Origin of the sequence: Shewanella sp. SR44-4 (assembly GCF_014163715.1) — a bacterium.
Taxonomy (GTDB): Bacteria; Pseudomonadota; Gammaproteobacteria; order Enterobacterales; family Shewanellaceae; genus Shewanella.
The window spans coordinates 1-57,671 of record NZ_JACJDU010000032.1 but is presented as its reverse complement, the minus strand read 5'-3'; the positions used below and the strand labels follow the sequence as shown (position 1 = coordinate 57,671).

General features: G+C 38.2%; 43 protein-coding genes and 1 pseudogene (1 of these 44 running past the window's edge). 8 read left to right on the top strand and 36 right to left on the bottom strand.

Features of this window, described 5'->3' with window-relative positions:
* Window positions 1–1,270: the 3' portion of a hypothetical protein gene (locus H5125_RS14775; RefSeq protein ID WP_182744626.1), read on the top strand. The gene continues 869 nt to the left of window position 1, outside the view; 1,270 of the gene's 2,139 nt are visible here — the last part of the coding sequence; its start codon lies off the left edge, out of view; the stop codon is at window positions 1,268–1,270.
* 11 nt (window positions 1,271–1,281) lie between these two features.
* Entirely contained in the window at window positions 1,282–1,593 is a 312-nt protein-coding gene (locus H5125_RS14770) for an EscU/YscU/HrcU family type III secretion system export apparatus switch protein (RefSeq protein WP_041413136.1), read from the top strand.
* 42 nt (window positions 1,594–1,635) lie between these two features.
* Here the strand turns inward: H5125_RS14770 and H5125_RS14765 are convergent, their stop codons facing one another.
* On the bottom strand, window positions 1,636–1,977 hold the full coding sequence (locus tag H5125_RS14765; RefSeq protein WP_101086466.1) for a hypothetical protein: 342 nt from the start codon (window positions 1,975–1,977) through the stop codon (window positions 1,636–1,638).
* 762 nt (window positions 1,978–2,739) lie between these two features.
* On the opposite strand from H5125_RS14765, the gene H5125_RS14760 reads away from it, so the two are divergent.
* Entirely contained in the window at window positions 2,740–3,708 is a 969-nt protein-coding gene (locus tag H5125_RS14760) for a DUF3187 family protein (RefSeq protein ID WP_182744625.1), read from the top strand.
* 547 nt (window positions 3,709–4,255) lie between these two features.
* Here the strand turns inward: H5125_RS14760 and H5125_RS14755 are convergent.
* The 4 genes from H5125_RS14755 to H5125_RS14740 all read right to left on the bottom strand — a co-directional run bounded on the left by H5125_RS14755 (window position 4,256) and on the right by H5125_RS14740 (window position 12,637).
* Window positions 4,256–5,194 (bottom strand): diguanylate cyclase, encoded by a 939-nt coding sequence (locus tag H5125_RS14755; RefSeq protein WP_162023602.1) that lies wholly within the window; start codon window positions 5,192–5,194, stop codon window positions 4,256–4,258.
* A 3-nt stretch (window positions 5,195–5,197) separates the two neighbouring features.
* A complete protein-coding gene (locus H5125_RS14750; protein WP_409085825.1) occupies window positions 5,198–10,087 on the bottom strand; it encodes a PAS domain S-box protein in 4,890 nt (1,629 codons plus the stop codon).
* Between the two features lie 751 nt (window positions 10,088–10,838).
* Window positions 10,839–11,981: an L-dopachrome tautomerase-related protein gene (locus H5125_RS14745; protein ID WP_182744623.1), complete on the bottom strand. Its 1,143-nt coding sequence runs from the start codon at window positions 11,979–11,981 to the stop codon at window positions 10,839–10,841.
* An 11-nt stretch (window positions 11,982–11,992) separates the two neighbouring features.
* A complete protein-coding gene (locus tag H5125_RS14740) occupies window positions 11,993–12,637 on the bottom strand; it encodes a peroxiredoxin-like family protein (protein WP_182744622.1) in 645 nt (214 codons plus the stop codon).
* A 127-nt stretch (window positions 12,638–12,764) separates the two neighbouring features.
* Between H5125_RS14740 and H5125_RS14735 the strand changes: the two genes are divergently transcribed.
* A complete protein-coding gene (locus H5125_RS14735; RefSeq protein WP_101086460.1) occupies window positions 12,765–13,331 on the top strand; it encodes a TetR/AcrR family transcriptional regulator in 567 nt (188 codons plus the stop codon).
* A 440-nt stretch (window positions 13,332–13,771) separates the two neighbouring features.
* Here H5125_RS14735 and H5125_RS14730 read toward each other — a convergent pair whose 3' ends face one another.
* On the bottom strand, window positions 13,772–16,240 hold the full coding sequence (locus H5125_RS14730; RefSeq protein ID WP_182744621.1) for a S9 family peptidase: 2,469 nt from the start codon (window positions 16,238–16,240) through the stop codon (window positions 13,772–13,774).
* A 261-nt stretch (window positions 16,241–16,501) separates the two neighbouring features.
* Complete coding sequence (locus H5125_RS14725; RefSeq protein WP_182744620.1) at window positions 16,502–18,595, bottom strand: TonB-dependent siderophore receptor; 2,094 nt, start codon at window positions 18,593–18,595, stop codon at window positions 16,502–16,504.
* A gap of 76 nt (window positions 18,596–18,671) precedes the next feature.
* Here H5125_RS14725 and H5125_RS14720 point away from each other — a divergent pair, with 76 nt between their 5' ends.
* The 4 genes from H5125_RS14720 (at window position 18,672) to H5125_RS14705 (ending at window position 22,464) form a co-directional block, all read left to right on the top strand.
* A complete protein-coding gene (locus tag H5125_RS14720; RefSeq protein WP_182744619.1) occupies window positions 18,672–19,061 on the top strand; it encodes a Cd(II)/Pb(II)-responsive transcriptional regulator in 390 nt (129 codons plus the stop codon).
* A 223-nt stretch (window positions 19,062–19,284) separates the two neighbouring features.
* Complete coding sequence (locus H5125_RS14715; RefSeq protein ID WP_182744618.1) at window positions 19,285–19,506, top strand: DUF2375 family protein; 222 nt, start codon at window positions 19,285–19,287, stop codon at window positions 19,504–19,506.
* Window positions 19,507–20,212: 706 nt separating this feature from the next.
* The gene (locus H5125_RS14710; protein ID WP_182744617.1) at window positions 20,213–21,721 is read left to right on the top strand and encodes an MBL fold metallo-hydrolase RNA specificity domain-containing protein; all 1,509 of its coding nucleotides are present in this window, start codon (window positions 20,213–20,215) and stop codon (window positions 21,719–21,721) included.
* Window positions 21,722–22,080: 359 nt separating this feature from the next.
* Window positions 22,081–22,464: a four helix bundle protein gene (locus tag H5125_RS14705; RefSeq protein WP_101086454.1), complete on the top strand. Its 384-nt coding sequence runs from the start codon at window positions 22,081–22,083 to the stop codon at window positions 22,462–22,464.
* Between the two features lie 322 nt (window positions 22,465–22,786).
* Here H5125_RS14705 and glmM read toward each other — a convergent pair whose 3' ends face one another.
* The 29 genes and pseudogenes from glmM to H5125_RS14560 all read right to left on the bottom strand — a co-directional run.
* A complete protein-coding gene (gene glmM / locus H5125_RS14700) occupies window positions 22,787–24,139 on the bottom strand; it encodes a phosphoglucosamine mutase (RefSeq protein WP_182744616.1) in 1,353 nt (450 codons plus the stop codon).
* Between the two features lie 410 nt (window positions 24,140–24,549).
* Window positions 24,550–25,437 carry a UTP--glucose-1-phosphate uridylyltransferase GalU gene (galU, locus tag H5125_RS14695; protein ID WP_182744615.1) on the bottom strand — a complete coding sequence of 296 codons (888 nt, stop codon included), beginning with the start codon at window positions 25,435–25,437 and terminating at the stop codon, window positions 24,550–24,552.
* 141 nt (window positions 25,438–25,578) lie between these two features.
* Window positions 25,579–27,513 carry a nucleoside-diphosphate sugar epimerase/dehydratase gene (locus H5125_RS14690; protein ID WP_182744614.1) on the bottom strand — a complete coding sequence of 645 codons (1,935 nt, stop codon included), beginning with the start codon at window positions 27,511–27,513 and terminating at the stop codon, window positions 25,579–25,581.
* 82 nt (window positions 27,514–27,595) lie between these two features.
* On the bottom strand, window positions 27,596–28,600 hold the full coding sequence (locus H5125_RS14685; protein WP_182744613.1) for an NAD-dependent epimerase: 1,005 nt from the start codon (window positions 28,598–28,600) through the stop codon (window positions 27,596–27,598).
* A 55-nt stretch (window positions 28,601–28,655) separates the two neighbouring features.
* Window positions 28,656–29,822, bottom strand: a complete 1,167-nt coding sequence (locus H5125_RS14680) for a nucleotide sugar dehydrogenase (protein WP_182744612.1) — start codon at window positions 29,820–29,822, stop codon at window positions 28,656–28,658.
* 59 nt (window positions 29,823–29,881) lie between these two features.
* Window positions 29,882–30,430, bottom strand: a complete 549-nt coding sequence (locus H5125_RS14675; protein WP_182744611.1) for a sugar transferase — start codon at window positions 30,428–30,430, stop codon at window positions 29,882–29,884.
* Between the two features lie 23 nt (window positions 30,431–30,453).
* Window positions 30,454–31,380, bottom strand: a complete 927-nt coding sequence (locus tag H5125_RS14670) for an SDR family oxidoreductase (RefSeq protein WP_182744610.1) — start codon at window positions 31,378–31,380, stop codon at window positions 30,454–30,456.
* Window positions 31,377–32,531: a glycosyltransferase family 4 protein gene (locus tag H5125_RS14665; protein WP_182744609.1), complete on the bottom strand. Its 1,155-nt coding sequence runs from the start codon at window positions 32,529–32,531 to the stop codon at window positions 31,377–31,379. The genes H5125_RS14670 and H5125_RS14665 overlap by 4 nt, the downstream gene beginning before the upstream one ends.
* Window positions 32,531–33,055 carry an acyltransferase gene (locus H5125_RS22375; protein WP_220487363.1) on the bottom strand — a complete coding sequence of 175 codons (525 nt, stop codon included), beginning with the start codon at window positions 33,053–33,055 and terminating at the stop codon, window positions 32,531–32,533. The genes H5125_RS14665 and H5125_RS22375 overlap by 1 nt, the downstream gene beginning before the upstream one ends.
* Window positions 33,055–34,221 carry a glycosyltransferase gene (locus tag H5125_RS14655; RefSeq protein ID WP_182744608.1) on the bottom strand — a complete coding sequence of 389 codons (1,167 nt, stop codon included), beginning with the start codon at window positions 34,219–34,221 and terminating at the stop codon, window positions 33,055–33,057. Before H5125_RS14655 ends, H5125_RS22375 begins: the two co-directional genes overlap by 1 nt.
* Window positions 34,222–34,270: 49 nt before the next feature.
* The gene (locus tag H5125_RS14650) at window positions 34,271–35,695 is read right to left on the bottom strand and encodes a hypothetical protein (RefSeq protein WP_182744607.1); all 1,425 of its coding nucleotides are present in this window, start codon (window positions 35,693–35,695) and stop codon (window positions 34,271–34,273) included.
* A complete protein-coding gene (locus H5125_RS14645) occupies window positions 35,688–36,827 on the bottom strand; it encodes an EpsG family protein (protein ID WP_182744606.1) in 1,140 nt (379 codons plus the stop codon). The genes H5125_RS14650 and H5125_RS14645 overlap by 8 nt, the downstream gene beginning before the upstream one ends.
* Before the next feature lie 53 nt (window positions 36,828–36,880).
* Window positions 36,881–37,798, bottom strand: a complete 918-nt coding sequence (locus tag H5125_RS14640; protein WP_182744605.1) for a hypothetical protein — start codon at window positions 37,796–37,798, stop codon at window positions 36,881–36,883.
* Window positions 37,799–37,979: 181 nt separating this feature from the next.
* Window positions 37,980–38,600, bottom strand: coding sequence for a sugar nucleotide-binding protein (locus H5125_RS14635; RefSeq protein WP_182744604.1), 621 nt, complete (start codon window positions 38,598–38,600; stop codon window positions 37,980–37,982).
* Between the two features lie 26 nt (window positions 38,601–38,626).
* A pseudogene (gene rfbB, locus H5125_RS14630) lies at window positions 38,627–39,648 on the bottom strand (dTDP-glucose 4,6-dehydratase).
* 1 nt (window position 39,649) lies between these two features.
* Window positions 39,650–40,690 carry an NAD-dependent epimerase/dehydratase family protein gene (locus tag H5125_RS14625; RefSeq protein ID WP_182744603.1) on the bottom strand — a complete coding sequence of 347 codons (1,041 nt, stop codon included), beginning with the start codon at window positions 40,688–40,690 and terminating at the stop codon, window positions 39,650–39,652.
* 95 nt (window positions 40,691–40,785) lie between these two features.
* Complete coding sequence (gene tviB / locus H5125_RS14620) at window positions 40,786–42,066, bottom strand: Vi polysaccharide biosynthesis UDP-N-acetylglucosamine C-6 dehydrogenase TviB (RefSeq protein ID WP_182744602.1); 1,281 nt, start codon at window positions 42,064–42,066, stop codon at window positions 40,786–40,788.
* Between the two features lie 139 nt (window positions 42,067–42,205).
* On the bottom strand, window positions 42,206–44,437 hold the full coding sequence (locus H5125_RS14615) for a polysaccharide biosynthesis tyrosine autokinase (RefSeq protein WP_182744601.1): 2,232 nt from the start codon (window positions 44,435–44,437) through the stop codon (window positions 42,206–42,208).
* A 14-nt stretch (window positions 44,438–44,451) separates the two neighbouring features.
* Entirely contained in the window at window positions 44,452–44,886 is a 435-nt protein-coding gene (locus H5125_RS14610; protein WP_182744600.1) for a low molecular weight protein-tyrosine-phosphatase, read from the bottom strand.
* A 41-nt stretch (window positions 44,887–44,927) separates the two neighbouring features.
* Window positions 44,928–46,034: a polysaccharide export protein gene (locus tag H5125_RS14605; protein WP_182744599.1), complete on the bottom strand. Its 1,107-nt coding sequence runs from the start codon at window positions 46,032–46,034 to the stop codon at window positions 44,928–44,930.
* A 2,310-nt stretch (window positions 46,035–48,344) separates the two neighbouring features.
* Window positions 48,345–49,418 carry a UDP-N-acetylglucosamine--undecaprenyl-phosphate N-acetylglucosaminephosphotransferase gene (gene wecA / locus H5125_RS14600; protein WP_182744598.1) on the bottom strand — a complete coding sequence of 358 codons (1,074 nt, stop codon included), beginning with the start codon at window positions 49,416–49,418 and terminating at the stop codon, window positions 48,345–48,347.
* A gap of 138 nt (window positions 49,419–49,556) precedes the next feature.
* Window positions 49,557–50,636, bottom strand: a complete 1,080-nt coding sequence (gene wecA / locus H5125_RS14595; RefSeq protein WP_182744597.1) for a UDP-N-acetylglucosamine--undecaprenyl-phosphate N-acetylglucosaminephosphotransferase — start codon at window positions 50,634–50,636, stop codon at window positions 49,557–49,559.
* Between the two features lie 410 nt (window positions 50,637–51,046).
* Entirely contained in the window at window positions 51,047–52,102 is a 1,056-nt protein-coding gene (locus H5125_RS14590; RefSeq protein ID WP_182744596.1) for a DUF1972 domain-containing protein, read from the bottom strand.
* On the bottom strand, window positions 52,102–52,647 hold the full coding sequence (gene rfbC, locus H5125_RS14585) for a dTDP-4-dehydrorhamnose 3,5-epimerase (RefSeq protein ID WP_182744595.1): 546 nt from the start codon (window positions 52,645–52,647) through the stop codon (window positions 52,102–52,104). Before rfbC ends, H5125_RS14590 begins: the two co-directional genes overlap by 1 nt.
* A 143-nt stretch (window positions 52,648–52,790) precedes the next feature.
* On the bottom strand, window positions 52,791–53,897 hold the full coding sequence (locus H5125_RS14580; RefSeq protein WP_182744594.1) for a glycosyltransferase family 4 protein: 1,107 nt from the start codon (window positions 53,895–53,897) through the stop codon (window positions 52,791–52,793).
* Between the two features lie 11 nt (window positions 53,898–53,908).
* Complete coding sequence (locus H5125_RS14575) at window positions 53,909–54,589, bottom strand: acyltransferase (protein WP_182744593.1); 681 nt, start codon at window positions 54,587–54,589, stop codon at window positions 53,909–53,911.
* 19 nt (window positions 54,590–54,608) lie between these two features.
* Entirely contained in the window at window positions 54,609–55,673 is a 1,065-nt protein-coding gene (locus H5125_RS14570) for a hypothetical protein (RefSeq protein ID WP_182744592.1), read from the bottom strand.
* Window positions 55,673–56,764, bottom strand: a complete 1,092-nt coding sequence (locus H5125_RS14565) for a hypothetical protein (protein ID WP_182744591.1) — start codon at window positions 56,762–56,764, stop codon at window positions 55,673–55,675. The genes H5125_RS14570 and H5125_RS14565 overlap by 1 nt, the downstream gene beginning before the upstream one ends.
* Window positions 56,765–56,964: 200 nt before the next feature.
* Window positions 56,965–57,671, bottom strand: a 707-nt coding sequence (locus H5125_RS14560; RefSeq protein WP_182744590.1) for a lipopolysaccharide biosynthesis protein, incomplete at its 5' end; no start/stop codon positions are given.

The following is a 57,671-nucleotide window of genomic DNA, read 5'->3' as shown; positions in this document are numbered from 1 at the left end:
CCAATTTCTAAAAAAGCTAGAGTCAACACCACTGCCTACACTTGATAATGCGGTAAAAGGAAGCGATACCCAACAAAAAACGCCTATTGAATTAACGCCTTTTTCAGCCAAAATCGGCCAAGATAGTGCTACAGTAAAAACCGGGGGGCCGGTAACACAACAACCTAATCCATCAGGACTATCATCTGAGTCGAATCTCACTAAAACCACCAGCAATATGGCTCAGCAAGCCAATCTAGCCAAAAATGCTACCAACACGGTAGAGCAAACATCGTTATCGACAAAATCATTAGCGGAACAAAACACACCCAAAGCAAACACCGCTTCTGCGATAGACAATAGTGCAAAGAGCAATCCAACAAACAATAATGCATTAAACAACAATGCATCAAACAAATTGAACGGTGACCCTGCACCAATAGAAGTGCTGAATAAAGCGTTATCAAAAGCAGGCGCGATGCCAATAAAACAGCAGTTAAGCCAACAAGTCCCACATAATCTGGCCAGTGAACTGTTTAAGCATTTGCCTCAAATTAGCCCGCATCCATTAAGTGCATTGAGTGATCCAGCATTACTCAGCAGTGAGCTATACAGTTTAGCGGCGCTTAATCTTGCCCACACTCAGCTAGGTCACTCAACAAACTCACAACCCTCACCTCTGTTTTCTGGTAGCGCTATCACAACCTTATTCCAGTTATTATTAGGGGTGAAAACAAAATCAACAGGCTCAGGGATCAGCGATAAACTTCAGGCCCACCTTGCGCAGTTGCAACAACGGACCTTGAGTAAACTCAGTGCTAATTCAGGTCTGTTAGCCGCATTAGATAAGTTAGGAGGGGCAGACTCTTTGGCACAATTGGCTAACAGTATTGCGCTGTACCAACATGCAAGCACCGATCCCAATCAAGCCATGACTTGGTACTTTGCTCTCCCCTATTCAATCAACCAACGTGATGAACAGTTTGAAGGTAAATTTGAACAAGAAAATGATTCAGACAAAGATAAAAAAGCAGGATGGAAGCTACAACTCAAATTTAATTTAGCCCAAGGATCATTATTGATTTGTGCTCATAAGCAGGCAGATGTGCTTGATATCCAATTTAAAGGCAACAACCAAATGCTACTTACGAGAGTAGAACGTTTTAACCAAACACTGTCAGATAAAATTACACAAATTGGTTTTACACCAGGTAAGCTCACAACACAGTTAGCCCAAATTCCAGCGACGTTATTACCTGGCGATCACTATTTAGTCAAAACCAGAGCTTAATAGAGAACATAATGAAAGATGACTCGAAAAAAATACAGCAAGCAGTTGCACTCAGTTTTGATGGTAAAAGTGCCCCTAAAATTACTGCTACGGGTAAGGACTTAGTTGCCGAGGAGATGATATTAATCGCTAAAGAAGCGGGGATCCATATACATCAAGATCCACACTTAAGTGAGTTTTTACAGCTATTAGAATTAGGTGATGAAGTACCTAAAGAGCTGTATCTTTTAATCGCAGAATTGATTGCATTTGTGTATATGTTAGATGGGAAATTCCCAGAACAATGGGATAATCTTCATCAAAAAATTGTCGCTCAAGCATAACGCCATTCAGCGATAAAATTGTCAAACCTACATTATCTTAGGTTAATGCTGTACAAATTGGTAAATCAAACTCGCGGTGATAATTATGCCACCAACCCCCAACCCACCGAGACACAATCCAGCTAAACGATCTTGATCAAAATCAAGCCAATCATTAAATGCAGCATAATAACGCAGTGATATGCCATACAGTACAATGAGCGCTAAAGAGATAAAACTATACAAATAGTGCTCTGGATAGGCAAACGTCAGCAACGGAATAAATGCCAACAGGTAATCACAACCTTTTTGTTGTACGTCAGTTCGATACACAATGTACGTATCAATACACATTTGGATTGGAATATAGATGGCCAGTAAACCTAACAACCAAATGAAATCCATCACAGCTCCAGCATCGAACAGTGAGGGACTGTATCGCTAATATTGCAGCAAGTGATCCTGAAAAAAACGTTCTCGCCAATAACAATGTCATAAATAACAGAGATAAAAGGTACTGTTGAGTAAACTAATCGATGATGTATTGCAGAAATATAAAGGTTAAGAAATAGTTCGAAGGACATTGATTGCGTAAATTGAAAAGAAAGTTTTTTCATTACAAATCCATTTTATTAATGCGTATCCATTACACATTTTGGGGAAATAACGCTTAAATAATACAACTAAAAAACTGAGTAAACCGGCAGTTTGATATCACAAATAACACATTAAAGAAACTATATCTCTGTACAGCAACAGCATCCAAACAACAATTCAAACAACAACTCAAAATAAAACTCAAATTAACAATTCAAAATTAACACTATCATATTAATTTCATTATCCACAAGGAGCCTATAAATAATTTTATACCTTGCTATCAGATAATAATCAATACTTTACAAATAAAATAATCGTTTAAATATTCAGTAATATTAGCCAACATTATCTTAAACAGTGAATACTATTGTTAGCATAGGAGTGATGATATAACTGAATGTCATAATGTGTTCCTTTTGGATATTTAAATTATGTTCTCATACCATCATAATGCGCACAACCTCATCAACTAACACCACTAAATATTGGCAGATACGAGTATTTATTTTATTTATGTAATTAGCCGATACAAATAGATTAACTGGACAGTTAACTCAGGGAATAGCGATGAAGACCAACCTTAAACTGATATCCATTGTGAGTATTTTTACGATCTTGCCTGCAAAAGCGCAAGTAGTCAGTTTTAATGATTACGGACCGTTACAGGTATATGCGCAATCACCGATGCAATCTATTAATCTTAGCCCACTTTTACGATCTGGCTTTTCGTTGCCCCAAGGTCAAAAAGAATGGTACATCACAGCCAATGCAGCCAGCGTCTGGTCAGAGTCAGATGAGTTATTAGCTGATTACTACCAAAATGCGATTAGCAGCGGCTTAAAATGGCAAATCACTGAGGATTTATTGTTTGATGCTAAATACACTTGGCAATTTAGCGGTGATAACCATTTAGACTCCTTAACAATGTGGTTTCACGATGCTTTTGGATTTGAGCAAAATGGTCGTAATAAACAAGCGAAACACCAAAGTCAGATCCATTCAGAAAAATACCATATCAATGTTGAAAACTTTAATGGTGAAACCCTCAATAATGCTCTTACTGCATACCTAGGTTATCAATTACTGCAAAATGAACACCATGGTATTTCCATCGGGGGAACCTTGTACTACAAGTATGTAGATTCAGGCCCATTTGTTGATGAAAGTTTCCAGCAAAGCGTACAAATCAATTACGGTTATCACAATGGCAATCACCATGTGAACTCGACTTTAGGAATGAGTTTCTTACACAATACAGAACCGTTATCGCAAAATGCCTTCGAATCACATTACTTAATGTTGGGGCTGGGTTACGAATATCGTAGCGGTCGGCACGGTTGGTTAGCTGAATATCATCGTTATGATGGCATGGTGAGTTGGGATAAAAACTTCTCAGAAGCCTCTAATGAAGCGGTGTTGGGTTATCGCTATTACTTCAATAGCAGCGCCATCGAATTCACTATGGTTGAGAACTTTTTAAACATGGATAACAGTGCTGATATAGCTTATGTATTAGGTTATCGGCATAAATTTTAGATCCTAGGTTCTAGAGCGCTACGCTTCTAGGGCGGACTGCGTCCTGCTAAGGACAGCTGCGCTGTTAAGCTTAGATCCTAGATCATAGGTTCTAGAGCGCTGCGCTTCTAGGGCGGACTGCGTCCTGCTAGGGACAGCTGCGCTGTTAAGCTTAGATCCTAGATCATAGGTTCTAGAGCGCTGCGCTTCTAGGGCGGACTGCGTCCTGCTAGGGACAGCTGCGCTGTTAAGCTTAGATCCTAGATCCTAGGTTCTAGAGCGCTGCGCTTCTAGGGCGGACTGCGTCCTGCTAAGGACAGCTGCGCTGTTAAATGTAAATCGATAGCAAGCGATGAAAAGCGATTTCAAGCGAACTAGGTTCTAGTCATCTAGGCCTTTGGTTTTATAGCAGCGCAGCGCTCTAGTCGTCTAGACTCTAAGCCTTTGCATTTATAGCATCTAGCCGCGAAGCGTACTAGCAGCGCAGCGATCTAGGCTGTTGCTAAGATTTTATAGCATCTAGCCGCGAAGCATACTAGCAGCGCAGCGCTCTAGTTATCTAGGTGTTTCATTCTGCTAAACAACCTAACACTCTATTTCTGCCACGGTCTTTGGCTAAGTACAATTGTTTGTCAGCCGCTTCAACTAAATTTTTATTCGGCATATCATACATTGGCACTACCGTTGAAACCCCAGCGCTTACAGTAACAAATTCAGATATTGGTGAATTTAAATGAGCTATTTTCAATGACACTATACTGTCAACAATTTGCTGAGCCACATAAGTTCCGCCAATTAAATCGGTGTTTGGTAGCACGCAGATAAACTCTTCACCACCATAACGCGCGACTAAGTCATAAGGACGATTAACGGTGTCTTGTATCTTCTGTGCAACGATGCGTAAGCACGTATCGCCTTCAGTGTGGCCGTAAGTATCATTAAAGTGCTTAAAGAAATCGATATCCAATAAAATAATGGTCAATGGCTGTTTTTCACGCGCACATTGTAACCAACTTACAGGCAGCACTTGGTCAAACTTACGCCGGTTAGCAACACCGGTTAATCCATCTAACAGTGCAATAGAGCGTAATAAATCAGTTTGAGATTTAGACATCATCTGATTTTTAATACGTGCTTTAGTGATAACCGGGTTAATGGGTTTATGAATAAAATCGACTGCCCCTAACTGAAATCCTTTAACCTCTTTAACTTCATCAAAATGACCGGTGACAAAAATAACCGCCACATCTTCGGTATCGGGATCTTGTTTCAAATGTGCACACACATCAAATCCATTGAGCATCGGCATTTCAATATCTAACAATACGATATCTGGTTTGACTTTTTTACACATATCAATGGCTTGATGACCATCGCGAGCCATATAAATGTCGTAATCCGCTTGCAAGAGTTGATGTAATATTTTGATGTTCACAACTTGATCATCAACTAACAGTATTTTACCTCTAACAGGCGCAGCACCTGAAATATACTCATCTATGAACACGCATCACTCCTTAATTATCGATTTTAATGTATCGACAGCATCCAAGAACTCAAGTTGGCTCACTTGGTTTTTTAATCTTAACCACTGTTTATCTGGCACCACGTTGCTTAACAGGCGCTCAAGGTACTCAATGGCATCTAAATTTTGATCAACCAATAATTCCATTAATCGATCGGTTTTATCCACGTCTATGCTTTGTATCGGCAATACAGCGCTATTATCAAGTGTGCGAGTGGTTAATACAGCACTTTCATCTGGAAATAGAGTATCTAACATATGCAGGCTATCATTTATCTGGCCTTGCATTTGGCTTAAACAAGCATCTGAATCAACATTAACAGCATTTTTTATATTGTGCTCTAGTGTGGCAGCAAAAGCTGCCAGCCGCTTAGCACCAATATTGCTCGAAGTGCCTTTAATTGTATGGGCAATACTACTGATAGCATTGTCATCTTCGAGTGCAAACGCTTGCGTAAGTAATGATAATTGCTCTGACATTTCTGATGCAAAATGATGTTTCACATCAATGAAAAAGGCAAGTTCACCACCAAAACGACGTAAAATAGAATCAGGATTTTCGATAATCGCATCATCGTCGCCATCATTACGCACCTCAGGTAACGCAACAGGCGGATTATTAACAGTTGAATGATAATAAGCACTATTATCTTGGCCTAGCAGGTTAAGTATACAAGGTAACAAAAGTGTCATGTCTATCGGTTTACCGATATGATCATTCATCCCCGCTTCTAGGCATAATGTTTTATCGGCAAGCGATGCGTTAGCCGTCATAGCTAAAATAGGTACATCATTAAATCGGCCATCGGCACGAATAATACGTGTTGCTTCAAGTCCATCCATTACCGGCATTTGCATGTCCATAATAACAATATCAAATTGATTATTTGACTTAGTGACCCAATCAACACCCTCAATACCGTCTTTAGCCAATGTAACAATCGCACCTTGTAGACGTAATAATTCATCAATAACTTGGCGATTAAGCTGATTATCCTCAACCACCAGAACCCTGGCACCTTTTAATGCTAAATTAGTTATTTTTCTAGATTGTATTGGCTGTTCTAAACCATGAATGGCTCGGTAAACCGACTCGAGCATCAAGTTCGCCGTCACAGGTTTGGTCAACATACTCACAAAAGGCTGTTGGCGATATTGTTTAGTTTGTTCCATCACCTCTGCACCATACGCGGTCAGCATAATAATGGCCGGAGCTTTACCTGCCGGAAACATAGCTTGAATATGATTGGCGGTTTCTAAGCCATTCTTATCAGGCATGCGCCAATCCATAATAATCACATCATAATGATTGCTGGCATTTAAGCTTTGATCAATAAGATTGATAGCCTGCTTGCCGTTATGAGCCTCATTAACATAAGCACCATGGACCATTAAGGTTTTTGATAAAATTTTACGGCTCATCTTACTGTCATCAACAATCAGAATATTCTTACCCTGTAAGTCGATATCTAAATCGTTATTCTTTATTTCAACAATATTAAACGTCAAATCAAACCAAAAGCGACTGCCCTTGCCAACATGACTCGATAACGTTAATTCACCGCCCATTAACTCAACTAAACGTTTAGTGATTGCTAATCCCAATCCTGTACCGCCGAATCGTCTTGACGTTGAAGACTCTGCTTGGACAAAACCTTGGAAAATTTTACTCCCTTGTTCAGGACTGATTCCGATACCCGTATCGGTAATCGAAATGGTTAAATTCGCTTGGTTAGCAATACATTCATTGCAGTGTACACTGACAATAACATGACCTTCTGAGGTAAATTTAATCGCATTACCCGCAAGGTTTAACAACACTTGGCGCAAACGAAGTTCATCACCTTCAATAAGGTATGGAATGGCAGGATCTAAATCAAAAATAACTTCTAAATTTTTACTGTGTACATTGGTCGCCAGCATCACCGCTAGCTCACGCATTAACGTTTCCAGTTGAAACGGATGCAAATCAAGTTCTAACTTACCAGCATCAATTTTAGAAAAGTCTAAAATATCATTTAACAGCCCTAATAATGACTTCGCAGCTATTTCAGCCTTAGAAACATAATCAGCTTGCTGACGACTCATATCAGAATGTTGAATAAGTTGTAACATGCCTAATACAGCATTCATTGGAGTACGGATTTCATGACTCATATTCGCTAAAAATTGAGATTTAGCTGCACTGGCTGCATCTGAAGCTTGTTTCGCTAACCGCAAGGTTTGCTCTAACTCGCGTTGCTCAGTAATGTCGCGGTTAATCCCGACCACGCGCACCGGTTTACCTGATTTATCGTAACTAATATGGGCACCAGCATGAATATAGCGAATCTGATTCGTACTGGTAATGATCCTAAAAGTAGGATCGTAAGGAAGGTTTAAGTCAATGGCTTGTTTTAAAGCGAGTTCAGCCATCGCAAGATCATCTGGATGGACCCGTTTTTGCCAATGTTGGTAACTTAATTCCTCTTCCGTAAGCGCTAATGGATAATCGTACATGGCAAACATACGATCGTTCCATTGCAAACGATTAGTGTGAAAATCTAAATTCCAAATGCCTAACTCAGCCACCTCAGCCGCTTTGGACAGTTGGTTACTGGCTGATACTAGTTCTTCTTGTTGTTGAAGCATCACATCAATATTAACCGCTACCCCTAAATACCCAATTATCTCTCCATTTTGATCGCGCATAGCGGATACCGACAACGACACTTGGCATTGAGAGAAATCTTTGCGGACATACGTCCAAGTACGCGTTTCAGGCCCTTGTACTCTTGGTTTATACACAAACACGTCAAAAGCAATAATATCTTCGTCAAATTCTTTGGTTAACTGTTTACTGCGTTCACGGATCTCTGAAGGTAAATGCCATATTGCAGGGCTTTGCTTACCCACTATCTCTTCAGCTTGATAGCCAAGTAATAACTCGGCACCGCGATTAAAAATATTAATAATACCGTTATTATCGGTGGAAATAATGGCTATTTCTGATGCAGCTGCAAGCACATTGGTAAGTAAGGAAGCCAGTTCATTCTTTTCAAGCTGGGTATTCTTACGTTCAGTAATATCAATTCGCAGTGCAAAGCAGCGTTCAAGGTTATCGTCCGCATCCATTACAGGCGCAATGACCGTATCAAACCACTTAACATTACCCTGACTATCATGGTTACACACTTCATCATGCCAAGTTTTACCAGCATTAATGGTTTGCCACATATTGGCCCAAAAGGCATCATCATGCTGGTTAGATTTCAAAATTGAATGCTTCTGACCGATCATTTGTTCACGAGTAAATCCAGATGCTAAACAGAAATAATCATTTACCCCCAAGATAACGCCGTCTTTATCCGTTTCAGAATAAAGCAGCTGCTGGTTAATATTATCCAGTAAGGTTTTATTTTCTGACAGTGCTTGCTGTAACGCCTGAGTCCGCTCGGTAACTTTACGTTCAAGGTTGGCATTAATATTTAAAATTTGCTTTTCAGCATTCAGCTGTACCGTAATATCTCGAATAGTCTGGCTGACACCGATTATTTTGCCAAACTCATTATAAATAGCCAATGAGGTCATCGACGTTGACAGTAGTGCATTGTCTTTTCGTTTATGTTGGCTAACAAAATTTAATAACGATTTACCGCTAAGGACCTGATTAAACTTTTCAGCTTCTGCATCATATCCATCGTTAGGAACAATGAACGTTGTTTTCTTGAGCCCAATAACCTCATGTTTTTCATAACCAAAAATCGTTACCGCGCCATCATTCCAACTGGTAATAACACCATCACAGTCAAAACTAATAATCGCATCAAGCGAATGTTCTAAAATATTGGCACGTCTTTCATTATCTTCCAAAATTAGGCGCTTACGACCTAATGCGTAGCCGTAAAAACCAATAAGCCCGCCCAATAACAAACTAACAATCGCACCATAACTAAACACAATATTAGGTGAACTTAAGTGTAAACCACTGACAAACTCGGGATAAGCCACTAACGATACATGCCATTTACGCCCAAATATTTCGCGATCTAATGTAACTGAATAATCCGATAACGGATTTACATCATCTACATGGGTTTCATAAAACACGACATTATTTTGAGCATCGGTCACATCATTGATCAATAATTTTGTGGTCTTACGGGATAAACTGATCTTATCAAAAACTTCATTGGCAACTAACGGTGCATAACTCCAACCAAAAGCTTGTTGCTCCCTTAATGCTTCGGTTGATGGGGTAAAACCAGTACGGTAAATGGGCATTAAAATGAGAAAGGCTTGTAAAGGATTACCTGTTGCTTGCACTAACGTGATCGGCCCAGTTAAGCGCACTTCACCAGTTAAATACGCTTGTTGTGCGGCATTTTTGCGGTTTTGCTCAGAGGAAATATCCAAACCGACAGCGGCAAGATTACGCTCAATGGGTTCAATATAGTCAATCAAATACCGTTCATCATCATGAGGGTTAAGCTGACGTACACTGTAATTTGGCCAATCATCAAGTTTAGCTTTGGCAACAAAATCAGCTTCATCGGCTACAGGAACACGTCGGATATAACCAAACCCACGAGCGCCAGGGAATTCACTCTCAATATCACGCGTTAAGCTATATTTTCTAAAAATTTCGCGGGTTATTTTGTCTTCACCGATAGTGGAAACGGCACCTCGAGCACCTCGTAAACCATATTGATACAAAACGATCCGATCAATAATATTGTTAGCAACTTGTTCAGATACCGTTTCGAGAGATTGAGTAATGATGGTGTTATTTTGATTCTTAACACTTAAAGCAGTAACAAAACTAATGACTAAGCCAAAAGCAAATACTCCAATACCCAATTTAAGCGCATTTTTATAACTAGATAGTCTGGTCATTTTTATCATTAGTTAAGTGTCATAGGCATTAACTTTGGACGACAAAATAGTTTTTTACAAGCTAGACACTGAAAAATATAGTGTTTCTAAAATTTATTACTAATCTAGACCGCTACGCGGATAGTGCGCTGCGCTTCTAGGACGGACTACGTCCTACTAGGGACAGCTGCGCTGTTAAGCTTAGATCCTAGATTCTAGATTCTAGATTCTAGAGCGCTGCGCTTCTAGGGCGGACTGCGTCCTGCTAGGGACAGCTGCGCTGTGATGTTTATAGAACCGAGTCAGCTAGAATCTAGACGTCTAGGCTTTTGCTTTTATAGCATCTAGCAGCGAAGCGATCTAGTCATCTAGGTTTTTGCTTTTATAGCATCTAGCAGCGAAGCGATCTCGTCGTCTAGGCTTTTGATTTATAGCATCTAGCAGCGAAGCGTTCTAGTCGTCTAGGTTTTTGATTTTATAGCATCTAGCAGCGAAGCGTTCTAGTCGTCTAGGCTTTTGCTTTTATAGCATCTAGCAGCGAAGCGATCTCGTCATCTAGGGTTTTTGCTTTTATAGCATCTAGCAGCGAAGCGTTCTAGTCGTCTAGGCTTTTGCTTTTATAGCATCTAGCAGCGAAGCGTTCTAGTCGTCTAGGCTTTTGCTTTTATAGCATCTAGCAGCGAAGCGATCTCGTCGTCTAAGCTTTTGATTTTATAGCATCTAGCAGCGAAGCGCTCTAGTCATCTAGGTTCTTGCTTCAAATTATCAAACTCTAACGCCCAACTGTCGTTTCGGTTAATGCGTCGAACTGAATGATATAGTAGCGACCATCACTTTTGTCTTGCTGGTTATTGACCGCTGGAGACTGATGTAACTTATTCACCGTAACTAACAACTTACCATCAGCCGTAGTTGAAAAGCCGTCAGACCAACTGAACTTGTCATCATCTTGATACAAAATATGATATTGACGATCTGTGTCGATATAACCGACAGCATTATGGCTTATGTCAGTAACATAAATGTTGCCGCCATTATCAATGGTGATGCCATCGCTAATCGGTTTATTGGCATAAAACTCCACTTTGCTGCGTAACATATTGGCCGATAATTTAGCATCCAGTAGGTATTGAGTGTGCATCCGATATAACTTCTCACCACTCAATGCACCAAAATAAACCCACTCGTTGTTCGGATCTACGGTCAGAGAATCAACCCCTATACGAATAGGCTGGCCACCGATAGATAAAGTATTGCCATTAATCACCGTATCAACATCTTCGGGACGGGTATAAACGCTGCCATCTAATACTCGTCTTGCTGTGCCACTCGTTAAATCAACTACAATTAATGCCGCATTACTGCCACCAGCAGGATCGGTGATATAAACCGTTTCGTGCTTTCTATCGACCGCAAGATCATTTAAAAATGAATTACTGGGCAATACTGACGCAGTTAAAGATATTGTTTTGTATAGGCTGTTTTGTTGAGTATCCCAACCGATAAGTCGCCCGACACCATCAGCGGAAGCGGTTTCAAGCATCCATAAAATACCCTGTTCATCAATTACCACGCCCAAAACAGGATTAAGATTTTGATTAAATTCTGTATTGGGATAATCAACGATAGAGCCATCTTTTTTAAGCTCCACAATTCTAGAATCAACACCGTAAAAGTGATGATTACTCATGAACACTCGCCCTGTAGACGACACGGCCACATTACCGGGAGGATGCTGGCTATCTAGCTCGCGAAACACCGAATAATCAGCGGCAAACACTGTGCTGGTTAATAGGCTACTCAGTAAAACCAAAGACGCAATCACTCGCGCTTTAGATAACAACACTATTTTAGGTAATATGTTCATTCTAGATGCCATCACGGTTGTAGATTCAAATAAGCTTTTAAACATCATAAATCAGATCCCTACAGTGCTTTTAATGAGCTAATGATATCTTCAGGATCAAGACGGTAAGTATAATCAGCATCAACAAATGCTTTCACAATGGTGCCATCTTTGGCTACTACGAATGTCGCAGCAAGCGGAAAATCAAACTGTTCAGCACCATTATGTTTCTCAACTTCGACACCAAATTTCTTATAAAGATCACGAATTGAATCAGGTAACGTAAACACCAGTCCAAGCGCTTTGGCATACTCGACATTCACATCTGACAATACATCAAACTCAAGCTCATTTTTCTCTGCCGTTGAAAGTGACATATCAGGTAACTCAGGCGTAATAGCCACCAGTGTTGCCCCTAACTGTTTAAATTCAGCAAGATGCTGCTGATAAGCACGCAAGGCTAAATTACAATAAGGGCACCAATTGCCACGATAAAATGTCACCACAAGCGGTCCATTGGCTAATAAATCGGTTAAATGGCGGGTAACGCCCAATGCATTGGTTAACGAAAACGCAGCCAGTTTATCGCCAGCCTTAGGCGCATTATCAATAATGCCGGATAGCTTCAAGTTTAAGGTCGCATCCGACATGATCGCCAATACCTCTGCAGGTAAGTTGGCTGCAGAGGCATCTCGTTTTTCAGTCAGTTGAGTGGATAATGACATAATGGCTTCTCAGATTATCTTGAATTTTCATTCAAGATAATCAAATCATGTCAACAACGCAAGCAGTTTTTGAACAATCATTCAAGTAGTGGTATTATAGCGTCAGTAACGATTGAGGATCGATGTCATGGCAAAGAAAAATTTTGAACGAGCGGACGTATTAGATAAGGTCATCACCCTATTTTGGCAAAATGGTTATGCCGCATCGAGCATTCAGCAAATCACTAAAGCCACCGGATTAAAACCGGGTAGCTTATATTATGAATTCGATAGCAAAGAAGGCTTATTCCAAGCAGCCTTAGCACGCTACGCCACGTTTTCGATTGAGGCGATACATCAACTAATGCAACAAGCTGACGATGTCAAAGTAGGTATTAGACAGATCCTCGACAACATTGTCGAGCAGTCAAAGTCTTGTGATTACTGTGGCTGCTTCTTAATCAAAACCCAACTTGAACTCGCCTCTCAAGGCAACGAGCTATACAAATTTGCCTCATCACAATTAACTGAGATTGAGCATGTATATCAACATTACCTGAGCCAATTATTTGAGCCTGAAACCGCTAAAGCCTATGCAGCTCAACTGATGACCGTCACATTTGGGATCCGCATATACGGCTATCAATCAGAATCAGCAGCAACCCAAACCAACACCATCAACGCGCTACTGCCATGGTTAAAGGAAGAGTGTTAAGCCTGTGTATTACCCAGTATATTGAGAGTTCCCCCTGCTATCACGGGACTGAATGTGGACAGTTTAACCACATTGTTATTGATGATGACAACGGTATCTTAGTGCAACAGTTTACCTATGTAAGTGGTTGCTCAACGTCAAACGTTCCAATGACCACATTATTTTGATTAGGTCCTTTTGCGCACGTTGCCCACACGTAAAAAAACAGCCTCGCAATGCGAGGCTGTTTAACCTTAAGTAACCTCAATTCGGGTTAATAGGTGGGATATGTAAGGCAAAATGACAATATTCGGCCTATTTAATATCAAACTTGTCGTTTGTTTTGCTAGTAAGGCGCATAGACGCATCAATAACTAGCCTATTGCAAGTCAATGCAACACGGTTAGCGAGACAAATGGCTGTTTGATAACCGCTTATTATCCCGAGTTGAGGTTAAGTCACTACTGTTCTTTTGTCTCAGGATAGATACTGTTCCACCACTGTGGTTCATCTTTTAACTTCATATCAAACCATGCCATAGTAGTATTCCACCAATCAAAGCGGGCTTGGCGGCTATTGATGTGATGGTCTTGATCGTTAAACTCAACCAACTCAACTTCTTTGCCTAATAGTTTAAGCGCGGTGTACATATAATGGCTTTCACCTACTGGTACGTTGGTGTCAGCGTTACCATGAATAAGCAATAACGGCGTGGTAATTTTATCTGCATGGTATAGCGGACTTTGTTCTACATAGAGTTCTGGGTTATTCCACGGAAAACTGCCGCGGCTGGCCACGCCAGAATAACCATAACCCCACCAGCCATGGCCCCAGTAAGACGATAAATTACTGATCCCCGCATGCGACATTGACGCCGCAAAAATATCGGTTTTTGTCGCCAAATACATGGTCATGAAACCACCATAAGATGCGCCCATATTTCCCACACGTTTAGCATCAACCGACGGGTACGCATTTAAGAAAGCTTTAGTACCCTCAATAATATCGTCAGCGCTGTACTTGCCCCAGGCATTAACATGACGGCCACTAAAGGCTTGGCCATATCCGGTTGCACCGTTTGGTTGTAACACATACACGAGATAACCTTGGGCTGCCCATAAATTAAATGGCCAACGCCCGGTAAAATGACGCCCTACAGGTGAGGTGCCGCCATAGTAATACACTAATGCGGGATACTTTTTACTGGCATCAAAGTCGGCAGGTAAATAAACACGGCCATCAATGTTATGCCCATGGGTATTGGTAAAATCAAAATCTTCAATTTTACCTAAACGCGTGTTGGCATAGCTCAGTTGTTGACTATCAAACAGCAACTGTTTGCGGCTTGAATTAACTGCCATTTTATAGGCTTTTTGCGGCGCAGTGGCTGAGGTACCTGCAAATACCAATGTTGGTGTAGATTGCTCAATGGCAACACTAAAGCCGTCTATCATATCCACACCGGTGTCTATTCGATTAAAGTGTTTTTTGCTTTTATCAAATAAATACAAAGGTGCACGGTCGCCTTCGGTTACCGTCACAATTAAATCATCATTTTCAAGCTTGGTGATGCTGCCTATGGAAGGATCAAACGCTTTACTGAGTGCACTGACATTGCCTTTAGCATCACGCCAATATAACTGACCATCATAGTCGTTCACTTCAATATTAGGATCTTGTATTCCTATGCCGTCCATAAAACGCGGCCCAGCGGTAATGTACATGCCGTCATCAGCATATAGTGCACTATTAAAACTGCGATACTCACCAATCATGGTTTCGCTTAAATCAGCTAACGTCAGCTCAACAAGCTGCGTTATTCCATGGGCTGGCTGTGCATAATCTACAGGCGAGCGCGTTAACAATAGTTTGCCTTTATCTGCATTACTGTCTAACAAAGAACTGCTGACGTTGTTGTCTGTCAGTTGACGAATAAAGCCCGAGGCAACATCTACTTGATAAAGTTGACTGTTGTTACGCCAATAACTCCAGCGGTCTTCTAATGCTTGAAAACGTTTTGATGTCGCTTTGTCATCGGCTTTAAAAGGTTTTTCCCAGCTAAATAACACCGTGTTACCTAACCACTGTAAACCAGACACATTGTCCATATCAGTCGCGACAACGTTAATGCTCAAATCAGCAACATTGAATAATTGAATTTGTTTGTTAGCCACAAAAACGAGTTGTGAAGCGTCGCTTGACCAAACCGCACTACCTGGGCGGTTATCTTGCCAGCGGTACATCACGCTGTTATCCGATAATTTACGTAACTCGGTCACTTGAATCGGCGTATCGCCTTGGCTAGCTTGGTATTCAATGGTCGATTGCAATAAATACTTGCCATTAGGTGACAGGGTTAAGCCACTGATCACTTTTGAATCAAATAACTGCTCCGCAGATACTCGCTGTGTTTTTTGTGCAGTAAAGTCGAGATTATCAACTTCACTTTTACCCTGCCAATCAAGGCTAAATGCGCTATCTTGCGCCTGGCCATCGGCCAATACCACAAGGTGATAGTCACCATTTGTCAGCTCAAGTTCGACTTTATCGGCAGATTTAAGCAGTTGCCCATTCAAATACACTTGAGGATTTTCAAGCCCGTTAACGGTTAATGTGCCTTGGGTAAAACGATCTGTCGACATTGGCACTTGATAGGCTAACCAGCCCTCGCCTTCAACCTTAGTTGATGCAGCTTGCCAAGACAGTGGCTGATTAAATATCGTCACCTTATTGGCGTGATTAGCCTGGCTGAGCTGAGCAACCAAATTAGCACGCAGCGCATCTGCATGGGCACTTTTCGATAATGGCGCTGCTGAGACTTGATTTACTGGGCCTATTCGCTGAATGTACTTAGCGTCAATTTCTGCCCCGTGCGCCATGCCCGATATTGCAATGGCTAAACTGGTTAACACCAGAGAAAACGTTTTCATTACTTGTCCTTATTGTTGCTTTTTATATTAATTCTTTATGCAAGTGTGACAAAACTGACCGATAAATGCATATTTTTTGTGTATCAATAATTGTCGCCTTTTATATATGCGAATAATTGATTAACAAGGATAAGTGAATTAGCCAGAGGAAGTGAATTAAAGGAGAAATACGGTGAAAATGGAAATGAAATAGAAACCGCCAGTATTAGACTGACGGTTTATCTTTTTTGTGACGGGTCAACTTACACGAGCAAAACGCGATTAATGACCAAATTTAACTCTTACACCTGCGTTAGCAATAAAGCCATCATTACGCGACCAGATATCGGTAGTCCACTGACCGCTAGGCGCTCTATTAGGCAGTAACATTGGATGTTCATCGGTTTGTTTTACATCGAGTAAGTTTTCTAAGTTAATAAACCAACTGACTCTGCCAACAGTAATTTCGCCCATTAAACCAAGATGCCAATAAGGATTAGTTTCATCAATATAAGGGTTATCGTTAACGTTTTGAGTGCCGGTATAATAAGCTTCAAAACCCGCTCTAAAGTTGCCATGTTGCTCCCACATAGCAACAAAACCACCAGAATGACGTGGTGTTAAAGCAATGGCTCTACGGCCGTCCCCGTCGGGTGACACTTCAGTTGCGTCTAAATACAAGTAACTTGCGGTCAACTTAACATCGCCTAAATAGTAACGCAGCAACACTTCAGAACCACGGATCTGACTTTCGCCGGGTGCATTAACTAACCTAACAGCATCTAAGGAACCATCGTTATTGGCAGAGAAAGCCTCTAAACCCGTGACGTTATCCACATTCGAGCCAAACAAAGTCAAACTCGTTTCCACATCATCAAAGGTATAACTCACATCAAGCGATGCCGTTTTAGCGCGCTCTTCTTGTAAGTTGTCAATCGGCGCTAATCTTGACAATCCTGCGGCCTCAATCTCTTCAACAAACGGTGTAGGGGCAAAGTACCCCTCCCCATAAGAGCCTCTTATGGTTAAGTCACTTGGGCGATAAAGCACCGACACTCTTGGGCTAAATTGAGTACCATATTCACTGTGCTCATCAATGCGCGCACTGTAAGAGGTGGTGATTTGGTCTGTCAGCTCATAATCAAGTTGAGCAAATGCACCCGGCACTTTATAAGAATAATCAAACTCAGGAAAAGTCTCAGAGGCAAAGATTTCAGACTGATAGGCTAAACCAACAACCCAATCACTATTATCGGTATAACCTGCAATGCTATTTTCAAGCAAATAACTCTCGTGTTGGTCTTCTTCTATATCGGCACCATAAACATGCACATGATCTTGTACCATCGCCGATGCGCGTGTATTAAACGTCAATGACTCTAATAACGGCATACTAAACACCAGGCCGCCATCAAGCCTATCGGAATCTTGCGATTGTTCAAACGAAGTGCCATCAGCGACCGTGTTATCACCTAAAGTACCGCCAGTGCGCTGCTCGGTCATAAACCCGCTAGTCACATACAGTGCTTGTCCTTCTTGTCCTTCCCAAAATAAACGCGGACGCACTGTGTATCGCTCATAACCTGCCAGATCGATCCAGCCGTCACTATCAATATCTTGCTTGTCTTGATAATGAGCTCCTGCCGTCACCGAGCCTTTTACATTCTCGCTCAATGGCGACTCAAAATAGGTGGTCACATCCTGACCATCGCGCGTGGTTGCATTGACCAACACTTCACCACTGAGTTCATCGCCAGGCGTTCGAGACACAAGGTTAATCACCCCACCGAGTGCTGAACCACCATAAAGTGATGATGCCGAGCCTTTAATAATTTCAACGCGACTTAAATCAGTCGGCGGCACTTGCAACAAACCAATCGACCCAGCTTGATTACCGTACAGCGGTAAACCATCGGCCAGTAATTGGGTATAACGACCATATAAGCCTTGTAGGCGAATATTGGCACTGCCTAACGCCGGTGAGGTAGTTTGTAATCTTACACCGCCCGTTTCAGCCACCAACATAGAAATATTACCCGGTCTCATCGCCGCTTTTTCTTCAATCTCTTCGCGGTTAATCACCTCGACTCGAATAGGTTGTTCATCGGCAATTCGCCCAGAGCGAGTGGCTTGTATGACAATGGTTTCCATTTCTTCTTCGTGTTCATGCTCGTGTTCATCAACATCCGCTTGTGGGGCATCATGCTCAGAATGTTGAGGGTTTGCACTGTGGCTTTCACTGTGACTCTTACTGTCATTCTCACTGTGATTTGCACTCTGCCCAGACGTATTTATCGAGTCGTCCACCGCACTGGCTTCACTCACCACAATAACACCTAGCGACAAAATTAATGACGCCGCGGAATAACTCAACATACAACTTCCTTATAACAACACATTATCGAAAAATGATATGCTTAAGCTTAAAGGTTACAGCCACTGGAAGGTCAATATGAAAATAAGTGAATTGGCATTAATTGCTCAGGTATCGGTTAAAACCATCAGATACTATGAACAGATTAGTCTACTCTCCCCGCCAATCCGTACCAGTAATGGCTATCGTCATTACCAAGAAAAAGATATCGAGACATTGATATTTATAAGACGATGCAGAGAATTAAACATTGGACTCGATGACATCAAGCGTTTGGTTGATACACAACAAGACCCAAAATCGTCGTGCGCCTTGGTCGACAACATCATTGCCGAACAACTTGCTCGCATTCAACAAACTCAGCGGGAATTGGCACTCTTAGAGCAATCATTAGCCGCACTCGCGAGCTGCTGTAAAAGCCATCAGATTAAGGATTGCAGTATTTTACAGACGCTAAAATCGGCTTAGGCTAAACAAGAAACACTGTTTTTTAATCGTTGAATAAGGGTTTATTGCGCTTTACTGCATGCATCTAAACGACTATGATTCCGATCCATTAGGTGTTGCGTATACGGTACGGTTAATCCTCTCATTTGCGAGAGAGTTAAATCATGATAACAACGCTAGGTTTGTATATTATTTAACATAAGAAAGGATCATCTGGGCACCCAGAAAATGTATGGATACAATTATGACAACGCAGACGATAACAGTACTTTACTACCCAGCTGAACTCGCCATTAAACCCATAGCCGAAGTGTTATACGATCTCGAAGTAGGCGTAAGCGGACGTGTGATTATCCCAACGGAATACAAAGTGGATAAAATCATCGTGGCGGTATTTAAAGGTGAAGTTGAAATGTTGAATGCACTTGGCGACCGAGTGGCATCTGAGTTTAATGACGTTGCCTAAAGGTCATATCATTAATGACTATAAACGGCTTAACCAGCATAGAAGTCACTTTACAAGCTTGAAGTGAAAACAATCACTTTTATCTGGTTTAAGAGACGTGTTTGCATGAACACGCCTTTAACATAAACCAAGATCGGCAAGCGATATGATCTCCGATGTGATGTCCGATATAATGCCAGGTATGATTACCCTCTTAATCTAATCCCTCTAGTAATCTCACCCAAAGTAAATCATGCCAAAAGCAGAATACTAAGCACTACGCTTTGCAGCATTCTCGCTAAGTGTGTAATTAACTTTCACTTAGCCCACTACCTTACGATTAGCTAATAGTGGTCGTAAATCATTATCGAATCATCATAAATAAATGACCGTTACACTATTTCCTTAGCAGCAAAGCCGTCCTTAGCAGGACGCAGCGCACTAGAATCTAGTTCGTTTGTTATCGCCTGTCACCGCTTGTTATCTATTTCCTCGCCCGCTACCGCATGTTACCGCTTGCTACCGCTTATTCGTCTGTTACCGCTTGTTATCTTTTTCTTAGCAGGACGCAGTCCGCCCTAGAAGCGCAGCGCACTATCCGCGTAGCGGCCTAGATCTTAGAGCCCAGAACCTCGCAAAATCACAAAACCACTGCTAAGTTAACTAACCGTACTTAATACAATTCTCGTTAAATGCAATTCTCGTTAAATACAATTAAAGGACTAACATGCAAATCATTCACCATGGAGCGGTTAACGGCGTAACAGGATCATGTCATCAACTAGATGTGAATAACGACAATAATAACAACAGTCATAATCACGGAAACGGCAACAACATCAGCAGTTATCTTATCGATTGTGGTTTATTTCAAGGGGCAGAAACTGCCGGAAAAAGTTCAGCAGAACAGCTGCAAATCACCTTTGACATTAGTAATATCAAAGCCCTCATCATTACCCATTGTCATATTGACCACGTAGGGCGTATTCCCTATTTACTGGCAGCAGGATTTAACCAACCAATATATGCCACAACCGCCACAGCGGCACTATTACCACTGGTAATAGAAGATGCCTTAAAAGTCGGTGTCACTCGCGATAAAAAACTCATTCAAGCTTGCGTTAATAGACTCAACAAACTGCTTGTAGCTGTAGATTATGGCCAGTGGATAACGCTACCAATCAACCCTCCGGCAACAACGACAACAAATTCAAATAGCGCTTCAATCGAAACTGAACAGACAACAGCGACGTATACCAGCGCGAAACTTAAATTTAAACCTGCCGGCCACATACTCGGCTCAGCCTATGTCGAAATAGACTTAAGCGGCCCTAAAACGAATGCCAAAACCAGCAACGCAAATCACCGCGTGGTATTTTCTGGTGACTTAGGCGCAACCTACGCGCCGTTACTTGCTAGCCCCAAAAGCCCTTACAGAGCAGATACCTTAGTCATTGAATCCACCTACGGCGATAAAAATCATCAAGGTCGTAAAGAGCGCAGCAAGCAACTCAAAAATATCATCGAAAGCGCCGTAAAAGATAACGGAGTGATACTCATTCCTGCATTTAGCATCGGCAGAACCCAAGAGCTATTATACGAATTTGAACACATTATTCATCGCAATAAACACAACCCGGTATGGCAAAGCATCGACATTATCGTCGACTCTCCCATGGCAGCTAACTTTACCGAAAAATATCGTCAGTTCAAAACACTCTGGGACAACGAAGCCAAAGGTAAGCTTGCCCAGGGACGCCACCCACTCGACTTCAACCAACTCATCACCATAGACAGCCACCAAGACCACCTCGCCGTTATCAATTATTTAGACTCAGTTAATAAACCCGCCATCATCATCGCCGCATCCGGCATGTGCACCGGCGGGCGGATAAGCAACTACCTCGCCCGCTTCTTATCAAAACCCACCACAGACGTTCTATTTGTCGGCTATCAAGCCAGAGGCACTACCGGCCGCGACATACAAACCTACGGCCCACAAGGCGGATACGTTTACATCAACGAACTCAAGATTGATATCAAAGCCGCCATCCACACCATCAGCGGTTACTCCGCCCACGCCGACCAACACAACCTCATCAACTTCGTCAAACGCATGCACCACAAACCCAGCCACATCAGAATCGTCCACGGCGACGATGAAGCCAAAAAAGCGCTAGCAAACGAATATAGAAAAATGCTGCCAGAGGCAGAAATCGTTATCGGTAAAGAATGATAAAGCCTAGATCGCTGCGCTGCTAGTACGCTACGCGGCTAGATTCTATAAAATCTTAGCAACAGCATAGATCGCTGCGCTGCTAGTAAGCTACGCGGCTAGATTCTATAAAATCTTAGCAACAGCCTAGATCGCTGCGCTGCTAGTATGCTACGCGGCTAGATTCTATAAAATCTTAGCAACAGCCTAGATCGCTGCGCTGCTAGTACGCTACGCGGCTAGATTCTATAAAATCTTAGCAACAGCCTAGATCGCTGCGCTGCTAGGACGCTACGCGGCTAGATTCTATAAAAGCAAATAGCACAGCGAAACTGCCCTAAACTTAGCAGCAAAGCGAAGCTAGAATAAATGGAGAACACATGAGATTTGAACAATTAGATGTATGGAAAAGAGCATCCAGATTATCTTGTGAAATTTATAAATTAACGGAAAAGGTTGATAATTGGGGTTTCAAAGATCAGATAACTCGTTCAGGCTTATCTGTCCCATCAAATATTGCAGAAGGTGAAGAAAGGGATACAACAAAGGAAAAAATAAGGTTTTTATACTATGCAAAAGGTTCATTAGGCGAGTTAGTAACCCAGCTATACATAGGAGTTGAAGCAGGATTTTTAGACAAAAAAACTTCATTAATGCTAGTCAACGAAGCAAAAGAATTAGCAAAAATCATCGGAACAATGATCAAAAATAAACAGTCAAAGATTAAAGATGCTAGAAAGCTGAGAACAGAGCCTAGAGTCTAGCATCTAAGCTCAACAGCGCAGCAGTACTTAGCAGGACAATGTCCGCCCTAGAAGCGCAGCGCACTAGATTCTAGCATCTAAGCTCAACAGCGCAGCTGTCCTTAGCAGGACAACGTCCGTCCTAGAAGCGTAGCGCACTAGCATCTAAGCTTAACAGCGCAGCTGTCCTTAGCAGGACGAAGTCCGCCCTAGAAGCGAAGCGCACTAGACTCTAGCATCTAGCATCTAGCATCTAGCATCTAAGCTCAACAGCGCAGCTGTCCTTAGCAGGACAACGTCCGCCCTAGAAGCGAATCGCACTATCCGCATAGCGGCCTAGAACCTAGAAGCTAGTGACTACTTTAGCGATATGCTCTGCTTGCGCCTGTGACATTTCTGGGTCTGTTGATTCAACCATTACGCGGATAAGCGGTTCGGTGCCAGATTTACGTAATAATACTCTACCGTTTTCGGCAAGTACGGCTTCGGCTTCTATCACAGCTTGTTTTACTGCTGCAGAAGCTAAGATTTCATCAGCGTTATTAGCGGTTAGCCGAACATTGAGCAGTACTTGAGGTAACTTTTTCATACCCGATACTATCTCAGCTAATGACTGGCCAGACTGTAATACTGCTTGTAGTACTAATAATGACGCCACAACAGCATCGCCAGTAGAGGCATGGTCAAGGTGTAAAATATGGCCAGAACCTTCGCCGCCAATGCGCCAGCCAGTGGCTTTTAATTGCTCAACCACATAACGGTCACCGACTTTGGCGCGTTTAAACGGGATATCCATTTCTTTTAACGCGATCTCAAGGCCAAGGTTAGACATTAATGTACCAACAACACCGCCACTTAAAGTACCTTGTTGCTTAGCTGTTTTGGCCAGAATATACAAAATTTGATCGCCATCAACAACATGGCCATTATGGTCAACAAACATCACCCGGTCAGCGTCACCGTCCATCGCAATGCCTAAGTCAGCTTCATGCACCATAACCGCTGTTTGCAAACTGTCTAAATGGGTCGCGCCGCAATGGTCGTTAATATTGGTGCCATTAGGCTTATCATTAATGCTAATCACCTCAGCACCTAACTCACGGTATACGTTGGGCGCAATATGATACGCCGCACCGTTAGCACTATCGACGACAATTTTCAGGCCTGCTAAGGTTAAATCTTTAGCAAATACGCCTTTACAAAACTCAATGTAACGACCCGCGGCATCAGTAATCCGGCGGACTTTACCTAATAATTCAGATGAAACACACTCCATCGCATTATGATTTAACGCCTGGTCGAGTAAAGCTTCAATTTCAAGCTCTTGCTCGTCATTAAGCTTAGTGCCTGAATTTGAGAAAAACTTAATGCCATTATCATAAAACGGATTATGTGATGCACTGATCACAACACCAGCATCGGCACGGAATGTAGACGCTAAATACGCCACAGCTGGAGTTGGCATTGGGCCAATTAATGCTACGTTAACACCCGCAGCAGATAAACCGGCTTCAATCGCCGACTCCAACATATAACCACTGCTGCGAGTATCTTTACCGATCAATACTTCTTGAGTACCAGTTGACGCTAATACTTTGCCTGCAGCCCAACCTAACTTCATAGCAAAATCAGGCGTAATAGGAAACGTCCCTACTTTTCCACGCACACCATCGGTGCCAAAATACTTACGAGACATAAAAACTCCAAAATTAAAAATTAAGTACCTAGGACGTGACTTCGTCACTGCTAAGTTCTAGGACGGACTTCGTCCTGCTAGGTTCTAGGAACTCGCAGGCTCGCCAGAGAGCGGACTGCGTCCTGCTAGAGTCGCTCCGCTTCTTAGATTCTAGGCCGCTACGCGGATAGTGTGCTGCGCTTCTAGGGCGGACTTCGTCCTGCTAAGAACAGCTTCGCTGCTAAGATTTTATAGCATCTAGCAGCAAAGCGTCCTCGAAGACCGAAGGTCGTCCTAGCAGCCGCAGGCGCCCTATTCTTAACATCTAGCCGCGTAGCGTCCTAGCAGCGCAGCTGATCTAGGCAAAATGCAAAATGCAAAAAGCAAAAAACCAACTAGATATAAGTTGGTTTTCAAATTATCAGTAAAAATTACTGTTCGAGCAGAATTTTTTCAACACTTTTTCTGAAATCCGCGCCTAACTTAGCATCGCGTAGGCCATATTCAACAAAAGCATTCATGTAGCCAAGCTTATCGCCACAATCGTGTGACTTACCGGTCATGTTAAAGGCTTCAACGGTATCTTGCTCAATTAGCATATCAATCGCGTCAGTTAACTGAATTTCATCACCGGCACCCGCTGGTGTTTTAGCCAATAAAGCCCAGATTTTTTCAGATAACACATAACGACCAACAACCGCTAGATTAGACGGGGCTTCACCGATAGCAGGCTTTTCAACCATTCTTTTAATCGTAGCGGAATCACCTGGTGCTATCTCAACACCATTACAATCAGCTATGCCGTATTTATTAACGTCACATTCAGGTACTGGAGCAACCATAATCTGGCTAGCAAAAGAGGCCTTATAACGGGCAATCATCGCTGCCAAGTTTTCAGTTTTTTGATTCGCAGTATATTCATCTAAAATAACGTCTGGTAACACTACTGCAAATGGGCTATTACCTATACAAGGGTAAGCACATAATACCGCATGGCCTAAACCTTTGGCTTCACCTTGACGCACATGCATTATGGTCACATCTTTAGGGCAAATGGCTTGTACTTCATGTAGTAATTGACGTTTTACCCGCTTTTCTAAGGTCGACTCAAGCTCATATGATTTATCAAAATGGTTTTCAATCGCATTTTTACTGGCATGAGTCACTAAGACAATCTCTTTAACCCCAGCAGCCACGCACTCATTGACAATATATTGAATTAACGGTTTATCAACTAATGGTAACATTTCTTTAGGGATAGCTTTGGTAGCGGGTAACATACGAGTACCTAGACCAGCCACTGGAATAACAACTTTCATAATAAATCCTTGTCAAATAGACCTAAACTGACTGTAGACTTCACGAGTAATAAGGATAAATTAACAGCTAGCTGAAACTAACAACTAACTGAAACTCGATAAATCATCAGTTATAAATAATAAAGAGTAATATCTAAAATACTAAGAAACAAAGTTAACAACTTTGTTTACTGATGCGATATTTTTAGCTTTTTGTTGATACACTAAATCACAAATGCCATCAGTTGGAGCAAAACCTGTTGGCGTGCTAAGTAAAATGTCTCGAATCAATTCATGGTCAAAATCATGACAAGCAGCATCTAAGCGATCGAGGATGACAGAATACTCTTTCCAGGTCAGATATAACTCGTTTGCAGTCATAATTCTTTCGTGTTCAGTACCGGTCACATCATCACCAATCAGCAGTTCTTCGTATAACTTTTCACCAGGGCGCAATCCACTAAACTCGATAGCAATATCACCATCAAGATTGTTATCACTGCGCACTTCATAACCACTTAAACGAATCATCTTTTGAGCTAAATCAACAATCTTGACCGAGTTCCCCATATCTAACACAAAAACATCACCGCCCTTGCCCATAGCGCCAGCTTGGATTACTAATTGCGATGCTTCAGGAATGGTCATAAAAAAACGAGTGATATCAGGGTGCGTGACAGTAACGGGCCCACCGTTAGCAATTTGGGTTCTAAACAACGGCACAACCGAGCCCGATGACCCAAGTACGTTACCAAACCGCACCATACAAAACCGAGTTTGATGATTTTCGCGAGACAATGCCTGTAAAACTAGCTCCGCCATGCGTTTAGTTGTGCCCATCACATTAGTTGGCCGCACGGCTTTATCTGTAGACACTAATACAAAGGTTTCAACTTTTGCAGCTATAGCCGCTCTAGCAGTATAAAGAGTACCAAATACATTATTACGTACACCTTCTACTACATTATGTTCAACTAAAGGCACATGTTTATAAGCAGCTGCATGGTAAACAGTTTGCACTCCAAAAGACTCCATCACCGCTTGCACACGATTCTCGCGTTGCACAGAACCCAGCAAAGGCAAAATTCTAACGTTTAGGCCAAGTTCTTTCGCCATGGAATTTAACTCACGCTCAATGGCATACAAGGCAAATTCAGACAGTTCAAAAAGGATTAACTTTTTAGGAGACTGTTTTAAAATCTGTCTACATAACTCAGAGCCAATAGAACCACCCGCTCCGGTCACCATAACCACTTTATCCATAATATTGGCAGTCAGCAGGTCTTCACGAGGTGCAACGGCATCACGACCAAGTAAGTCATCAATTTCGACTTCTTTAATATCTGTGTAAAGCTTAGAGCCATTAACCAAATCGGACATTGCTGGAATAGTTAATACCTGTACAGCTAAGGGTTCTAAGCGAGTCAATATCACTTGACGCTTAGCTCGGCTAGCACTAGGCATTGCAAGTAACACTTTGGTAGCTGTTTTCTGTTTAATTAGTTTACGAATAATAGAAGGGGAATGAACATGAACGCCTTGAATCACAGTGCCATGCAAGCATTCATCATCATCGACAAAAGCGAATGGGTAATATTCATGGCTTTGTACTAATGAGGTCAATAACTGCCTTCCGCTGACACCAGCACCATAAATGATCACCGGTTCACCGACACGTTTCATCCCGGTGCCCACTAGCGAACGTACTAACGCACGCGATCCACCCACAAGCACAAGGGCAAAAGCGATATAAATTAATGGCACCGTTCTTGGGATACTTACGTTTCCATAGAATAACACCAAAATTAGGGAAAATGTTGAAAAAGCAACCCCCCCTAAAATGGCCATAAGGGCTTGTAAGCCCATATACCTTAATACAGCGCGATAAAGCCCTAGCCGAGTAAATACAAATAAACTAAAAGGCACAACAGTTAAGATAACAACCCAATTGGCAATATTGCTTAATACATTAACATCATCAAGTCGGACTAATAATGCACCCCAAAAAGCCACCATTAAAAATATTGAGTCTACAACAAGGCTTACTAAGCGTTTATTAGCTCTGGACAAGGAAAATATGGTTTGCAAAAAGTCCATTTTCCGCTCCTAAATATTAAATGTGAACAAACAATTATAATAATAAAAATTACTTAAACTTTAACGAAATAGACTATAAATATTAGCGATAGAATTCTCGAAACCAATCAACAAAACGTTTAACACCTACTTGTACACTGACCTCGGGGATATAACCGGTTGAAGCAAATAGATCTTTGGTATCGGCGTAAGTTTGATAAACATCACCAGCTTGCATTTCACGAAAGTTCTTGCGTGCTGTGATACCTATTTCAGTTTCAATCGCTTCAACAAAATTCATTAGGTTAATCGGACTGCCATGACCAATGTTATAAACCGCGTAAGGTGCAGAACTAGCTGCCAGTGAGCCACTTTCAACACTCCATTGAGGATTAACAACAGGGACTACATCAGCGGCTCGTACAACGCCTTCTACAATATCATCAATGTAAGTAAAATCACGCCACATATCACCGTTATTGTTAATGTCTATAGTGTCACCATTAAGTATCTTGTTAGTAAAAATATATGGTGCCATATCTGGACGTCCCCAAGGACCATAAACAGTAAAAAAGCGTAACCCAGTTGTTGGTAAATGATATAAATGTGAATAGCTATGCGCCATTAACTCATTGGCTTTCTTAGTTGCTGCATACAAAGATACAGGATGATCAACACTATCTGATGTCGCAAAAGGAGTTTTTTCATTTAAGCCATATACAGAACTCGATGAAGCATAAATTAAGTGCTTGACGTTATTATGACGACAGCCTTCAAGTACGTTTAAATGACCGACTAAATTAGAGTCGGCATAAGCATTTGGGTTTTCAATAGAGTAACGAACACCAGCTTGTGCAGCAAGATGAATGACCTTATCAAATTGATGAGTTTGAAATAACTCAGTCATTAAAAGACGATCTGCGATATCCATTTTAATAAAAATAAAATTTTCATGATTTTCAAATTGAGCAAGCCGAGCTAATTTTAAATTAACATCATAGTAATCATTTAAATTATCAATACCAACTACATCATAACCGGCTGCTAATAATTTATGTGTGGTTGCAGCACCAATAAATCCAGCTGCACCTGTAACTAAATACTTCATGTTATCCCTTAACAAATTTAACAAATTTAACAAATTTAACAAATTATACTAATAGCTAATCACTACCGAATAAATCTCGAGTGTAAACTTTTTCAATAATATCATCTAGCTCATCAACCATACGATTAGAAACCACAACATCAGAAATTTGTTTAAATTCATTTAAATCTTTAATAACACGAGAGTGGTAAAACTCATCTTGTTCAAGAGACGGCTCATATACAACAACCTCAATCCCTTTAGCTTTAATTCGCTTCATAATACCTTGAATTGCGGAAGCTCTAAAGTTGTCAGAACCTGTTTTCATTACTAAACGATATACGCCTACAATAGTAGGATTGCGTTTAATAATAGAGTCGGCAATAAAATCTTTTCGTGTAGTATTAGCATCAACAATTGCACTAATTATATTATTAGGTACATCAGCATAATTTGCTTTTAATTGCTTAGTATCTTTTGGTAAACAGTAGCCACCATAACCAAAAGAAGGATTATTATAATGATTACCAATACGAGGGTCTAAACTCACGCCCTGAATAATTTGCTTACTGTTTAATCCATGAGCCTCTGCATAACTGTCTAACTCATTAAAATAGGCAACACGCATAGCAAGATACGTATTAGAAAATAACTTTATAGCTTCCGCTTCAGTAGAATCAGTAAACAGTGCTTCAACATTTTGCTTTACAGCTCCTTGCTTCAATAAATCTGCAAAAGCCTTAGCTCTTTCACTCTGCTCACCGACAACAATGCGGGAAGGATGTAAATTATCGTAAAGCGCTTTACCTTCACGTAAAAATTCAGGAGAAAAAATAATATTGTTAGTGTTATATTTTTGTTTAATTGATTGTGTAAATCCAACAGGAACTGTTGACTTAATAACCATAACGGCATCTGGACAATGCAAAATAACATCTTTAATCACAGCTTCTACTGAAGAAGTATTAAAATAATTTGTTTCAACATCATAATCCGTTGGTGTAGCAATAATGACAAATTGAGATTGTTTATAAGCACTAGTTTTATCCGTTGTAGCACTGAACGTCAAATCTGTACGTAATAAAAAGCTACTTATTTCTTGATCGACAATTGGAGATTTTTTCGAATTTAATAAATCAATCTTAGAACTATCTATATCTAATGCTATAACATTATTATGTTGTGCTAGTAGCATTGCATTAGACAAACCAACGTAACCGGTGCCAACTACTGTAATATCCATATAAGCCCTTAAAAACCAAAACGGAAAACATTAAAAGAAAGAAAAAAGATATAATATGCTTATTTGACTCTATCACCGCTACCTTTACCCATAACAGTCATAAAAATATATTTAAAATAATTCTTCATAGTTAAATTATCGATCATTTCACGATCAAATGTTGCTAATAATTCTGGAGTAGACATATCAATATCATTTACCTGAGCCAAACCGGTAATACCAGGTCGGACAGCATAAATATCTTTAGCGTCACGAGCTAAAATCAACTCTGGTTGGTTAAACAAACCTGGTCGAGGACCAACTAAACTCATTTCTCCTTTTACTACATTCCAAAGCTGTGGTAATTCATCTAACTTTGTTTTGCGCAAGAAAACACCAAAAGTGGTTATTGATGTAGTGCTTGCTAAATGACTTGCAACAGATGCTGTATCAACCGTCATTGTTCTAAATTTCACTAAAGTGAACGGTTTTTTATTGCGGCCAACACGCTCTTGAATAAAAATAGGTGAACCGGTATCAAATAAACCAATAATGTATAAAATCACTAAAAACGGTAATAAAAGTAACAAACCAAAGAGCGAAAACAAAAAATCGAGTAAGCGTATCATTAATAAATCCATTAATTATTTTATTAAAGTTTTTTAGCAGCCAGTTTAAAACCATGTTCAACTGAGTATGGGGGAGTCCAATCAAGAGTATTCTTTGTGTAAGTAATATCTAACTGTAATGAACCAGTTAACCTATCAATCACATCACGCTTGTTAAGTAATTTTCCAGCAAACTTAAAGCACCAAACCGGCACAGGTAAAGCTAAATTATTCTTAAACTGCACCTTAGCCATTAGCGCAACCATTTCGGCAGTAGATAAATCATTATCGTCAGAAGCTAAAAATACTCGATTTGCTGCTTTAGGGTGTTCAATACACACCTTTATTAAATCAACTAAATTATAAACTGATATTAAGCTTCGTTTATTTTTATTTATAGCACGAAAGGGCAAAGGAATTCCTTTATTTACTAAACTCATTAAAGAAGCAAAATTAGCTTTCACTCCCTGCCCATAAACTAAAGGTGGTCTAATGATTACAATTTCCATTCCCGTTTTTTCCCCAAGCTTAAGTAGCTGCTGCTCTGCTTCAGCTTTAGACACTCCATAAGGATCCTTAGGTGCGGGCTCATCACTTGCAGTAAAACAGCATTTACTAGTAGTGCTTTCACCATTGACTTTTATAGAGCTAACAAATATAAAACGTTTAACACCTGCATCTACAGCTTGACGCGCTAAGTTTAGAGTTCCTTGTGTATTTACTGCTCTAAATTCTGTAATAGGATCTAGTGACTCATCCTTCATTATGTGAACACGTGCAGCAATATGGATTACACAACTTACTTCCTTCAGAGCAATAGAATAATCAGAATTATTATCTATATTGTGCTTGAAAAACGTTCCAAAGTTAATCTCTTTTCGGCCTAAAAAAATTAACTCTTGAGTCCCAAGCAAACTTCTACACAAATGTTCCCCAACAAAACCTGAGTATCCGGTTATTAACAAGCTCATTTTTCAATCTGCCCTGAATAAAAATCATTCAACCTTGACCAAACGACTCTATCTTCAAAATACTTTTCTACTCTCATTCGACCTTGTGTTCCTAATTGAACCCTTAAACTTTCATTATCGTATAAAAGCGTCATTGCGGCCGTCAGCTGTTCAACAGAACCTTTATCAACTAAGATACCAGAAAAATCATCTTCTATAGACTCTCTAAGACCAACGACATCATAACCTATTACCGGCAACTCCATTGCAGAAGCTTCAATGGCCACATTGCCAAAACCTTCACGATATGAAGGAAAAACAAAGACATCAGATATAGCATAAAAAGCTTCAACATTTTTAGTCCAATTGATTAACGTTATATTAAAAGATTCATCAATTAGCTTTTTATTTTCATCACTAACACAATCAAAATCTTCATACTCACCGACTAATAAAAGATGCGTATTACTGTAAGATTCAGATACTTCAATAAAAGCCGATATCAATTCATCTGTGCCTTTTTCTTTTCGCAATCTGCCACAATATAAAAATACGAAATCATTCTGCTTGATACCATATTGAGATCTAACTTGTAATAGATCATTTTGTGCATATTTAAGTAATGAAAAACGGCTTAAATCTACACCATTACTTGAGCCTTTACCTAATACAGTAATTTTCTCCAACTCACATATTCCTTCATTAGAGTAGGCATTTCTCAGTTCAGAAGATATTGATAAAACATTTGTAGACAACTTGCATATTAATTTATCTATGCTTTTAAATATTAGCCTTTTTATTCCTTCAAAATTTTCATATGCTCGACCTCGAATCATATAAATCAGCACTTTAGTCCGATGTTTAGATAATTTTGTGGCAATGGCACCTAATAAAGATGCTTTTGGAGTAGACACTACAATAATATCTAATTCTAAGGTATTTAAAACTTTAACTAATTTAAGTACTGAAAAAAAATCACTAAATAAATTTGGTTGTCTTTTCATATTTACAGATATTGACTTTATACCATCTTTGCGCAACCACTCATGCTCAATCCCTTCGGAGGCAATCGCAGTTATTTCATAGCCTTGCTTCATCAAATACAAAAATTGGCCTCTATAAAGGGAATGTAAATTCATAGAGGCAGTTATAATAAAACAGATCTTCTTCATTACTTCAACTCCTTTACAACCGAAGCTGGAACACCAGATATTAGACTATTATCTGGGTACGATTTGATTGCGACACTGTTTGCAGCTAATATACACCCCTTGCCTATTGCTGCACCAGCAACGACTGTTGAATGCCCAGCTAACCAAGTTCCTTTTCCTACTCTAACTTGCTTAAACTCACTTCCTCCTTTATATATTGAACCATCTAAAAAGGTATGCTTAGTTGAAGCTATAATAACATAAGGAGCAAGCATCACTTCATTGTCTATAATTACAGTACCCAATGCATTTATCCAACAACCCTTTGCAATATAAACATCATTGCCAATAAACAACTTATCTATACCCAAAAAAGTTATGTCTCTACCCAAAGTTAAGTTTCGAGGTTTATTTGGCAGAAAAATAGAAACTAAAAAGCCACGAATTCTTATGGAATATCGATTATCTGGTAATATGGAGGTAAATAATATACAAAACCATATAGGTAATGCATATTTAATTTGATACTTGATAAACTTTATCACTATATGGTACTCCTCAAGTTCAGATAAAAAGCTGCTCTTTTTTCATTTAATTTTTTTGAGTCATATTGCAAGATTCTCTGAAGATTATTGTTGAGAACTGTTTGTCTCTCGTTAATACTTAAATTAAGAGCATATTGAACCTTTTCAGTAAGAGACTTGGGTGAACCTGTTTTATGCACAAACTCTTGTTCTAATAATTCAGGAATACCACCAGCTTGAGAACCTACACATATTTTACCACAACTTAAAGCCTCTATTAATGATCGAGGCAAACCTTCTTGTCTACTAGGCTGGATATATAAATCAACGTTACCTAACCACTCCAAGACAGGTGCGCCACTGGGTAGAGGATCAAAAAACTTAACGTTATTACTCAGACCATTATCATTTATAAATTTTTCATAATCTTTAGGGTTTCCATTCCCTAAAACTCTTAACTCAATATTAACTTTTCTTTCTTTCAATAAAAGAACTGCTGATAAGGCTGTATCTATTCCCTTATAGTTAGTTTTATAATTACCTATCATCCCAATCACAACTGGGTTCTTAAATTTATAAGCATGTGAAGTATCAATGTTAATATCTACATTCACATTACTTGCATTAACTACATTAGGTGCGATACTGTTTGGATATCTTTGCTGTAAAAAACTATTAGTCACATAAAGCACACTCTTAGCTTTTGAAATAGTATTTCTCATTCTAATATATGCTATCGGGGCATATAGTTTTGCAAACATAGAGCCGTAGTTATACAAGCCATCCCAAACACACCCTACGACCTCAACGCTATAGGGTTTCTTATGCTTTTCTGCAAATTTCAAAGCTGCAAGCCCATTTTCACTGGGCAGACGAGCGATTACAACATCTGAATTAATAACAGCAGCTTCAATAATAGAAAATGTAGCCTTCCTATTTTTGATTAATTTTTTAGGCGTGCTTATAGTTTCTACGAAAGTAAACCTAATTGAATCAGAACTAAACGCTGACAAGACATGTTTATTAGACAGTTCAGCTGACTCTAATGAATGCCGACCTATTACAGTAAGCTCGTCAAATATTGAGGTATACTTAATCCAAAGTTCTCTAGGAAAGCCCCCTGGACTGTAAATATCGCCGTTTTGGCTCGTACAAAAAATATGGTCATGGACAAAAAGTAATTTCATTAAGTACCTATAATCTAATTTAAATTTTTACGAATGGGTGATGCTAAATTCACCCAGCCCTAACCTTTCTAAAGGCATCAAAAAAAAGAATCAAATCCTTTTTCTTTATTAATATTAAAAATAATAAAAACAATAAGTAAAGGTAAAACGATATGTAGAAAGGTAATGAGAAATTTAAAAACAAGAAAAAAACAACAGCTGCAAGCTCAAAGAACATATCTCGATAAATATTTATAATCAAAAACCGTTGAATAAAAACCTCAAAAACAATAACCCTTAACATAGTCAAAATCAAAATTAGCAACAAAGCAAAACCAACATTGCTAAATAAAAAAACGATAGTAACTGAAAACAACAAACTTAACAATACCGCGACAACATTGACCTGGAGAAGCAATACTTCTTTTCTCAAAACTTTAAGATATGTATTAACTAATAAAGACATTTTTCCTTCAAAGATAATAGTAGGAAAAACTATATAAAGGTATTGAAAAACATCTGCATATGATGGTAACCAAAAGTTAAGGAACTTATAAACGGGATAATATAAAACTAAAAAGAAGAAAACGAGGATACTGATAGCACTCCGTAGGTTTAAGTATATTACCTTTAACTTTTCTTCATTTAAACGTCTTAAAAAAGGGAAAAGCACCATACTTACAGAGTTGATAAAAATCATAATAAAGCTAGTGACACTTAACATTAAGGAGATTTTTCCGAAGACTGTTACTGTCCAAGCTAACTCTACTGCAAACCGAACATTACCAATAACCAGTTTGGAAGCTACATTAGACATCATTAATTTACTTCCAACCCGGAGGTTTTCACTAAACTCCGAAAAAGCGCACTTTAAGACAGAGTATTTAAATCTATTTATTATCAAATTCTTACAATAAAAAACAGCAATAAATAGGGAAATAAGTTTGCATACAATATCAGCTACAATATAAAATTCATATTTTTTCACCCCGCAGAAAACAAAAACTACGACACTAGATAAGAAAAAAAACCTATCTAAAATAATGATCAATGAATATTCTTTAACTCTAAATGTAGCTTGAAGTATGAATATAAGCATATAGCGAGCATTTACTACGACCATGCAAAAGCCCGTCATTATAAGTATATAGTACTTATCCGCACTTAATTCGAAAAAAGAAATATTAAGTAACAGCAAAGACAATATAATTAACTGTGAAAAAATAAGAATATAAAAATGATGGAAATATAGAGCACTATCAACATCATTATAATTCTTTCCTCCCAACCTTAAATACACTCCATCATTAACACCAAAATGGAAAATACCTACAAATGTTGTATAAAATATATAAAGCTGAAAATAACCATAACCTTCTAAATCTAGAAACTTAGGGAGTATCAATATAACAATAAGCGAGATAATAACTGACACAAGATTAGATAAAATTGCGTAAGAAAAGTTACGAATTAATAAGCGATATTTGCTAACCATATGTTACTCGCCCTTCAACAACCTTTATATCAAAAAAAGGTTCAATTATACTATCTACGTGACCAGCCATTATATATGTGTAATAAAAAAGGGAACCACACAAAATAAAAATAGCACTCCAAGATAATTTATTTATATAGCTAATAGATTTAAAATTAGATGCTAATAAACAAAAAAACATAATATCAATTAACATAATACTCCGCCCCAACCTAAAGAACTGGAGGTTAAACATATAAAGCGGAAAGTATAAAAATGACACTAAGTTAATAGCAACAATATATTTAAACAACTTTCTAATGTCACCCAAATTACCTTCAAGTTGAACCAAGCTAACATTTTTCATTTTTAACTTGCAGTGACAAAAATATAAAAACATTAAAGCAAGGAAATGGAGAGAAACGGGAAATAGAAAACCAAATCTAACTCTACTTTCACCATACTGACTGACTCTATCACTACCATCAGTTACAGTTAAAAGAATCGACTTGATAAAAGCTAAATTATTTCCGCCAACAAATATAAACATACAAGTCAACACTGTAAAGAAAGCCACCAATCTATTGATGCTTCTCTGATTTTTAAAAGTAATAAGATATAAAGGCAAGAAAGCTAATGAACTGATATGAATAGTCGAAGCTAACAATATAGACAGAATGAAATATACCTTATTGATTTTTTTTTCATCAAAAAGTATTCTTCCTAAACCAAATAAAACAACAGAAAATGAAAAAAAACTTCTAAACTGCTCACTATCTATAAATATGTAAAATGACAAATACGCTAAAAAGAAACCATAACTAGCCTTGCTTGAGAATTTGTTTGCAAATGAGTTAATTAAAAAAAGCGAAATTAGTGATACAGTAAATCTAAATTCAGAATAACTCAAAGATATATAGTTACCAACTTTCTGTATAATTGCATAACCGGGCTCATAACTAGCAAAAAAATCTTGATTAGGAGATTCTAAATACCTATAAAAATAGTTTAAAGTATCAGGAGTTTCAGCACCTCGCCCCATCATATAAGAGATAATAAAAAAAAGTATAAATTTAAAAAAGGGGATGTCTCGATTTGAAAAGAAGCCAAAAACACATATAAATAACGAAACAAAATATAAAAATATAATCATACTTTAACAAACCATATAAATAGTAAAGGTTTAAACAACAAAACTTAATATTTTTAGTCAAAAAACCTAGCAAGCCAACTTTCAAAGTCATATTTTTCTAAAATATTATCTGGTGTTTTCTTGTAAGGTGATGATATAAATTCTTGCAAAGAATTTATATCATCTTTACCTAACACAAATATATTTTGTGGATTATATATATCTCTACTTTTAACAGTAGAGTCACTAGTAATTAATTTTTTCCTAAAATACAAAGACTCTAAAGGACGTAAAGTCAACCCAGTTTGCTTATCCGCAACCACATCAAGTATTGACTTTGAATTAAATATTTTATCTCTCACTGTACTATAATTAATTCGAGGACTATATGCATAACCTTTGTGCATTGAGTTAGATGTTTTTGTTATATGAAAATCAGTTTTTATACCTGATTTTTTCATTTTTTCTTCTATTTCTAACAAATAAGTGAGTCTCCCCTTATCCCCACCTACAAAGAAAACATCATTGTCGGGTTTTTGATTTTGTATACTTGAATCCCCAAAATAATACTGTGTATTAAAATGTAGCGAATACTTTTCAACATCTGACTCGTCAAAAGTCCATACTTCACATTTATCCCTATTAAATAACTCAACCGGCACACACTTATCAACAGGATTCCAATACCAAACAATAACTCTAGCTTTAGGGTTATTATTAGCTATATATTTGACCACTAACGGCGTTAACTTTGAAGCATGTATAATAATCAAGTCAAATCTATTCAACTTCCTTACCCATAGCTTGTTCAACCAAATAGACACAGGAAAAAATGACAGCTTAAGGCTAGCCCTCCGTATTATTTTGAGTGGTTTTGAAATGGATTTAAATACATAATCAACATCTACACCTCTTTTTTTAGCCTGTACGGCATGAAACTCTTTATCATCTAACCACAAAAAAAGAATTTTATTTTTATTTATTTTTCCCAATTAAAACCGCCTGTATTTTCTGCACTATAATTTATAATTAATATTTTCTACAAACACCATTTAAACAGGATATAGTTCATTAAACTTCGATAAAATAGCAATTAAAAATTACGTATAATGAGTACCTAAATAAATTAAAACCTTTTTACATGCACATTTTGCCAACCAAAATGCTATTTAACTAACTATTCCTTACAAATGGTTTATATAATTTTAAAGACTCTCTCCACTGTAACTTATTATGACTCTGCTTTAATAAACTAAATGTTGGTCTTTTAGCTGGTGTTAGGTATTCACTACTTGGAACTGCCTCAATTAAGATCTCCCTCTTCAACTTACCTGCTTCGATAGCTATTTCTTGAATAGCTATCGCAAAGTCATACCAACTTGCTACCCCTTGGCCACTATAATGATAAATTGATTCGAGAGTAGATAGTTCCGATAAAAACCACAAGTAATTAGCTAGACCTTCTGCATTAGTTGGGCAACCTATTTGATCACTTACTACACTTAACTGATCCTTTTCAGCCATTAAACGCAGCATAGTTTTTACAAAGTTATTACCGTGACTTGAATATACCCATGATGTTCTAACAATCGCTGAATTAACTGGGCAATAAGCTTTAATTGCCTGTTCACCGGCTAATTTAGATGCCCCATAAACGTTAATCGGATTTGTTTGGTCGCTAACGGTGTTGGGCGTGTTTTTCGTACCATCAAACACAAAGTCAGTCAAAATATGTAATAAGCGAATACCGTGTTTAGTGGCAGGTTTGCTGTAATTCCCACGCAACTTGTCCATTTTTACCAATTATTAGCACATTCATATTAATTACAGCCTAGGCGTTCACGTTGGTAACTGCCATTTTGCACGTTTTTACACCACGTTTTGTGATCTAAGTACCATTGAATGGTTTTTAAAATACCTGATTCATAGGTCTCTTCTGGATGCCAACCTAATTCTTTATTGATTTTCGTAGCGTCAATTGCGTAGCGAACATCGTGACCAGGGCGGTCAGCTACAAAGGTAATAAGCTCTTTAAAGTCAGTAAGGTTCTTCGGCTTATCTTTAATTAAGTTATTTAAGTGATTGCAAATTGTAGTCACCACTTCAATGTTTTTCTTTTCGTTAAAGCCACCGATATTATAGGTATCACCTAATTTACCTTCAATCACCACATTGTAGAGTGCACGAGCGTGATCTTCTACAAATAGCCAATCACGAATTTGGTCACCTTTGCCATAAATTGGTAACAACTTACCTTCTAGTGCATTTAAAATAACTAGTGGGATGAGTTTTTCAGGAAAATGGTAAGGACCATAGTTATTAGAACAATTAGTGATCACTGTTGGTAATCCATAAGTGCGTAAGCTGTAGTTTCAGTAAACAAAGGTAAATTAGTTGTTGCTGAAACTTCATCTGGATGAGGGAGATCACCATACACGTCATCGGTAGAAATATGATGAAAACGAAAAGCCAATTTAGCTTCTGGCGTAAGTGTATTCCAATATTCGCGAGTGGCCTCAAGTAAGGTATATGTATCGACAATATTGGTTTGGATAAAATCAGACGAGCTGGTAATTGAACGATCAACATGGCTTTCTGCGGCTAGATGCATGACAGCATCTGGTTGATAAGTAGCAAAAACACGTTTTAACTCTGCATGATCGCAAATATCAACTTGCTCAAAATGGTAACGAGAGTTGTCGTTAATGGTTGCTAGCGATTCGAGGTTACCTGCATAAGTGAGTTTATCGACATTGATAACACTGTCTGGAGTGTTAGCGATGATGTGACGAACAACTGCAGAGCCAATAAACCCTGCACCACCTGTAATAAGGATTTTCATATTATTTTTTATCTATTAACTCTTTATACCAAGGCATTGCTTTACTAATGCCATTTAAAATTTTATGTTCTGGGTCGTAACCTAGTTTTTTAACAGCCTTACTTATATCTGCCTGAGAATGCCTTACATCTCCGGCCCTAAAATCACGATATATTGGCTGTTGAGTATAATTAATATCACATTCTTTCAGCGCTGTTTGTATTGCCTTGTATAAGTCATTTAGTGTTGTTCTATCGCCTACTGCAACATTGTATATATTATCTTTAGCTTCATCTTGAGCAGTTGCTGCAAGAATATTCATTTGTACTGTATTTTCAATAAAACAAAAGTCTCGACTGGTTTCACCATCGCCATTAATAAAAACATCGTCGCCTTTAATCATATCAGCTGTCCACTTAGGGATTACAGCTGCATAAGCGCCATTTGGGTCTTGGCGTTGTCCAAATACATTAAAGTAACGTAAACCAATAGTTTTAAAATTGTATGTTCTAGCATATACACCTGCATATAACTCATTAACGTATTTGGTAACAGCGTATGGAGAACGCGGGTTACCTATGTTTTCTTCAACTTTTGGTAACGCTGGATGATCGCCATACGTTGAGCTACTTGCTGCATAGGTAAAACTTTTTACATTAGCTTCTTTTGCGGCCTGCAGCATGTTCAAAAAACCAGTGATGTTTGCAGCATTAGTTGTTAAAGGGTCTGCTATTGAGCGAGGTACTGAGCCTAATGCAGCTTGATGCAGTACGTAATCAACGCCCTCACCTCTGTTAGCTAGCGCTTGTTCACAATCTTGATAATTACGAATATCACCTTCGATAAAGTTAAAACCTTGCCACTGTACAGCGGTAACTAAATCTTTCACTTCATCAAGGTTATGTTGATGACCCGTAGCAAAGTTATCAAAGCCAACGACTTTTTGGTTTAGCTTTAATAAATGCTCTAAAAGATTTGAGCCAATAAAGCCAGCAACACCTGTTACGAGCCAGATTTTAGGAGAAGAAAGTAGTTCTGCTTTAATTCGTTCGTAATGGGTCATAAAAATCCTTGGAGAATAAGTTTTAATTGTTTACAACTACAAGGTTAAAGAGCTATTTAAAGTTGCTTTTATACTCTAGAGTCTTGTTACTTAGTCTATAAACGCATATCTACATCTTGCTTTGGTAGCACATATTTTAAGTCATATAAAACATGTTGTGCTTTACCTAACGCTCGTATTTCCGTTGTTCCCATTGTCTTAAATTGGTTATGACCAACAGCAAGTATTATTGCGTCATAGTTATTTTGTTTATACTCAGCAATCAACTCCAAGTCATATTCATGTTGAGCTTCAGCATTTGAGCACCAAGGGTCAACAACATCTACATTAATATTGTATTCTTTAAGTTCACTTACTATATCGACCACTTTTGTGTTACGTAAATCGGGACAGTTTTCTTTAAAAGTTAGCCCCATAACTAATACATTTGCACCGTCAACTTGAATACGCTTTTTAAGCATTTTCTTTACAAGTTCAGAGACTACATGCTTCGCCATACCATCGTTTAATCGACGTCCGGCTAAAATCATCTCTGGATGATATCCCACACTTTGGGCTTTATGAGTTAAGTAGTATGGATCAACACCAATACAATGACCACCAACTAAACCTGGACGAAATGGCAGGAAGTTCCATTTAGTGCCTGCGGCTTCTAACACTTCAAGTGTATCAATATCTAACTTATTAAAAATAATCGATAATTCATTAATCAGTGCAATATTGACATCGCGCTGAGTGTTTTCGATTACCTTTGCTGCTTCGGCTACTTTTATTGAACTTGCTTTATGAGTACCGGCGGTAATAATTGACTTATACAGTTGATCAACTTTTTCAGCGATTTCTGCAGTCGAGCCAGATGTCACTTTTAAGATATTAGTAACCCGATGTTCTTTATCACCTGGATTAATTCGTTCTGGTGAATAACCAGCAAAAAAGTCTTTATTAAAAATAAGACCAGATTCACGCTCAACTACAGGTAGACACACTTCTTCTGTCGCACCTGGGTATACCGTTGACTCATAAATAATGATATCGCCTTTTTTAACTACTTTGCCTAGCATTTCACTGGCTTTTACAAGTGGTGTTAAATCCGGTTGTTTATGCTCATCTATAGGTGTTGGAACTGTGACTATATAGACATTACAGTGTTCGAGGTCTGATACTGTTGACGAATAGCTCAGTAATGGTGACTCCGTTAACTCTTCGTCACTGACTTCTAATGTTGAGTCGTGCCCTGATTTCAACTGTGCGATACGTCCTTGATTAATATCAAAACCTAATACTGAGAATTTTTTACCAAATTCGACAGCTAAAGGAAGGCCTACATAACCTAAACCAATGATGCCAATTTTTAAATCCTTTAATGAATCGTGCATTTTATACTCTCTTAATGTAAATATTGAAATTAGGTTCTTGCTTGTTCAGGAAAATGAAATCTATAACTTATAGACAGCTTATTATTGCTAGTTTGACAAAGCCACTCCTAACAACTAGCCCAATGAGTTCTTAGCGCTCTTACTTATCCGACTTATATTCGTAATTATAATATCCATAATACCCATATGCATTACTGGCTTTTTTGACTACACCATTGAAGACCACGCCTTTCACGTCGATACCATTTTGCTCAAAGCGATTACGAGTCAATTCGATTTCACGCAGATGATTCTGACCAAAGCGAGCAACTAATAACGTTGTGCCAGTGTGGGCACTGACAATAGCAGGATCGGTTACCGCTAATATTGGTGGAGTGTCTATAATAACCAAATCGTATGCAGCGCTTACCTCTTCGACTAGCTTGCTAAAATTAGTGTGCATTAATAATTCGGATGGATTGGGTGGTATTTGTCCGCGAGTAATGACTTTTAAACCTTCAATCTTACTTGGTTTGGTGATCTGTTCTAAGGTTAAACGGCCAGATAAGTAATCACTTAAGCCATCATCCCATTTTAGTCCAAACTGAGTTTGTAAATAACCTTTGCGCATATCAGCATCGATAATCAGTACTTTTTTGCCACTTTGGGCCAGTATTGCGGCTAAGTTTACCGAAATAAATGATTTACCCACCCCTGGGCTTGGGCCAGAGATAGCAATAATATTATTTTTAGCTTCCATCATGGCAAAATGTAAGCTGGTTCGGAGGCTTCGTAGGGCCTCAATGGATAAATCGGCCGGATTGTCTATGGCTAAAATCGATTTAGCCTTTGCAGCCGCTTTAGCTTTACTCGATTTACCGAAGCCCATAAGCTTTTGTTGATTTTCGGAGTACGGCACACTGGCATAAACTGGTAAGCCGATTGCTTCAATCTCGCTAGGGTCTTCTACGCCGCGATACATTGCTTTTTGCACTAACACAATCGCAATGGCTAACATGCCACCCAGCATAGTAGCCATAACCACGATTAAGGCTTTTTTAGGCTTTACTGGTTTGGAGGTGTTGACCTCAGCAGAGTCAATAATGCGCACATTACCGACGGTACCTGCACGGACAATATCCAGCTCCTGAGTTTTACCCAGTAACATGGTATAAATCTCGTTACTGACTTCAACATCGCGCTTTAAACGTAACAGTTCTTGTTGAGTTTCTGGTAAATTCCCTACCTGTCCCACAAGCTCTTTCTTTTGATCATTAACTGCACTAATTTGCTCGACTAAGCCCTGGTAAGTAGGATGATTTTTTTTGAACTTACGGCTTATTTCTAGTCGTTTTAATTCTAACTCTTGTAATTTTGTCTCTAGGGCAACAACTTGCTCAAGCACGCCTTGGGTTTCTAACGTGATGTTAATAGACTGACGCTTTATTTGATAATCGTTAAAGCGTTGCTCGGCGAATTCAAGTTGCTTTTTAATTTCAGGTAATTGTACTTCCAAAAACTCTAATGATTTTTGTGCTTCAGCAGAATTTCGCTCAACATTACGACGGACATAAATTGCCGCAACTTTATCCAATACTTTTTCGGCATAACTCGGATTGTCGCTTTGTAAGCTTAAGTTAATAATGCCTGAGTCTTTACCCTTTTCACTAGCACCTATTGCCACCTGTAAATCTAGAATGGTGTTCAATCTATCTTGGCGCGTGATTGTAAATTCTGTACCTGGTCGAGCATGTAACGTGCGCACAGTTAAGCTAAATTTTGCATTGCTTAACTCTTGACCCACTTTGCCTTTGAGAATTTGTTCGCCATCGCCGTTTAATAACGCTACTGCGTTGTTTTCTAGAGTGACTAACGTAAACCCTAAGCCTATGGCCGATTTTGGTACATCGAAACGGAATACATCGATAATTTCGCCGCCCCAGGCATAACTGCTGGCACCAAAACTGGGCTCGGCTAGGTCACCTTCATTCATAGGCGCAAATTTACGAAATGAACGGGAACCAATAAATGGAAATAGGTTTGGCTCAGCAATAACATCTAGCTTTAAATTATCGACTGCTTCACCAATCACCGAGCGAGATTTTAATAATTCAATTTCGGTCACGGCTGTTGAAGTGCTTTCGAACATTCCCGCCATATCATCCAAACCAGGCACAGATGAACCGCTGTCTTCTACTTGGATCATCGCAGTTGCCTGGTATACAGGTGTTGATAACACTGCATACACAACGCCGACGAACATAAATAACGCTGTTAAACCGATAATAAAATATTTACGGTCTAACAAGGCGCCAAACAATGCCATTAAATCGATTTCTTGTGCTTGTTGAGCAAGGTTATCAGTTTTTTTTGTTGTAGGCTGAGCACTCATTAAGTTGCCATTCCTTATAGATATTTTTGCCAAGCGCTACATGCGCTATCGATTAATGCGTACACATGCTCAAAGGCTTCTTGGCTTTGGCGATACGGATCGGGAATTTCTGCATTATTGATCCATTTCCCTAATAAAAACGTTTTGCCACGCGCCTCAGGGTAGCGACTGTGAACATCGTTTAAATGGCGTTGTTCCATAACAAGAATGACACTATTAGTGGCAATTAATTGCGACGACAATTGCTGCCCCTGGTGGGTGTCCATTACTACGCCATGGCTTAAGGCAATTTTTTGCGCCATGGCGTCAGCTGATTTAGCGACTAGCGCGGTTAATCCTGCTGATGCGATGGTGATATTTTTATCGATAAGCTTGCTTTTTAATACATACTCAGCGGTTGGGCTGCGGCAAATATTGCCTGCACAAACCATTAATACTGAATCAAACATGGTGTAAAGTCCTTAACGGAGTAGACATTGATTGATTAGTTTTAAATACCATCAATTTGATCTAATGTCGCGACCGATGGCAGTAATAAGCTGATTACGCGGTTCCAACGGGCCAATGGTGCAGATGTTACATACACAATATCGTGTGGTTGTAACTCAAATTGTTCAGCCAGTACCAACGAGGCAATGTTTTTGGCATGTAGTTGATAGACATCGGCTAAAATACCCGTTTGTTGATAATCGCGTTTACGCAGTACAAATATGCCGTTAGCATCGGCGGTGTTTTCGTTTAGTCCGCCTGAATCACTTAATGCCTCTGCTAGGTTTAAGCCATAACGGTTCAGCATTACCGTACCGGCTTTTTTGACGTCGCCTAATACAAACACTTTTTGCGCATCGTTACGGTTTACATGCACGATGTCGCCGTCTTGAAGTAAACGGTTTTGTGATATATCGCCTTGGGCATAAAACTTGTCTAACTCTATAATCTCAGTGGTTTCACCTCGAGTAAATGTAACAGTGCGCCAGTCGGCGGATTCTGATAAGCCGCCCGCCTGGTTTAATGCGTCAATAAGGGTTAATGGAATTTCTGTAATAGGAAACACACCCGGTTGGGTGACTTCACCAGTGATATAGGTTTTTTGGCTTCTAAAACCAACCACTTTAATATCGACTTGTGGGTCTGCTATGACTTTACTTAACCGTTCAACCAATTCTTTATGTAATTGTCTGACGGTTTTACCTACCGCAGGAATATTAGGTGCATAAGCATAAGTAACGGTGCCATCTTGTTGTACCCTAAAACCATCAAACTCGGCTGTACGTTGAACCGCAGCAGGAATGGTTAACTCAGGGTGATCCCATACACCTATGGTTAGTACGTCACCAATTCCTAACTTATAGTTATAATTGCTAGTATCGATACCTGCATAACTGGACATCGGTTTAGCACTTTTTCGAAGTTGTTTTTGTTGTGCTATTAATGATGCATCAATAATTTGAATATTGACCTTGTCTAAGTCTTGTTCGAGGCTTCTTGTTTGATCACCAGAATCAATCCCCTCAAAATGACTGCCGGGAACAATGGCGCAACCCGACACAGATACAAGCAAAAATGATGTAATGAGTGTTTTGTAACTAAACGTCATTGTATGATTCCAATTTATTTAAATTTTTTGTAATGAATTAAGGGTAAACGCTAAAAAACAAAAGCCTAAAAAGCAAAAGCCTAGATGCTAGATTCTAGGGCGCTGCGCTGCTATAAAATCTTAACTGCGAAGCAGTCCTTAGCAGGACGAAGTCCGCCCTAGAAGCGAAGCGCACTAGCCGCGAAGCGGCCTAGGCTCTATGGTGCTGCTATAAAATCTTTACTGCGAAGTAGTCGCTAGCAGGACGAAGTCCGCCCTAGAAGCGAAGCGCACTATCCGCGTAGTGGCCTAGGCTCTATGACTCTAGAGCGCTGCGCTTCTATAAAATCTTTACAGCGAAGCTGTCCTTAGCAGGACGAAGTCCGCCCTAGAAGCGAAGCGTACTATCCGCGTAGCTTCCTAGGCTCTATGACTCTAGGGCGCTGCGCTGCTATAAAATCATTACAGCGAAGCTGTTCCTAGCAGGACGAAGTCCGCCCTAGAAGCGAAGCGCACTATCCGCGTAGTGGCCTAGAGTCTAGAAAGCAAAAGCCTAGATGCTAGATTCTAGGGCGCTACGCTTCTAAGTAGAGCAAAAGGCTAGAAAGCAAAAGCCTAGATGTTAGATTGCTATCGCACGTCATCGCTCTATACCGCCTGACACCGCTCTAACTGCTAGAGTCTAGTTCATTTATTATCGTTTTTATAATTTTAGGATTAGCTGACTCGTTAAGGAACAAAGGCGTTGCCATGTTTCTTATGAGAATTGAGTGAACATAATCCATTATTTATTCGAGGAGATTAGTCGACAAGCCAAAGGGGCTCATTCGCTATTTATTGTTCGATATCGCCTGATACCGCTCTAACTACTAGATTCTAGAGCGCTGCGCTTCTAATAGAGCAAAAGGCTGGAAAACAAAAGCCTAGTTGCTAGATTCTAGGGCGCTGCGCTGCTATAAAATCTTTACAGCGAAGCTGTCCTTAGCAGGACGAAGTCCGATCTAGAAGTGAAGCGCACTATCCGCGTAGCGGCCTAGGCTCTATGACTCTAGGGCGCTGCGCTGCTATAAAATCTTAACTGCGAAGCAGTCCTTAGCAGGACGGAGTCCGATCTAGAAGCGAAGCGCACTATCCGCGAAGCGGCGTAGAAACAAAAGCCTAACTACTAGATTCTAGGGCGCTGCGCTGCTATAAAATCTTAACTGCAAAGCAGTCCTTAGCAGGACGAAGTCCGCCCTAGAAGCAAAGCGCACTATCCGCGTAGCGGCCTAGGCACTATGACTCTAGGGCGCTTCTATAAAATCTTTACTGCGAAGCAGTTCCTAGCAGGACGAAGTCCGATCTAGAAGCGAAGCGCACTAGCCGCGAAGCGGCCTAGAAAACAAAAGCTTAGAGCCTAGAGCGATCTTCAGACACGCTACCGCCCATAGGTTACGGCTCCAGCATGCCTAAAACTTCAACGAAACTTCCATTTTTTAAGCATTTACGACTAAATTACGTCGAATATGCATTTTGAGCGCTGATTATACTTAAAATTTCTGTAATTTACAGACGGAAATGACAATCTTGTGATTAATTTTGCCATTATATTGCGGTTACGTGACAGAAACACTACAGCCAAAAAAACTAATATACAGTATTAAACCCTAATTAATCATCATGATAAGCCTACAATAACGGTTACAATTAGATATTAGACTTGCTGTATTTATTTTTAGTCATAAAAAAAGGATATTGCTGATGCAATATCCTTTTTTTGAAGCAAAAATACACATTTATTGGCGTTTTTAATTAATCTGTCTGTAGTTAACTATTTATTTTATCAGTGTAATTGCATATTTTAACCGAAACCGACTGATACACCCTTTTCTACTTTAGCAATTTCAGTTTTCTTATATCATGAATAAGAAGAAAGATGTCCTGCTTATAAGGTTGACGGCTAAACACTGAATCTAACTTGTCCTCACGTAATGCATACCCAACAAATGCATACATGCGAGGGGAGCTTAGCTTGTCTCCATAATAGTGCTGCTGACCCATTATATTAAAGACTACTACGCCATCTTGCGAAATCAACATACTAATGGCTTCGGTTAACTGAATTTAATCCTCGATCCCGTTGGTGTTTTAGCTGTTCAAGCATAGGTTTACTCAAATAACGCCTAACAACAGCAAGATTCGATGATATTTAACCTATGGCTGGTTTTCAGGCATCGATTAAAGACAACATACGAATACCTAATAAGTAATCGTAAAAACAAGATTCATTTAACATCTTTTGACGAAATCATTTAAAAATATTAGCAAATAAAGAGTATAGCGATAGACAATTTAGTCGCTACGTTTTAGCCAAGTAATGATCTGCCAAACATGGGCAAGGGCCCAATTGTAAATAATAAATAAAGCGATAAACGAGCTGAACATGATCCATTCAGGAACCAGATAAAACTCCCCTGCTAAACCACACAGAGAAAGTAACAATGACAACAAAGTAATTCTGATGAGGGTTTGTTTACGATTGTAACCTGCTCGCTCAAAAATATGATGTAGATGATCACGATCTGGATTAAAAGGTGATAAGCCTTTTTTAAACCTTCTAAACATAATCGCGGCCATATCCATTAACGGAATAGCAATCAAATACAAAGCCGTTACTGGAGAGAATACAGGCTCATTAATGCTAACCCCATGATGTACGTTATAAGGTTGAGTACCTAGTACTAATAACCACACTACAGTTAACCCAATTAACATACTGCCCGCATCACCCATAAATATTTTCTGTACTGATATAAAAGGCCAACGAAGGTTAAAAAATAGATAAGCAAGGATAGCGGCATCAAACAGTAATGGCAGCAAAAACCAATCATTACCAGCACGGTAAAATAACACAGACAATGATGTAAAAGTGACTAAACTAAGCATTCCTGCTAAACCATCGATACCATCAACCATGTTAAAGGCGTTAATTGAGCCAATAACAGCGATTATGGTGAGTAAAATACCAACGTAACCCAGTTTAAACTCAAAAAAGTAAAAAATATCGCCTAGTGTTGTTAGATAAAAACCTGCACCAAAAACCAAAATAGATGCTGTAATAACTTGAGCAACAAGACGTAAACGCACTGACAAATCATAGCGATCGTCTAAAACGCCTATAAAAAGAATCATTGAGGAGGAAATTAGATATAAATTAAGCGTTTGGCTAGCTTGAATAAATAAACTTGAAGCGAAGAAAATACTACAAAAAATGGCTATACCACCAATAAGAGGTATAGCACCATCATGACACTTACGCTCGTTAGGTAAATCTAACAAGCCAACCTTAGCAGCAATGGGCTTAAAAACTAAAATAGCCGCAAAACTCAACACAAAAGCTGTTATAAACGGAACAAAATAATCCATCACCTCATCCTTAAGCACATACAAAACTCAAAATACAAAACGAAACTTTACCACTTATCGATCCAGACCACTTACCTGATCCAGAAAATAATACACCTTATACTTCACATATGTAATCCGATTGGTGATAAATATTAATTAATCGCGTGATGGTAAGGTAAACAGAAAATGTTTGCGCAAAAAAGACGTGATGCGCCAAATATTTGAAATCACGGTGAAATAAACACCAAAAACAAGTAGAAAAGAAATAAACATAATAAATTCAGGTGCTTGATACAAATCCGACAGAATACCAACTATAGCCATAATTGCGGAAAATGAACAGATTACCAAGAGTGACATTGTTGAAGTCATTCCAATACGCTGGCAAATATGATGCAAATGCTCTCTATCAGGTTTAAAAGGTGATTGACCTTTTTTGATTCTTCTCGTCATTGTACAAACCATGTCCATAAGAGGCAAGGCAATAAACCACAATGCGGTTACAGGTCGAATAACCAAAGAATTATCTGGTTGGCTTGCTTCAATCAACAACCAAATAACAGTAAACCCGATAAACATGCTGCCAGCATCACCCATAAATACTTTGAAACGACGACCAAACGGAAAGCCTAAGTTAAGCATGATATAGGGCAGCATAGCGCCAACGAACAACATGCAGTAAAGCGCTAAATAGTCGTTTCCAGCGAGATAAAACATTAAACCAAGCGCGGAGAATGTCACTGAAGCAAGCCCACCTAATAATCCATCAATACCATCAACCATATTAAATGCATTGATTGCCCCTATTACGGCAAAAATGGTTACGATATAACTCAAGTAAGTTGGGATGACTAAGGCTGTATCGCTGATCATAGCGCCAAGGTAATGCAAACTTTTGTAACCAATCAAAATCATAGCAAGTGAAATACAAGCTTGGACCACTAGGCGCGATTTAAAACTTAAATCGTATTTGTCATCTAGGGCACCCAATACAATTAGCACTGTCGAACATACAACGTAAAGAAGTAAAGCGTTGGTAATAGGAAAAAGCGCAAACAAGGCGATCATTAACGTGCAGTAAATTGAAATACCGCCAATTAGAGGGATCTGACCTACGTGCAACTTACGCTCGTTAGGCTTATCAACTAAGCCAAAACGTTTGGCTAACTTTCTGAAGATGAACAAACTGGTGAAAGAAGCACAGAATACAAATAATAAAGACAAACTCATGGACATAAATGACTCAGTGTTAGATAAAATTTGGTTGAGCTCGCCTAAAAATTACGTAAATTATTTACGCGAAATAATAAATACGTTTTCGACTCAAAAACGTACAAAATAAACTTTAGACAGGTGGTAACAAAGCCTATAGTAATCAGTTTTAAATCGTCATGTAATACAGGAGCACACAATAAACATGACATACCATAACTGTTTTAGGTGAAAACAATCCGGAGTGTCTTTAAACTGAATATCCACGCTATAATATGATTAATTAGCTAATATAAAAATACTCAAAAAACTTATCGTTTAGTAGAATAATCATACTCAAAACAGTCTTTAATTAAAAAATAATGAAGACAAATATTTCCATCTTCATTATTTAATTTGATATAATCTTATTGTTGAACTTGATATACTAGAAATTATAAATATGTCTCTTCGTACATCTGATTAATAATTTTCCATGTGTAACGACTTTCAGCGATCTGCTTCATATTAACTGCAATAGCTGATAACTCATCAGTAGTCACCTCTGTCAGCATGCTATTCAAATTATGTGATGAGGAAAAATATACCGCCAGATCTTCGGTACTGTACCTATTAAATTTACAGTCAAAAGCAAAAATTGGTTTTTGGAAGTGCATAGCTTCGACTAAAGAGGGATTGGTGCCTCCAGCAGAGTGTCCATGAATGTAGCCCTTACATTCGCTTCTTAGCATAAACAACTGTTTAATATCGTATATCGGATCAATAACATCAATGTTTGGTTTGTCTGAGAATTCTTTTTTGAGCTCTCTACCGAATTCACTAGAATTCCAATTCCCAACAAATTTTAACTTTTTATCACTATTTACAAACGCTTCTAAGATCATTTGAACATTGTTCTCAGGCTCTATTCGACATAATGATAAGTAGTAATCTTGTTCTTGGCCAACGTCGATACCTTCAATCATTGCATGATCACCTCCATAAGCAATAACAACATTGTCCGTTGAATATTCAACGTCGACATAATCGCCAATGGCTTTGTTATCAGTAATAATCACGTCAGAATATTTAACTGCTATTGATTCTGAAAACTTTAAGAATCTCTTAGCCCATTTGTTCCATTTATCACGTTTCCATTCTAAACCATCTATATTAGTGACGATTTTAGCTTTAGAGAAAAACTTAAAAATAGGTAAAAAAAGGCATCCAGAAACACCTAATATTAGTACTGTATCAGGCCGTAAAAACCAACATCTAATTAATGATAAAATATCATACGGTATACTTTGAATACCATTCGCATTTAATGGCAAATAAACTAATTTAGCATCGTTATAAGTATATACTTTGTCGACGTAAGACTTACCTGAGCAAAAAATAGTATAATCAATCTCATTTGACTTATACAATGTTAAATTTTCGACTAGCGATTCAAACCCACCATAACAAGCAGGTATACCAACAGTACCAACGACTGCAACCTTAATCATTAAAGTAATTCCTGATCTTTCATTCTGGTAGCAGACTTGTCTTTTTCTGAAAGAATCGGCTGATGAACTAAAGGCCAAATAATGCCGATATCCGGATCATTCCAAATAATAGAATGCTCAGACTTTGGGTTATAATAATCAGTACATTTATAAACAAACTCAGCACTTTCACTCGTTACGTAAAAACCATGAGCAAATCCTTCAGGCACCCAAAGTTGACGTTTGTTATCAGCTGAGAGTAGCACTCCTACCCATTGGCCTAAAGTTGGTGAGTTTTTCCGAACATCAACGGCAACATCAAAAACCTCTCCAGAAACGACACGAACTAACTTACCTTGGGTATTTTGGGTTTGATAGTGCAGTCCACGCAAAATACCATGCATAGATTTTGAATGATTATCTTGAACAAACTGAATAGGGCCGGTGCCAATAAGTTCTTCAAATTTGCCTTGTTGCCAAGTTTCCATAAAAAAACCTCTGTCGTCACCAAAAACTTCAGGCTCAATTATTTTAACTTCAGGTATTGCTGTAGCTATGATCTTCATAGTTATTACTCTTATTTTTTATTATAATTTAAAATATATATTTATTTTATTCGTCCAACTTTATTTTCAAGCTAATTTTCATTGTAATAAATACTAAAACTACAAATAGAAGTTACGCAAAAATCTTTAAAATAAAAACTGAATCAAACTAAATCAAACTTTTCAAAATATGCTATCAAAGCCATTTTATACTCTTCAGCAGTAAACTTTTTTGACATGGATAAAGCTTCGTTAGAATATCGATTCCAAACATCAAAAGAACTATTTAAATATAAAACAAACTCAACAATTTTTTCTGTATTCCTAGCATCAACGAGTAAGCCATTTTCATTATTAACGAATTCAACAGGACCTCCTACAGTTGGAGCTACTACTGGGCAACCAAATGCCATACCTTCTAAAAGCGATAAACCAAAAGTCTCAGTCCACGCTTCAGGTAAAGATAAATTTAATACTAAGAAACTCTCCTGAAATAACTGTTGAATATTAGACGGACGAACATGAATTATTAAATTTTTTGGTATCGTGTTGCCAGCAATAAATTCATCATATTCATAACCTTCGCAATTTATAGCTGCAACAACGTTAAATTTAGGTAGACTTAATGCAAGTGAAATTAATTGTGATATTCCTTTATATTTTTTTAACGAACCGGCAAAAAACAACTGTTTCCTTTCAAACTTTGAGCGAAAATCAAGATCATTGGAAGGAATAAAATCTGTTCGTAAACCGTTATAAATAACATCAGATACAATTTTATCAAAACTTTCTTGATGTTGAAGATATTTTGAAACAAATATTACACTTGTAGCACAATGTTGTATAAAGAATCGTAAGAAAGCTTTAAGTAAATCTGGTTTTATATGTGTTTCATGTACATAGTACACCACTTTGGTAGCAAATAATTTTGCTGCCACCCCAGCTCCAAATGGAAGCATAGTATTAATTATCACCGTTGACTTTCGGTTTTTTAGCCTATTACCGATCAACCAAAAAGATAACTGGAAGAATAAAAAAAGCTGCGATATTAAAAAATAGAAAAGTTGAATATAACGATTATTACTTCGTGCATAAAAGCAATTAATCCGTCTCGCATTAATACCATCAAGAAAGCCTCTATGCTTACTTGTAAGTACATATGTATTATTCGGTTTGCTAATACCACTGTTTATAGCATCCCTAAATACTCTAGGACTACCACTAAAGTCATTAAATAAATGAACGTAAAAAATATCTACACTTTTTTTCATTTTGATTTCTTTTAAATTTCTTTTAAAATTCTTGCTGGTACGCCACCAATTACGCAGCCTTCAGGAAAAGAGCCTTTAACAATTGAACCTGCTGCAACAATACATCTAGGACCAATTATAGCTCCGTCAAGTACGGTGACCTTGGCTCCTATCCAACAATTGGGACCGATTGAAATACCTTGATGAGTAACACCTTGATTACGAATTAAAATTTCTTTATCGTCGAAAATATGATTCTCAGGGTGAACACTAAAATAAGCTCCAATAATAGTATCGTCGCCAATTGAAACACCACCGGCTCCCCCTAGATGACAGAAGTCACCAATACCTACGTTCTTACCTATGGTAATATTATCTCCAATATAAGCCAAAGAACCGCTAACTTTAACGATACCGAAACGACCAATACTTGATCCATCACCCAAAAATAAACCGTTGACACTTAAGGAATCAATGATACAAAAATCTGATATTGAAACACCCTTACCAATTTTTAATTTTTTAGTACCGTATACCTTAACATTTTGCCCAAGAAAAACTATTTTCCTTACCTTTATAAGGCCTCTCATCAACGAAAAAAACTGAGACAAAGATAAATTAATTAAATACAAATCGTCGACGTTCTCATCAATTTCGAAAGTACGACCTTTAATTTTTAAAACCATAAATTCAATAAACTTTTTAACTATCATATTTATTTACCACAAATGATCAATTTATTACACTCAAAATATTATCAACCCGATTTGACCATGAATTATTATCAATAAATTGGATCCGTTGTTCTTCTGTATATTTTTTACCTAAGCCATTTATGATAATATTTTTTAGTTCATCTTTAGTATTATAAAAATGAACAAATGGAGAAAATCGTTCAACCTCAACATATTGAACGCTTATAATATTATTTCCAAAATTAACGTATTCATATAATTTAACTGGGTCGACCCCCAGTACAAGATCATTTAAAGTAAAAGGCATTAATAAACAACTATACCCCTTCGAAATAGAAAAAAGTTCTGAATGATTAGCTACTCCACGATAATTTAATCTAGCAGCGGAAGGAATAATAACACCGGATTCAATAGGGCCATAAAGGTCTACAGTCAAATCTGGTATTTGCTCGAGAACATATAAAATAGATTCGAAGTCAAACCAATTTGAAATTGTACCAAAATAAGCCATATTTCTTACTTCAGCTGGAGGTATAACCTCTTCTGTAATTATCTTTCCACCAAATGCATTACGAGATAGCGATGCTTTAATATTATATTTATTAGCTATTTTTTCTTGTAACCATGAACTGGTACAGAATACATAGTCACTCGAGTTTATACATGCCTTATCGAACCTAGTAATATTATTGTACTGCCAACAATTTTTCTCATGAAATTCTGCATTATCATCCATACAATCATAAATTAATTTAAAACTTCGACTGTCTGGAATATAAGCAATTAAAGTAGGATGAGTTAACCAAACATAATCAGGTTTAAAAAGTAAAATCACGAACCTGAAATATAGCTTCAATAAATGAGTAGAAACACGATTTAATAATTCACTTCGATTAGAAAAAGGAAGTTTAAAAAATGGAAACAAATTTTTATCAACGCGCTTACCATTTTTCTGTAAAAGTTTTCGAGAAAAAGAAAATTGATACATTTTTTTAACATTAATATTTTTATCTTCTAAACCTTCAGCGATAAATTGTGGGCGTTGTTTTATCCAATTCCAATCAATATGTGAAATATATAGTACTTTTTTATTAACAGCCATTATTGAAGCCTTACCTTATCAATTTTAAAAACACTAAAACAAGAGTACAAAAATATAATGTATATGTTTAGTGTGAAATCAAAAATATTTGAATAGTTCATTAGAAAAAAAAGTGATGATAATGACAGAAAACCAGTCAAGCCGATCAATTTATGCGTAGGGGTACCATATAAGTAAACTCTATAGAATGAAGCTATTAGAATAAGCAAAAATGAGAACAGAGGAATACTGTAGAAAAACCCTAAATCATTTACTATTGTTGCAAAAGACGATTCGTAAAAAAATTGATATGCCTTTAAATTACCAGTTGAACCAATACCATATCCCATTGGATTAGCAGTTATGTTATCGATAAAGCTTAGTAACATAGGTGTTCTAGCTTGTGACGAAAGATCGCCAATACCCAATAAATCACTTAAGGGAGCAATAGCAAAACTAAAAACAAAAAGGAATACAAAAACAACAATTATTGATCTAAAACTGCTTATTTTTAAAAGTTTTAAAAGACTTAATAAAAGTACAACAAAGCATAATGAAAGAGCTGGGTTTCTAATTCTTGTAATGAAAAGAAAATATATGAATATTATAAAAAATAGAAAATACAATATTTTTGATTTTTTCTTCAACATACAACAAGCAATTAAATAACATATTGGTATTAACAAAACTTGTGATAACCCAGTTGAGCTACCAAAGAAACCATATGCTCTTACATCACCATCTTTAAGATGATTCCACGAACCAAACATCTCAAGATTTGAATATAGTTCGTAGAAATAAAATAAATTATAATCACCATTAAATAAAGTTTGTATCCACAATGAATATATAAAATGGATCAACAAGCAAACTACCATTACTGGCATTAAAGTTTTAAAGAACTGAGTATGAGGTTTACCTGGTAGCACATATAACAACGATAATAAGAATATCCAGAAGTACATATTCTGAATACTTAACATTACCATGGTTCCATTACCTTTTACAAAGTACCCTATATAAATTAAGATTCCTATGTATAAAATAACAAAGAATGTTTTTGTTCTTATCTCAAAACTGGCTTTCAAAATACCGGAGAGTAATAATATCAAAAAAGTACCGTATAAGAAGACAAGTTTGAATAGTGAGAATGAATAATATAGCTTATCGAGGCCATTTGTTTTCATTGAAACTACAAAATAATTTTCAAATAAAATATAGCAGAAAACTATTAATAAGATTGAACTTATAAGGTTATAAGATTTGCTTTTATCATTTATCATTAAAAACCTAATCAACTTTCTACAATTTATTATTCATTACAAGAAAATGAATTCTGCCAATTTAAAAAATCTCTCATTCTAACAAAAAGAATAAAACCCAACCCAATGATATACCCGAATAATAAACCTTGTATTCCTAGATAAAACCCAAATAAATAACCTGAAAACATCGTAATTACAGAGCCGATGGACAATATTACAAAATCACGTTTTGTATTACATGAAATAATATATTGCATGCCAATGAATGCATTTACTGCATATAAAACAGTTATAATGCTAATTAGGATAGATATTGAAAACCCCATAAAATACTCATTGTAAAAAAAGTATATAATAGTATTTGAGAATGCAAAAAAACCTAAACATAGAAAAGCAGATATCATTATAAAAAGATTACATCTCGATTTTATAAAACCTGAGTCTAACGTTTTATTATTAAATCTAATTAAAAACTCAGATTGCCATACTGCAGAAATTAAGCTTGATAGAACAATAACAAAAGAAGGAATTTTATAACTTAGATTAAACTGAGCTGTCGCTTTATCACCATATAAAAGCGAAACCATATATATAATACCACCGCTTAATAACCACCAACACATACTTGCTGGTATTAATGGCAATGAATAATCTAACATTTTTTTGAAAAAAGCATTAGGAATAGATAGGTTCTTATTTACAGAAAAAATAATCCATATAATATAAATACTAAAGCATTCTGATAACAGTAATG

Excerpts from the sequence above, each read along its gene's own strand:
- H5125_RS14770 (WP_041413136.1), top strand. The coding sequence starts at position 1,282 with ATGAAAGATGACTCGAAAAAAATACAGCAAGCAGTTGCACTCAGTTTT.
- H5125_RS14765 (WP_101086466.1), bottom strand. The coding sequence starts at position 1,977 with ATGGATTTCATTTGGTTGTTAGGTTTACTGGCCATCTATATTCCAATC.
- H5125_RS14760 (WP_182744625.1), top strand. The coding sequence starts at position 2,740 with ATGAAGACCAACCTTAAACTGATATCCATTGTGAGTATTTTTACGATC.
- H5125_RS14750 (WP_409085825.1), bottom strand. The coding sequence starts at position 10,087 with ATGACCAGACTATCTAGTTATAAAAATGCGCTTAAATTGGGTATTGGA.
- H5125_RS14745 (WP_182744623.1), bottom strand. The coding sequence starts at position 11,981 with ATGATGTTTAAAAGCTTATTTGAATCTACAACCGTGATGGCATCTAGA.
- H5125_RS14740 (WP_182744622.1), bottom strand. The coding sequence starts at position 12,637 with ATGTCATTATCCACTCAACTGACTGAAAAACGAGATGCCTCTGCAGCC.
- H5125_RS14735 (WP_101086460.1), top strand. The coding sequence starts at position 12,765 with ATGGCAAAGAAAAATTTTGAACGAGCGGACGTATTAGATAAGGTCATC.
- H5125_RS14730 (WP_182744621.1), bottom strand. The coding sequence starts at position 16,240 with ATGAAAACGTTTTCTCTGGTGTTAACCAGTTTAGCCATTGCAATATCG.
- H5125_RS14725 (WP_182744620.1), bottom strand. The coding sequence starts at position 18,595 with ATGTTGAGTTATTCCGCGGCGTCATTAATTTTGTCGCTAGGTGTTATT.
- H5125_RS14720 (WP_182744619.1), top strand. The coding sequence starts at position 18,672 with ATGAAAATAAGTGAATTGGCATTAATTGCTCAGGTATCGGTTAAAACC.
- H5125_RS14715 (WP_182744618.1), top strand. The coding sequence starts at position 19,285 with ATGACAACGCAGACGATAACAGTACTTTACTACCCAGCTGAACTCGCC.
- H5125_RS14710 (WP_182744617.1), top strand. The coding sequence starts at position 20,213 with ATGCAAATCATTCACCATGGAGCGGTTAACGGCGTAACAGGATCATGT.
- H5125_RS14705 (WP_101086454.1), top strand. The coding sequence starts at position 22,081 with ATGAGATTTGAACAATTAGATGTATGGAAAAGAGCATCCAGATTATCT.
- glmM (WP_182744616.1), bottom strand. The coding sequence starts at position 24,139 with ATGTCTCGTAAGTATTTTGGCACCGATGGTGTGCGTGGAAAAGTAGGG.
- galU (WP_182744615.1), bottom strand. The coding sequence starts at position 25,437 with ATGAAAGTTGTTATTCCAGTGGCTGGTCTAGGTACTCGTATGTTACCC.
- H5125_RS14690 (WP_182744614.1), bottom strand. The coding sequence starts at position 27,513 with ATGGACTTTTTGCAAACCATATTTTCCTTGTCCAGAGCTAATAAACGC.
- H5125_RS14685 (WP_182744613.1), bottom strand. The coding sequence starts at position 28,600 with ATGAAGTATTTAGTTACAGGTGCAGCTGGATTTATTGGTGCTGCAACC.
- H5125_RS14680 (WP_182744612.1), bottom strand. The coding sequence starts at position 29,822 with ATGGATATTACAGTAGTTGGCACCGGTTACGTTGGTTTGTCTAATGCA.
- H5125_RS14675 (WP_182744611.1), bottom strand. The coding sequence starts at position 30,430 with ATGATACGCTTACTCGATTTTTTGTTTTCGCTCTTTGGTTTGTTACTT.
- H5125_RS14670 (WP_182744610.1), bottom strand. The coding sequence starts at position 31,380 with ATGAGCTTGTTAATAACCGGATACTCAGGTTTTGTTGGGGAACATTTG.
- H5125_RS14665 (WP_182744609.1), bottom strand. The coding sequence starts at position 32,531 with ATGAAGAAGATCTGTTTTATTATAACTGCCTCTATGAATTTACATTCC.
- H5125_RS14655 (WP_182744608.1), bottom strand. The coding sequence starts at position 34,221 with ATGAAATTACTTTTTGTCCATGACCATATTTTTTGTACGAGCCAAAAC.
- H5125_RS14650 (WP_182744607.1), bottom strand. The coding sequence starts at position 35,695 with ATGGTTAGCAAATATCGCTTATTAATTCGTAACTTTTCTTACGCAATT.
- H5125_RS14645 (WP_182744606.1), bottom strand. The coding sequence starts at position 36,827 with ATGATTATATTTTTATATTTTGTTTCGTTATTTATATGTGTTTTTGGC.
- H5125_RS14635 (WP_182744604.1), bottom strand. The coding sequence starts at position 38,600 with ATGGACAAGTTGCGTGGGAATTACAGCAAACCTGCCACTAAACACGGT.
- H5125_RS14625 (WP_182744603.1), bottom strand. The coding sequence starts at position 40,690 with ATGACCCATTACGAACGAATTAAAGCAGAACTACTTTCTTCTCCTAAA.
- tviB (WP_182744602.1), bottom strand. The coding sequence starts at position 42,066 with ATGCACGATTCATTAAAGGATTTAAAAATTGGCATCATTGGTTTAGGT.
- H5125_RS14615 (WP_182744601.1), bottom strand. The coding sequence starts at position 44,437 with ATGAGTGCTCAGCCTACAACAAAAAAAACTGATAACCTTGCTCAACAA.
- H5125_RS14610 (WP_182744600.1), bottom strand. The coding sequence starts at position 44,886 with ATGTTTGATTCAGTATTAATGGTTTGTGCAGGCAATATTTGCCGCAGC.
- H5125_RS14605 (WP_182744599.1), bottom strand. The coding sequence starts at position 46,034 with ATGACGTTTAGTTACAAAACACTCATTACATCATTTTTGCTTGTATCT.
- wecA (WP_182744598.1), bottom strand. The coding sequence starts at position 49,418 with ATGGATTATTTTGTTCCGTTTATAACAGCTTTTGTGTTGAGTTTTGCG.
- wecA (WP_182744597.1), bottom strand. The coding sequence starts at position 50,636 with ATGTCCATGAGTTTGTCTTTATTATTTGTATTCTGTGCTTCTTTCACC.
- H5125_RS14590 (WP_182744596.1), bottom strand. The coding sequence starts at position 52,102 with ATGATTAAGGTTGCAGTCGTTGGTACTGTTGGTATACCTGCTTGTTAT.
- rfbC (WP_182744595.1), bottom strand. The coding sequence starts at position 52,647 with ATGAAGATCATAGCTACAGCAATACCTGAAGTTAAAATAATTGAGCCT.
- H5125_RS14580 (WP_182744594.1), bottom strand. The coding sequence starts at position 53,897 with ATGAAAAAAAGTGTAGATATTTTTTACGTTCATTTATTTAATGACTTT.
- H5125_RS14575 (WP_182744593.1), bottom strand. The coding sequence starts at position 54,589 with ATGATAGTTAAAAAGTTTATTGAATTTATGGTTTTAAAAATTAAAGGT.
- H5125_RS14570 (WP_182744592.1), bottom strand. The coding sequence starts at position 55,673 with ATGGCTGTTAATAAAAAAGTACTATATATTTCACATATTGATTGGAAT.